Source organism: Rhodopseudomonas pseudopalustris, from assembly GCF_900110435.1.
Taxonomy (GTDB): domain Bacteria; phylum Pseudomonadota; class Alphaproteobacteria; order Rhizobiales; family Xanthobacteraceae; genus Rhodopseudomonas; species Rhodopseudomonas pseudopalustris.
Genome location: NZ_FODT01000007.1, coordinates 230687 through 288357, shown reverse-complemented (window position 1 = coordinate 288357; position 57671 = coordinate 230687). Strand labels below are relative to the sequence as shown.

The following is a 57671-nucleotide window of genomic DNA, read 5'->3' as shown; positions in this document are numbered from 1 at the left end:
GGCGCCATACTGGACAGTGATCGAATCGTCGACCCGGCCGATCGCGGTGCCGCGCGCCGGATCGCTCGGCGAGTCCGGCTCGCCATTGTACCAGAACACGGTGTCGGCTTTGGTTGCGACGACCTGCGCGGTAGCGTTGCCGAACGGCGCTGTGCCGGCGACGCGCAGAGGCGGCGTCTTGTTGAAGAAGTCGTCGCCGGCCTTGATCGCCGACGCGGCCGACAGCGCGCTGCCTGACAATTTCTTCACCGCGTCCGTCAGCGCGGATTGCATGTTCGCGGCGGTGATCGACGGCGAGGCCGGCACCGGCGGCACCGCCAACGGGTCGCCCGGATCGATCGCGAAACTATTCGCGGGCAATGGCGTCTGCGACGACGCGGTCAGCTTGAGTGTCTCCTGGGTTCCGTCCGGCATGTTGAACGTGAACGAGACGGCATCGCCATTCTTCGGAATGGTGGCGCCGAGATCGATCCCCATCGCCACCGGATTGGGCGCGGCCGGCGGCGTGGTCGGCGGCGTCTCGATCGGCTGGGTCACCGTGGCGCCGACGATCGTGGTGGCAATCGATGCGATCTTCAGTCCGAACGGCGAAGCGCCGATCGGCGTCGGCAGCGCAAAGGGATTGGCGGCGAAATCCTCGCCGATCTGTACCGAGGTCGGCGTCGCGCCGGCGGAGATGATCGTGCGTCCCATGCCGTTAGTGCCGACATCGGCATCGTGGCGCTCGCTGACGACCTGCTTCAGCCCGGCGATGCCGGCGCCGTTGCCGTTCATGATCTGGTCGGCAGCCGTCACCGGCGCGGTGTCGGTGGCGCGCCCGGAGAACAGATAGCGGTCCCCGGTCTGCGCATTCAGCATGTCCACGGAATCGAAAAAGTCGAGCCCGGCCGTCTTTTGGCCCGGCGTCTGCCCGGTGTTGTCGAGCGTCGAGCCGGCGCTCGCCGCCGCGCCCTTGACCTCGCTGCCGATGGCGTTCAGCCGCTGCAGCGACAGATTGGCGACGCCGATACGGGTGTTGATGTTGACCATCGTGTCGGAATAGCTGGAGATATTCGCCAGTTGCTCACGCATCCCGATCGCCAACGTGCGGCCGGTGCCGTCGCCGGCATAGGTCTGCGAGATCCGCCCGCTCGAAAGCTGCTGGCTCAGGTTGTCGAGTTGACTGCGGAGATTGAGAATTCCGGAGCCGATGTAGGAAGTACGCCCACTTACGCCATCGATTGCCATAGCCGCCTCACATCACCTGCATCAGGGCCTGATACATCTGGTTCACCGTCGACATCACCCGTGCATTCGCCGAATACGCGTTTTGAAGCGACAGCAGATGCGCCATCTCTTCGTCCATGTTGACGCCGGAGCTGGTCGAATACTTTTGCTGCAGCGTATTCAGCACGACGCTCTGCCCCTCGGCGAGTTGCGATGCCGCCAATGCGTCGGAGCCTTGCTGACCGACGAACTGCTGCAGGTAGCTCGACAGCGTGCCGTTATACGGCGCACTGGTCGAACCGATCCCGGTCGCCGCCGAGTACAGATACTTGCTGGTGGTGAGCTGTTTGGTGAGGAAGTCCGGCCGCGTGGTGTCGCCGGCCGCGGTGGGCGGCGTGGTCGAATACACCACCAGCCGCGACGGATCGATGATCAGTCCGGAATTGACCGCTATGCGCTGCGCGAAGCCGGTCATCTGCGCTCCGGTGCCGCTGAGCACGCCGGTGTAGGCCGACGAGCCGTCGGTGAACAACGGCACCTCGGCGCTGCCGCCGGTCAGCGAGGTTTCGGTCGTGGTCACCGAGGCCGCAGTCACCGTCGAGAAGCCTGGATTGTTGAGCACGGTGATGTTCGGCGACGTGCCGGTGAACTCCAGGTTCTTGGCGTTCAGCGCGGCGTTGAGCTGTGCGGTGATCGATCCCGACGCGCCCGAGAAGTCGATGCCGACCGCATAGTCGTTGGGATCGAGCGTCGCGGTCTGCGGCAGCGGCAGCACCGAGGGATCGTCGACCCGCATCACCGACACCGTGCGCTGCGCGCCTGTCGTCGTGTCGGTGTAGCTGATGTTGAAGGTGTTGCCGGGCTTCATGTTGGTCAGATCGAGCGCGAAGCCGGCCTGCGCGCCCGACGTCGCCGGGGTTCCGGCGGTGGTCTTGTCGGACAAAGCGCTCGCCATCGACGCCGCGAATTGATCGAGCTGGGTCTGGGCCTGCACCAGAGTCTTGTCGCGCAGCTCGATATAGGCCGCAATCGTGCCCGATTTCAGCGAACTGGTGAGGTCGATCGTGCCACCATCCGCATAGGTGATCTTGACCGAACCGAGCTGGCTCGTCGCCGAGTTCGAGCTCCAGGTCGTGCTCGGCGTCACGGTGCCCTGCGCATCGAAGGACAGCTTGGCCGCCTGCATACCGACGAGCTGCATTCCGGAGCCGGTGAACACCGTGGCCCGATTGGAGCCGTCGGTGACGACGCGGATGTCCATCAGTTGCGAGAGCTGGCTGATCGCCGCGTCACGCTGGTCGAGCAGCGACGCGGTCGCCGCGTCGGTCGAGGTGCCCCCCGCGGGATTGGTGCGGATGTTGTTGTTGATCGATGCAATCCGCTGCAGCAGATTGTTCGCCGTGTTGACGCTGTCGGCCAGTCCGGTCTCGGCGCCGGAGCGGAGCGACTGGATTCCGTTGGATGTCGCGTTGAGCCCGCCCGCCACCACCCGCGCGGCGTTGAGCACGCCGATTCGCGCCGAGGTGCTGTCGGGGCTGGTGCCGAGCGCCTGCACCGCGGCGGTCAAACTGTTGAACGCGTTCTCCAGGGTGCCGGTCGAATTCGGGTTGCCATACAGGCCCTGCAATTGCTTCAGAAAGTCGGAGCGCAGCAAGGCGTAGGAGGCGCCCGAGGTTTCGGTGCGAAGCTGCGACTGCAGATAGGCGTCGAGTTCGCGGTTGACGCCGATGATCGAAACACCGCTGCCAGACGGGCCGGCAGTGGTGGTGATCTGATCGACGGTCTTGCGGACGTAACCCGGCGTCTCGGCGTTGGCGACGTTGGACGACACCAGCGACATCGAGGCCTGATTGGCGCGCAGGCCGGCCATTGCGATCGAAAGTGCGTCTCCGAGACCCATGACTAACTACCGGTTTGAACGAACGAAACGATGCAACGCGCGGCTCAGCGCATCACGTTGAGCAGATCCTGCACCATGGTGTTGGCCGTGGTGATGACCTTGGTGTTGGCCGAATAGGCCTGCTGGGTGACGATCAGCTTGGTGAATTCGTCGGCGATATCGGTGTTGGACGATTCCAGCGACGAGCCCGAGATGCTGCCGCCCTTGCCGTACAGCGCCTCGCCGGATTCGTTGGTCACTTCGAACGCACCGCCGTCGATGCGCTTGAGGAAGTTGGCGCCGTTGAAGGTGGCGACGCTGACTTCGGCGAGGTCGATATTGCGACCGTTGGAATAGGCGCCGACGACGCGTCCCTCGTTGCTGACCGAGACGCTGGTCAATTGCCCGGCGGCGTAGCCGTCCTGCTGCAGCTGGTTGACCTGGACGTTGCCGTTGGTGTCGGAGAACTGGGTCAGGCCGCCGGTGCCGAACGACATCGTGACGTTACCGAGCGAGACGCCCGACACCGTGAGGTTCGAAAGCGCGAGCTGGCCGATCACCGGGTTCATCTGGCCGGTGGAGTTGAAGCTGAAATTGGTGTTGACGTTCTGCCAGGCGACCTGGCTGCCGGTGGCGCCTGGATTGACCTGGTAGAACAGGTTCCAGGTGTCGTTATGGCCGACGCCGAGCGCGGCCGAGTCGATCTTGGCCCATCGGAACTGCACGTTCACCGGCGCGCCGCTGCCGTCATAGGCGGTGGTCGCGCCGCCCGAAATCGATTCGTCGAGGAAGGTCTGGTTCTCCGCGCCGGTCACCTGGCCGGTGCCCACGCTGCCGCCGCCGAGGCGGGCGACGCTGACCGGGCTGGTCAGGCCGAGCGACGCGAAGCCGGCGGAGGTCGATGTCAGCGTCAGGTCGGCCGCGATGCCGGTGTGCAGCGTGATCGCGCCGGTGGCCACCGACGACGGGCTGCCACCGTTGCCGTTCGCGGTGTCGATCGCGCCGAGCAGATTGCCGACCGTGGCCGTTGCGAGATCGAGATAGGTGGTGTTCGGCGCCGCGCCGGCCGAGCCGCCGGCGCCGGAATCGTAGAACGCGATCGTCTTGGCGGAGCCGCCGGTGCCGACCGTGATGGTGTCGGTGATGGTGAAGTCGGCGCTGGCCGAGTTGGTCGCGGCGGCGCCCTTCAACAGCGTCGCGGCGGTGATCGCCGTGCCGGCCTTGCTGTTCTTTTGCAGGCCGACCTTGGTGTTGTCGGCGAACGGCGGCGGTGCGGTGCCGGCAACCTGCGGGTTGGACGTGAAATCCGCAGGGCGCAACAGCTCCGACCCCGGGACCGACTTGTCATTCTTGGTAGTGAGCGGATAGCTCGCCAGATTGGCGCGATAGCTGATCTTGGTCGTCGCCTGCGACGGCAGGAAGTCGTTCTGGAATTTCAGCACCGTCGGCGTGCTGCCGACCGGGTTGCCGGTGGTCGGATCGATCGCCACGCCCTGCAGATAATAGCCGGCGCCGTTGACCAGATAGCCGTTCTTGTCGAGCGAGAAGTCGCCGCGCCGGGTGTAGTTGTTGACGCCGGTGAACACCGGGCTGTTGTCGGAGAACGAGCCGGGCTTCTGCACCGCGAAGAAGCCCTCGCCGTTGATCGCCATGTAGGTCGACACCGAGGCCGATTGCACCGACCCCGACAGCGTGTTGGTGAGCCGCGATTCGGAAGTCACCGAGCCCGCGACCTGCGCGTTGGTGCCGGCCTGCGGGATCAGATCGAGGAATGCGGTGTCGACCCGTTTGAAGGCGGTGGTCTGCGAGTTCGCGATGTTTCCGGAGATGTTCTCCAGCGCGTAGGAATTTGCGCGCAGGCCCGCGACCGAGGTGGTGAGAGCGCCGAAGATACCCATTACTCACTTCTCCCAATTCGAGCCGACCCGCGGCCGCTTGTTGTCGGATGTCACGACACGATCTGGCCAAGACCCCCGCAAGCGCCGTGCCAACACACAAAATTCATTTATATCAATGTGATAGGTGAATGGCGGAGCTGCGCGCGCAGGGCCGGATTTGCCGGGAGGGCAACATTTGCCGGTCATCGGAGGCATGGCTCCCTGAACGCGGATTGCAGAGTTCCGGATGGAACTTTTGGCGGCCCGGCGCGTTCGGCCCGTTCAATGTGTCGGGGGAATAGTTGGCAGACGTCGAATGGCCGGGGTCATCGCCCGGGCGCGGAGCCGCTGGTCACGAGACCCTTTTCCTGGGACGCAGCGAGCTCACGAGCCTGTTGCGGAGATTCGATTGGGCGGCCACACCGCTTGGCCCCCCGGAGCAATGGCCGCAGGCGCTCAAGACCGCAGTTCGCATCATGCTGACCTCGCAGCAGCCGATCTGGATCGGCTGGGGCGAGCAGCTGACCTATTTCTATAACGATCCCTACAAGGCGATCATCGGCGGCAAGCATCCATGGGCGCTGGGGCGTCCCACCAGAGAGGTGTGGCACGAGATTTGGGACGACATCGGCCCCCTGCTCGCCAAGGCGATGGGCGGCGACGAAGGCACCTATGTCGAAGCCCAACTCCTGATCATGGAGCGCAACGGCTTCCCCGAGGAGACCTACTACACTTTCTCCTATAGCCCGATCCCGACCGACGACGGCTCCGCCGGCGGAATCTTCTGCGCCAACACCGACGACACTCAGCGCGTGATCAGCGAGCGGCAATTGTCGCTGCTGCGCGAACTGGCCAGCAACGCCGCGCAGTCCCGCACCGTCGCGCAGGCCTGCGAAAGCACCGCGAAAGCGCTGGCGACCGATCCCCGCGACCTGCCTTTCGCGATGATCTATCTGATGGAGCCCGGCGGCTCGAGTGTCCGGCTCGCCGCGTCGGCCGGGATCGACGCCGACCATCCCGGCGTCAAGCCGGTGCTGTCGCTGGTCGACGGCGCCGAATGCTGGCCGCTCGCCGAGGCGCTGCGGTTCAACGAACCGCGGCTGCTGCGCGATCTGTCGGCGCAATTCGGATTCGATTTCCCGGCCGGCGGCTGGCGCCAGCCGCCGAGCCAGGCGATCGTGTTGCCGATCCCGTCGAGCGGCGACACCGGCCAGCCCGGCTTCCTGATCGCCGGCCTCAACCCGTTCCGGTTGTACGACGCCGCCTATCGGGACTTCCTCACCCTGGTCGCCGCGCAGATCGCCGCCGCGGTGACCAATGGCGACGCCTACGAGGAAGAGCGCCGCCGCGCCGAGGCGCTGGCCGAGATCGACCGCGCCAAGACTGCCTTCTTCTCCAATGTCAGCCACGAATTCCGCACGCCGCTGACGCTGATGCTGAGCCCGCTCGAGGAAGTGATGACCCAGGCGGCGCTGCCGGACGAGCAGCAGGCGCTGCTCGGGATCGCGCATCGCAACGGCTTGCGGTTGCTGAAGCTGGTCAACACCCTGCTCGACTTCGCACGGATCGAGGCCGGCCGCGTCACCGCGCAATTCACCCCGGTCGATCTGCCGTCCTTCACCGCCGAACTCGCCTCCAACTTCCGCTCGGCCATCGACAAGGCCGGGCTACGGCTCATCATCGATGCGCCACCGCTGCCGCAGGCGGTCTATGTCGACCGCGAGATGTGGGAGAAGATCGTCCTCAATCTGCTGTCCAACGCCTTCAAGTTCACCTTCGCGGGCGAGATCGCCGTGACGGTCCGCGCCGGCCCGGACGGCCGCTCCGCCGAAATCGTCGTCAGCGACACCGGCACCGGCATTCCGCCGACCGAAATCCCGCATCTGTTCGAACGCTTCCGCCGGGTCGAAGGCGCGCGCGGCCGCTCGATCGAGGGCAGCGGCATCGGGCTCGCGCTGGTGCAGGAACTGGTCAAGCTGCACAGCGGCAGCCTCAGCGTCGAGAGCGAACTCGGCCGCGGCAGCGCGTTCCGCGTCACATTGCCGTTCGGCGCCGCGCATCTGCCAGCCGAACGCCCGCAGCATTCCGCTTTGCAGATCTCCACCAATGTCCGCGCCCAGGCCTATCTCGACGAAGCGATGGGCTGGCTGCAGGGTGAAGGTGACGCCGAAATCGACGCCGGTCGACCGCACGCCTCCACGGCGGAGGATCTCGGATTCGGCGCAAGCCGCGGCGGCGTGGCGCGCCCCCGCGTCCTGCTCGCCGACGACAACCCAGACATGCGCGACTACGTCGCCCGCCTGCTCGGCGAGAGCTACGAGGTCGACGCGGTCGGCGACGGCGTCGCGGCGCTGGAGGCGGCGTGGAAGCAGCGCCCAGATCTGGTGATCTCCGACATCATGATGCCGCGGCTCGACGGACTGAGCCTGCTGAAGGCACTGCGCAACGATTCCACGCTCGCCGATGTGCCGGTTATCTTCCTCTCCGCCCGCGCCGGCGAGGAAGCGAGGGTCGAGGGACTCGAGGCCGGCGCCGACGACTATCTCAGCAAGCCGTTCAGCGCCCGCGAATTGCTGGCGCGGGTGCGCTCCAACCTCGACATCGCCGAGGTGCGGCGCGAGGCGCTGCGCACCGAGCACGCGTTGCGGCAGGAGGCGCAGGCGGCGCGCGAACGCGCCGAAGGCATCCTCGCCAGCATCAGCGACGGCTTCATCGCGCTCGACGGCGATTTCCGCTTCACCTACGTCAACGCCGCCGCCGAGCGGCTGATGCGGCGCCCTGCCGCCGAGCTGCTCGGCAAGAACTACTGGGAGGTCTATCCGGCGATGGCCGGCACGATGATCGAGCGCAGCTATCGCAGCGCCATGACCGACCGGATCGGCGCCGAATTCGAAAGCTACCATCCGCCGAGCAAGCGCTGGTTTCACCTGCGCGTGTCGCCGACCAACGGTCAGAGCATCTCGGTCTATTTCCGCGACATCACCGACCGCAAGCGGGCTGTCGCGGCGCTACGCGAACTCAACGACCAGCTCGAGGAACAGGTCGCCGAGCGCACCGCCGAATTGCGGCAGAAGGAAGCGCGGCTGCGCACCATCTTCGCCGCAAGCTACACCTATCAGGCGCTGCTGGCGCTCGACGGCACGCTGATCGACGCCAACCTCACCTCGCTGTCCGGGATCGACGCGAAGCTCGAGGACATCGTCGGCAAGCCGCTGTGGGAAACGCCGTGGATCGTCGGTACGCCGGGCATGTCGGAGATGATCCGCGATGCGGTGGCGGCGGTCGCCGCCGGAGAGACGGTGCGGCGCGAGCTGCACATCAATCTGCCGGTCGGCGGCTGGCGCTGGTTCGACTTCCAGATGCGTCCGGTCCACGACGCGCAGGGCCAAGTCATCGCGATCGTGCCGGAGGCGGTCGAGATCACCGAGCGGCGCAAGGCCGAAGAGGCGTTCCGTCAGGCGCAGAAGATGGAGGCGATCGGCCAGCTCACCGGCGGCGTCGCGCACGACTTCAACAATCTGCTGACCGTGATCCGCTCCTCCGCCGACCTGTTGCGCCGGCGCGAATTGCCGCCGGATCGGATGCGCCGCTATGTCGATGCGATCTCCGACACCGCTGACCGCGCCGCCAAGCTGACCGGCCAGCTTCTCACCTTCGCGCGCCGTCACGCCCAGAACCGCCAGGTGTTCGACGCGGCCCACCAGATCGAGCAGATCGCCGAGATGCTGAAGACTGCGCTCGGCTCGCGCGCGAGCTTCGCGCTGACGGTCGCCGAGCGGCCCCTCGCGGTCGAGGCCGACGCCAACCAGTTCGACGCGGCGCTGGTCAATCTGGTCGCCAACGCCCGCGATGCGATGGACGGCCAGGGCGCGCTGGAAATCCGCGTCGCACGGGCCAGCCCGACCGCGCAGGAAACCGCCGCGGGTATCGAGGGGGTCGTCGCGGTGTCGATCGCCGACACCGGCTCCGGCATCCCGCCGGACAAGATCGACCGCATCTTCGAGCCGTTCTTCACCACCAAGGAGATCGGCCGCGGCACCGGCCTCGGCCTGTCGCAGGTCTATGGTTTCGCCAAGCAATCCGGCGGCAACGTCACCGTCGACAGCGAAGTCGGCGCAGGCACCACCATCACGCTGCGGCTGCCGCTCAGCGCCAAGCCGATCGAATCGCGCGAGCGTACGCCGAGCGGCGAGACCGGCAAGTCGCAGGAGCGCAGCTGCGTGCTCGTGGTGGAAGATAATTCCGAGGTGGGAGAATTCTCGACGCAATTGCTGCACGACCTCGGCTACGAGACGGTGCTGGCGTCGAGCGCCGAGCAGGCGCTGAAACTGCTCGATCAGGACGCCGCCCGGTTCAACATCGTGCTCAGCGACGTGGTGATGCCCGGCATGGACGGCGTCGCGCTCGGCCGTGAAATCAGAAAGCGCCTGCCGAACCTCCCGGTCGTCCTCAATTCCGGCTACGCCCACGTGCTGGCCGACGACGGGCATCACGGCTTCGAACTGCTACACAAGCCGTATTCGGTCGAGGACCTGTCGAAGGTGCTGCGCCGGGCGATGACGGAGAACCGCCGGGCGCTGACCTGACCGGCACTGGCCGAGAGCATGATCCCGAATTTGGACTTCGGTTCTCGGAACCGATCATGCTCGGATCACAGGCTGGGGCTCGATGACGATCGAGGACAAGTCATCCCGCTGCAGCGCCGGTTCCGCCTTGCGCCAGATCAGGACATCCGGCCGCCCGGCATGGTATCAAACGACCGGATCAGAATTCCCGGAGCAGAAACAGCAATGAGCGAAGGCGAGATGGCGCAGCACGTGCTGCAGAGTTTGCAGCAGACCGAGCTGGCCGATTCGAAGGCGGCGTTGGGAATCCTCAACGGGCTGGTCGGAATGGTGACCGGCGACGGCACGCCGCATTCGTTCGAGGTCGACGAGGCACGCGCCTCGACTTTCATGGCCGTGTGCGAATACGCCAAGGCCCTGCACCGCGGCCTGCCCGCCGATACGCTGCGCCCCGCAGCGATCGAAGCCGCCCGGAAATGGCACGCGCTGTTGGGGTGAGCGACCGCCCCGGCGCTCAGCCCCCGCACGCCTTCGGCGCGACCAGGCGGTAGAAGTATTCCTTGGTCTTGCCGCTATGGGTCCGCAGCACCGACACGCTGATGCGCTTTTCATCCGACATTTTCAGATCGGGGAACGCCGCCGCGAAATCGGCGGGCGCCTGCGGCAGCGTATAGACCAGCACGGCGCCGTTGGATTCGAGCTTCGTGGCATCGAACCAGCGCGCCTTCGGGATGAAATTGATCGTCATCGAGTCGCCATCGGGGCCGGCCGCGATGCCGATGCCGTAGACCGTCTGGCGATCGCCCAGGAAATAGCCCGGGCCGCAGGTGTACTTGCTGTTCCAGTCCGCGAGCATGATGCGGGCGGCCTGTGCGGTCGGCTCCTGCAGCCCGCTGTGCGAGGCGAAGAACAGATAGATGGCCGACACGCCGACCGCGAGCACGGCGTAGAGCGCGCCGAGCGATTGCACCGTCTGGCGCACCGCGAGGTCGCGCCGGGCCTCGTTCCAGGTGAACAGCGGCGCCAGCGCCAGCACCGCGAGTTCGGCGAAGGGTGCGCCGTAGCGGGCGATATATTCCAGCCCGAACACGGCGATCAGCACGAGCAGCACGACGAACATCGTGACGTTGACGATCACGACGAATCTCAGATCGTCGCTGATCTGCGCAAGGCGCGGCACGCGCCACACCACCATCCGCCGCGCCACCGCGATCGCCAGGACGATGGCGCCGGGCAGCAGCAGCGGCAGATAGCCGGCGACGAGCAGGCCGAGCCGCCGCGCGGTATCTTCGATCGATCCGAAGCCGGTGAAGTGCCGTTCGCCATACGCGATGGTAGTGCCATAGCGCAGCGCCGCAATGACGTGCGGCAGGAACAGCAGCGCGCCGACCAGCGCCGCGACATAGAGGCCCGGCCGACGCAGACAGGCGCGGAACGCCGGCAAGACGAGCACGCCGGCCGCCATCCCGATGAACAGCACGGCGGCATTGTACTTGGTCAGCGCCGCGATCGCCGTCCACACCCCGAGCAGGATCCAGTGCAGCCAGCGATCCGTGCTGCGCCCGCGCAGGAAGTGATACAGCACCGCGGGCCAGGAGGTGAGCTGCAGGATGTCGGCGTTGAGCGCCCAGGACAGCGGCCCGAACACGACGTAGAACGACGTCGCGGCCAGCGCCAGAATGTAGGCCGCCATCGCGCGGTCGACCAGCAGGCGCAGCGTAGCGTAGAGATAGCCGAGGCCGACCGCGAGGCAGATCTGGTTGACGAACACGATCGCGGTGCCGGACGGCCCGAACAGCCAATCCACCGCGCCGCCGACCCACACCATCACCGGCGGATGCACCGGCGTCAGCAGCGGGAAGTGCCGTCCCCATGCGACCAGTTCGCGGGTATCGTAAAGCGGTGTCGGGAACACCAACGCGGCCAGCCCGACCGGCAACACCAGCACGGCGACGACGAGCGCCATCAGACCGATGGAAAATCCCGACCGGGACAAGGTTCGATCCATCAGGTCAGCCGCCGACATTTCCAAAAGTTAATGTTGGCGGCTAGATGCGGACGTGGCGCAGTGTTGTCAATCGGAGTTCCCGATTATCTCTCGGAAAACCGACCGCTTGAGACGCGCCGACAAGAGGTTTTCTCCACTGCGGGCGCGTTCCGCGACGAAATGCCCGCCGGCGCTTGGCGTCAGGTTGCGCCCGACGTCGCCGGCTTGAAGGTCAGCGCGAAGCCGTCCATGCAGTAGCGCAGGCCGGTCGGCTTCGGGCCGTCGTCGAACACGTGGCCGAGATGGCCGCCGCAGCGGCGGCAATGCACTTCGGTGCGGACCATGCCGAGCGTGGAATCCTTGCGCTCGCCGACCGCGTTCGGAAGCGGCTGCCAGAAGCTCGGCCAGCCGGTGCCGCTGTCGTATTTCGTGTCGGACGCAAACAGCGGCAGGTCGCAGCCGGCGCAGGAGAAGGTGCCCTTGCGGTGTTCCTTCAGCAGCGGGCTCGAGAACGGCCGCTCGGTGCCCTCCTCGCGCAGGATTTTGTACTGCATCGGCGTCAGCTGCGCCCGCCATTCCTCCGGCGTCTTCTCGATCTCGAATTTCTCCGCGGCGCGGGCGGCGTCCGGCCGCAGCCAGCGGAAACCGAACAAGGCGGCCAGAGCGGCAGAAGCGAGCAGGATACGGCGGTCGATCATCATGTCTCCCAGCAATGCGGGGCGAAGCAGGCCCGAATGGCGTCAGCCCGAGATACGCAAACGAGCCGCCTGAAGTTACACCAGCGCCCTGCCCGCGCACTCACATTGTCGCGAGCGCGAATGCGTGCAGAGCAGCGAATTCAATCGATGGTGCTGGGCTCGCTGCGGCGGGCGTCCGGCACGCCGGTCTCGGCACGCTGCTCCGGCGCCGCCGCCTGTGGCTGCGGCCGGTTGATCCGCGCGCCGCGATTGGCCGCTTCCAGGCGCTCCTCGCGGATCCGGCTGCGTTCGGCGGCGCGTTCGCGGTAGCGCGCCAGGAGCCCCGCGGTGATGGCGGCGCGCCGTTCCACGATGCTGACGCCCTGGCCGACGACGCGGCCGATCTTGCCGCCGGCCCAGACCAGTTCGAACGGGTCGAACAGCCGCCAGCGCTGGTCGCCATGGACGATGCCCTGCGCGATCAGCCGGCCGGCGATCGCCGTGGTCGCCAGCCCCTGGCGGCCGAAGCCGCTGGCGACCCACAGCCCGCGCCGCAATTCGCCGATCTGCGGCATGCCGTGCACGGTCTGACCGATCGCCCCGCTCCAGCTCCGTTCGATCGGCGCTTCGCCGAGCTGCGGATACAGCGCTGCGATCCGCCGCCGGATCAGGCCTTCGAGCCGTTTCGGCGCGACCTCGAACGTCGTCTCCGGGCCGGTCCACAGCAGCCGGTCGCCGCCGACGATGCGGTAGTGATCGACGCCGTCGGTGTCGGCGATCGAGCCGGTGAAGGCGATCGCCTGCTGCAGCCGCTCGCCGAGCGGCGCGGTCAGCACTGCGGTGCGCCACATCGGCAGCAGCGTCTCGCTCAGCCGCCGCGACGGCGACCCGAGATGGACGTTGCCGGCGAGCACGATGTCGGAGGCGCGCAGCCGGGCGTGCGGGGTGACGATCCGCTTGCGGACTCCGGAGGAGTCGATCCCGAGCGCCGGGGTATCCTCGAAGATCCGGACGCCTGCGCGGCGCGCCATCGTCTCGAGGCCGCGCATATAGCGCCGGCCGTCGAGCTGGAACGCGTCCGGAAAGTGAATGGCATGGAAGTAGCGTTTGGTGCGCAGCACATCGCGAACGTGGTCGATCTGCCAGCCCTCGACTTCGGTGGCGAAATCGACCCCGAGGGTCTGCAGCCGTTCGACCAGCCGGTCGCCGAGATCGACGTTGGAGACTTCGAGCGCGCCCGCCGACAGCGCGATGCCCGGCATGGCCTCCTCGGTGGCGCGGTCGCGGACGATCGCCATGCCCTCGCGCGACAGCGTCCACAGTTCGCGGGTGTGGGCGATGCCGATCCGCGCGATCAGGTCGCCGATCGGCACGCCGTAGCCCGGGGTCACGCTGCCGAGCGTGCAGCCGGACGCGCTCCAGCCGACCCGCCGCGCTTCCAGAACCGCGACGCTGAGGCCATGCTGCGCCGCCTCCAACGCCACCGACAATCCGGCGAGGCCCGCCCCGATCACACAGAGGTCGACGTCGAGGTCGAATGTCAGCCGCGCATGCGGATCCGCGGCCATATCGGGCGCGAACCGGTCCGGTCCATTGGTCGCACTTGTCGCCGGCGGGGTCATGACGTTTCCTTACGGGCAGCTTGGGCGCTTGTCACCTTGTCCTGTCCGGGCTTCTCTATTAATCCGCAAGCTCGCGCCCGCCGGAAGGAATACATGCGCCGACTGATTTTGCTGCGTCACGCCAAGACCGAAACGGATGCACCCAGCGGCAAGGACCATGACCGCCGGCTCGACGATCGCGGCCGGACCGATGCCGCGGCGATCGCCGAATGGCTGGCCGAGCACCGGCTGGTGCCGGACCAGGTGCTGGTCTCGACCGCGACCCGGACCCGCCAGACCTGGGACATTCTCGCCGATCTGTTCCCGACCGGCGCCGAGCCACAGGTCGAGCATCTGCCGGAATTGTACAGCGCCAGCGCGGCGCAACTGCTGCATGCGATCCACGAGGTCTCCGCCGGTAACAATCAGCTGATGCTGGTCGGGCACAATCCGGGCCTTCAGGAACTCGCGCTCGGCCTGACCTGCCGCTGCAATGACAGCGACCGCAAGCTGTTGTCCGGCAGCATGCCGACCAGCGCGGTCGCGGTGATCGACTTCCCGATCGCCGACTGGGCCGACGCCTGCTTCGGCACCGGCAAGCTGCAGCACTTCGTCAGCCCGAAGATCCTGCGCGAGGCGAGTTAGCAGCGTTTTCGAGCGAGGTGGCTACCAGTTCGCGTGAAGAAAACGCGTCAGAACGAGAAGTGAGAGCTCCGGTTCTGACTTGATCAGAACCGGAAGTCTCGCAGCGCCCGGCGCCGCACGGGCCGCCTCTTCGCGATTGGAACGCTGCCGCCTTTGCGCCATACTGACGCCTGTCGCCGTCCGGTCGCGGGAGGCCGCCGATGTTCAGATCCATTCTGGTGCCGATCGATCTCGCCGACACCGCGCTGGCGCGACCGGCGATCGAGACCGCGGCGACGCTGGCGCGGACTTACGACGGCACGGTGCGGCTGCTGCACGTGATTTCGATCACCCCGGTGGTGCTTGCCGAATACGTGCCCGCGGATTTCGACGCGCAGCAGCGCCGCGACGCCGAAGCCGCGCTCGCCGAGGTGGCGCAGAACTCCGGCATCGAGCCGTCGCGGCGATCGACCAAGGTGCGCCAGGGCGGCATCTATCACGAGATCATCGAGGAGGTCGCGACGATCAAGGCCGACCTGATCGTGATGAGTTCGCATCGCCCGGCGATGCGCAGCTACTTCCTCGGTTCCAACGCCGGCCACGTCGTCCGCTACGCGCCGTGCTCGGTGCTGGTGGTGCGGGACAACAAGTAGCGGGCATCATACACATCACGAGTCATTCCGGGGCGCGCGCAGCGCGAACCCGGAATCCAGAGGTTGTTGCGAAAGACGATGGACATCCCGGGATTCCGGGTTCGCGCCTGACGGCGCGCCCCGGAATGACATTGATCGCGCCCCTCGCTACGGCAGCAGATCCTTCGGCACGTCGTCGAAGCTGTAGAGCCGCGGGCGGTTGCGGCGGATGAAGCCGCCGATCTGCCAGCCGAACAGCCCGGCGAAGCCCAGGATGAACAGCGCCCCTGCCCAGCTCCCGGTCGCCACCGCGCGCGCGAGCAGGCCGGTCATCGCCGCCGCGACCAGCGCGATCAGCACCAGCGCGCCGGTGTGGATGCCCGGCCGCAGCCCTCCGATCAGTTCGGCGTGGCTGCCGGCGTCGCGCATCCGCCGGTGCAGCTCGAGGATGAACCCGCGATAGGCGTCGTTCTGCGGCGCCATCAGCGCCACGGTCTGCCAGGTGGTGGACAGGATGCGCAGCCGCGCGCCGCTGACGTCTTCGAGGTCGGCGCGATAGCGCTGCGACTGCATCGACACCGGCCGGTAGCTGAGCCGCACCTTCGCGATCGTCGCATAGGGCCACAGCCCGGATTTCGGGCCGATCCGCCAGACGAGGCCGTCATCGGTCAGCTCGAATTGCTGCGCGGCGCCGATCAGCGACGCCTTGAAGGCATAGGCCCCCGCCTCCGCGCCCGCATTCCGATCCGCTCGTGCCACTCTCGCTGCCCCCTGCTCCCGCGTCATTGCCGCAGCTGAGGCCGGGATGCAATGCGGCGTCGCAGCCCGTCGATGGCGCGGTCCACTTGCGGCCTGCGCCAGGCGGGCCCGACGCCCGCTTGCCGCCGTCGCCGCGGTTTCCTAGGATTAACCTGCCGATCCACACCGAGTCCCGATGCCGAAATCCGAAACCACCGATTTTCCCCGCCATTTGATCTTTGCCGGCGCGCTGGTGAGCGGCGTGCTGCTGGCGTTGGCTCTGCATATGCTCGGGATGCGGTTCGGGCTCGATCTCGGCGGGCTGTGGCGCAGCGACCTCGCCGAGTTCATGCCGGCGCGCGCGGCGCTGGCGTGGTGGCTGGTGGCGACCGCCGGGTTCGCCGGCGGTTACTTCACCGCGACCCTGATGGATCACGCCGTCGCCGGCCAGATCCCGCCGCGCATGCGCCAGTTCCTGATCGCGATCGGCGTGCTGGTGCTCGCCGCCGCCGGACAGGCGGCGTCGGCGCCCTCCACCGGCCCGACCACCGCGGGCGTCGTCTCGGGACTGGCGACGCTGCTGCTCGGCGCGGCGATGGCATTTTGCGGCGCATACTTCGCGCTGCGCCGGGCCTGAGACAGCAGCAGGCGGCCGCGCCCGGGCCATCGCGCAGGATCGGCACCGCGTAGCAGTCATCTGTCATCAAGTTGTCGCAATAGTAACTCCGGACTACAACCTACGCGAAGTGTTCCGCTGGCGCGTCCGGCTCCGGGCAAACAAAAAAAAGCCGCGCGATTTCTCGCGCGACTTTTAGCCTCATCTTGATACCAAAGAAGACCGATCAGCCCGCGGCGCGGATGTTGATCGAGGTTTCGGCCAGCGTAGTCAGCTTCTTGTCGGTGGCCTTTTCCTCATCGAGCGTCTTCTGCAAAACGGCTGCGCAATCGTTGCGGCCGAGCCGCTTCGCCCATGCCACGAGGCTGCCGTAACGCACGATCTCGTAGTGCTCGGCGGCCTGCGCGGCGTTGATCAGCGCGGCGTCCAGCACCGTCTTGTCCGCGACCTCGCCGGCGGTCTCCTCGGCTTCCTCGATGATGCCGTCGATCGCCGGACAATCCACCGCCTTCACCTGCGCGCCATGCATCTCGAACACCTGTTCCAGACGCTTCACATGGCCTTTGGTCTCTTCGAGATGGGTCATGAAACCCTGCTTCAGAACAGGGTCGGTGGCCTTGTCGGCCATCTTCGGCAGCGCCTTCACGAGTTGTTTCTCGGCGTAATAAATGTCCTGCAGCTGGTGCACGAACAGATCGTCCATCGTCTTGATGTCTTTGGTAAAAAGACCCATTGCGGTTCCTCTCGGGTTGGGTGCGGACGGTCTCGCAACCGTGCTTCCGCCTCGTCCTGACTGGGTGTTAACCAGCCGACCGAGCAGGCGTTCCTTTCCCTGCGCGGGAAGCTGCCGCCCGATGGCGCAAGGCCGCGCGCGGCCTATATGGAGGGTGCCGCAGACGAGCGCTGTCCGTTGCTGAGGCCGCCAGACCGCGGTTGACGGCTGGTTTGCGCTACGTCAAGGGCTAACCACGTCGACCGTCCCAAGGATGCGTTGTTCTGTCGGATAGCCGGATTGCGCCGCGGGGCGATTATGCCCTAAGGAATTGCGCGGATGAGTTTGTCGGGTGCCGAGTGCCAGGCCGTTTTGCATGCGGCTCCCGTCGCGTTGCCGCCCCGCCGGGAGGACGAATGCATCGATTGCTGAGCGCGCTGGGGCGTGGCTTCAAGACCTATGTCGGCTGGAAACGGCTCGGCATCGTCGCGAGCGTCCTGATCATCGGCTTTGCGATCACGTCGCTGTTCCGCACTCTCAAGGGAGTCGATAGCGCCGTCATCCTCACCGCGCTGACCGAGAAGAGCCCGGGTCAGATCGGGATGGCCGCGCTGTGCGTGGTCGGGGCGTTCTGCACGCTGACCTTCTACGATTTCTTCGCGCTGCGTACGATCGGCAAGCTGCACGTGCCGTACCGGATCGCGGCGCTGTCGAGCTTCACCTCCTATGTCATCGGCCACAATCTCGGCGCCACGGTGTTCACGGGCGGCGCGATCCGGTTTCGGATCTATTCCGACTACGGCCTCTCCGCCATCGACGTCGCCAAGATCTGCTTCATCTCCGGCCTGACCTTCTGGCTCGGCAATCTGTTCGTGCTCGGCATCGGCATGATCTGGCATCCGGCCGCGGCGAGCGCGATGGATTTGCTGCCCGACAGCATCAACCAGCTGATCGGCGTCGCCTGCCTGACCGGCATCGCGGCCTATTTCCTGTGGCTGGCGACCGGCAAGAAGCGCCGCGAGCTCGGTCAGAACGGCTGGAAGGTGGTGCTGCCGTCGGCGCGGCTGACGCTGCTGCAGGTGCTGATCGGCGTGGTCGATCTCGGCTTCTGCGCGCTGGCGATGTACATGCTGATGCCGGCCGAGCCCTATATCGATTTCGTGTCGCTGGCGGTGGTGTTCATCCTCGCCACCCTGCTCGGCTTCGCCAGCCATGCACCCGGCAGCCTCGGTGTGTTCGATGCGGCGATGCTGGTGGCGCTGCCGATGTTCCCCCGCGAGGACATCATCGCGACGCTGCTGATCTACCGTGTGCTGTATTTCCTGCTGCCGTTCGGGATCGCGATCTCGATCCTGGGGGTACGCGAGCTGTGGCTGAGCGTGGTCAAGCCGTGGCACGAGAAGCGCGCCGGCAACGGCCACCCGGTAACGGCCGCCACTCCGGTCCGGCAGATCGGGCGGACGTCCTCGAAACTTTGAGCCACGCCGCTTTTCGGCCCGAAGCCTGCCCCATAAGGGGCGCTCGACCCAAAGTGTCAAAGGCTCGATCTTGATCATGTTCTCGTTCCCGTTCCGTTTTACGGCGTCGCTCATCATGTTGACCGCCGCGCTCGGCGCGCTGGCGCCCGGCGCCGCGCACGCCCAGGCGCCGCTTCCGCCTACCGCTGCGCAGCCCGGCGCCGCCGTCCCGGTCAGCGACGGCGCGATCCAGATCGTCTGGGAGGTCCGCAACCGATTCCGGCTGTTTCGCGAGGAGCGGGATTTCCGCGAGCAGGCCGACGCGCTGCGCGGGATCACAGTGCTCGCCGCCGAGCAGGCGCTCGGGCAGCAGAGCGAGGGCCGCGGCTGGGCCCGCAACGTCGTCAACCGGCTGTGCATCGACCTCACCGGCCGGGTCAGCGAGCCCTGCACCCGCGACGGCGTCAAGGAAAGCTACCTGACCCCGACCGAGCACCCGGTCACGGTGCGGCTGGCCGGCGCGGTCCCGGTCGGCGCGATCTGCGCCTGGACCTTCGACGACGGCGACGACCCGCGCAACGCGACGCAGGACTGCGCCGAGCCGATCGACTTCCGCGCCCGCTACGGCAAGCCGACGGTCGCGAGCGTCGACGTCACCAGCGGCGCCGAGGCGCCACAGCGCGCCTCGACCGAGATCATGGTGCGCGACGTCTTCATCGCCGGCATGGGCGACTCGATCGCGTCCGGCGAAGGCAATCCCGACCGGCCGATCGCGCTGTCCGACGACGGCTTCTGCTATCGCTCCTATCTCGGCCTCGGCATCGGCGCCGGCCCCGGCCAGTTCTACCGGCCGAGCCGCGCCGGCTTCAAAGGCGGCCGCGCCTGCGAGGCGCCGGACACGCTGCAGAACTGGCAGCGCTATTCGGCGACCTGGCTCAACGCCGCCTGCCACCGCTCGCTGTACAGCTACCAGACCCGCACCGCGCTGGCGCTGGCGGCGCGTCATCCGCATATCGCGGTGACCTATCTGCCGCTGGCTTGCACCGGCGCCACCATCCCGGACGGCCTGTTCGGCTCACAGCGTCCGCGCGAATGCTTCCGCACCAAGTCCGGCGCCAACTGCCCGGGCAGCGTCAATGGCCAGATCGCCGAACTGCGCGAGGCCGTCGCCGCCGCGCGCAAGCGCCAGCCGCAGCGTGGGCTCGATCTGGTGCTGCTGACGGTCGGCGCCAACGACATCAACTTCTCCGGCCTCGTCGCCGACGTCATCGTCGACAGCCCGACCGAGCGCGGCATCTTCCGCCGCTCCGGCGTGATCGGCGCGGTCGATGAATCCCGCACGGCGCTGGCGCGGCAATTGCCGCAGAACTTCGCGCGGATGCGCGAGGCGCTGAAGGGGCTGGTCGAGGATATGTCGCGCGTCGTCTACGTCACCTACGCCAATCCGGCGCTGGCGAGCCGCGGCGTGCCCTGCCCCGGCGGCCGCGGCGGCTTCGACATCCACCCCTCGTTCAACGCCGACCCGAACCGGCTGGCGACGGTCGCCTCCTTCGTCGACAACGAATTCCTGCCGCGCCTGAAAGACCTCGCGCAATGCAGCGGCGGCGTGCTGTGCCGCGATCCGTCCGCCGACGCCATGACCTTCGTCGACGCGCATCAGCGCAGCTTCGCCAATCACGGCTTCTGCGCCCGCGCCGAGACCGATCCGGAGTTCGACCGCGCCTGCTTCTCGCCGAGCGGCGACAGCTTCAATGCCGACATCGTCACCGCGGGCAGCTCGCCGATGACCTGTGGCGCCGGCGCCAGCAACTTCCGCGCCTACCTGCCGCGCGCCCGCTGGATCCGCGACGCCAACGACAGTTACTTCGCGGCGATGACCTTTCCGCAAGGCCTGCCTGCCGCGATCCAGCCCGCCGACATCCACGACGCCACCTGGGGCGTGGTGTCCGCCGTGTATGGCGGCGCGATCCATCCCTCCGCCGAAGGCCACGCCGCGATGGCCGACGCCGCCGTCCCCGCGGCCGAGGCGGTGCTGTCGCTGCAGTCCGGCCCCGACGTCACCAGCCAGCCATTGCCGCCGCCCGGCGGTGCGGTGCGCTGAGGCGCCCCTCGCCGCGTCGGATGACGCTCACCAGTCGACGACGCTTATCGTGAACGCGGATCGCTCATTGCGCTTACCAAACCGGGCGCTGTGAGCGCGCGCGCACCATCGCGATGGACAGCCCTCGCAATGGTGCTATGCTTTGTGCGCTTCACGGTTCGCGCCGTTGCTCGATTGTGCGCAGCAGCACGCGAATTGACCATGTAGTTGACTAGGAGTGAAGCCGCGTTTGCGGCGGTCCGCGAGTGCAGGCGAATTGCGGTCTGCCGCAGACACGCCTGAAGCCGATGATGCAGGCCATCTGAAGACGCCGACAGATTGTTGACAAGCATATTAACGACGAGCCGATCACCAACAGGATTGAACGAAACGTAATTGCCGTTTCCCCGCGGTGCGCACGACGCACCGACAATGGAGGAAGCCATCATGAGCATTCGGAAGACGCTGTCCGTTACGTTCCTGATCATCGTCGCATCCGCGACCACTGTCTTGGCCAATTGCAACCAGATCGACGGCGCGGCTTCGCTGGCCGATGGGAGCTGGCTGTTTCGCAAGAACGGCGGCTGGCGGCCGGTCTCCGAGCTGACGCCGGAGGTGGCGGACGGCCGCGCCCGGCGGGTGACCTTCGCCTATGTGGCGAACGAACCCGGCCTGAAAAGCGCTCGCCGCGGCATCCTGCTCATTAAGACCGGCATCGAAGGCCCGCAGGCCACCAACACCGGGCGCGTTGCGCTCGTGCGGGACAACTATGAGCGTCTCCGCGACGCGGAGCGATGTGAGTCCTACCCGGCCTTTCCCTCCGGTAAGACCGTGCGAATAAGGTCCTATGATTACTACCACGACTACAGCGAGGTCGCCGACGAGACGGACGGCGACACGCTGAAGACCTTCCACGTGAGCTATCTGGCGCGGAACGGCGGCTGCAAACCCTCGGACGACGCCACGCCGGATTCCTACTTCGCGTCGCGGCGGCGGAGCAATCGTTCGGACTTTTCATTCAACCCGGACGTCGTCAGGACGGGCCAGAGCAGCCGTTTCTGGGCGCAGTTCGGCTTCGGCGCGGCCTATGCCGAACCCCTGGCGGAGCGACAGGTCACGATCAAGCGCTACGTCGCGGACGCTGCCGGTCTCGCCTGCGTGGTGTTCGATTCGGTGCTGAAGCCGGGCGGCTTCATCCGCATCAATGACCTCGAACGCCGGTTCGGCCTGTTCCGCACCGAGGAGCAATCATGGGCGTGGCCGCGCTGACGCAGTGGAGGACCTGCGATGGCGGGCGGGGCGGAAGCGACGGCGCGCAACGAGCGCATCCCTGGCGAAACGGCGCAGAAGACTGCTGCCGCGGTGGCCGGCGGATCAGCCACGACACTGTTACTAAACGAACATGACATGCTGGCCGAGGAAGAGACCTTCCTCTGGCCGAAGCAAAGGCCGACCTATCGTGCCGGGCTGGCGCTGTCCGGCGGCGGCGTCCGCGCCGCGACGGTGGCGCTCGGGGTGCTCGAAGGGCTGGCCTCGCGTAGCCTCCTGCAACGTATGCACTACATGTCGACCGTCTCCGGCGGCGGCTATATCGGCTCGGCATTATCCTGGTTCTGGTGCCAACGCCGGGTGGAGGCCGAAACCGCGCTGGCCAAAGATCCGAAGCCGGACATTCCCCGCTTCGGCGCCGACTCCGCCAGCTTTCCGTTTCAAAGCGCGATGGAGAATCCGCCGCCGCTGCAGGAGGCTGCGGCACGCAATCTCACTTTCCTGCGGCAGCACGGCTCGTACCTCACCTCGGGCGACGGCATCGGATTCGCAGGCCTGATCATGGCGGTGCTGCGCACGGTGCTGCTCAGCCTTGCGGTCTGGATGCCGCTGCTGGTCGCACTCTTCCTGGGAGTCGAAGCCCTCGATCATTGGTGGTCGGGCGCTCAGATCAACGGCGAACTCGCAAAGACCTGCCAGGAAGCAACGGGAGTGGCGGCGCTCGGCTGCCGGCCGTCGTTCAAGGTGCTGCTCACGGTCGCCGCCGTCATTGGAATCGCTTTCTTCGCCGGAACCGTGCTGTTCGCGTTTCTCAGCCGGATGATCCCGCCTGCAACCGGTGCGCCCGCCGGACGGCGTAGCTATAGCCTGATCGCCATCACGACTTTGGGGGGCCTCGCGCTGCTCGTCCATGCTGCAACGCTGTTCGGCCGGCTCTACCCGCCGCAGCCCGGGATCGGCGCGCAGATCGCGCTGGAGTTTCTCGGCGTCGGCGGCGCGTGGATGTTCGCTTGGGCCGAATTCTTCAGCCCGTCCAATCGCGGCTATTTCCTGCGACGGACCTTCGAAAGGCTCTCGAACTACCTCGTTCCCAACGCCGTCGCCCTCACCTTCATCGGCGCATTGCCGATCATCGTCGGCAGCCTGAAACCGGACCCGAGCGGGCCAGCCCTGCTGTTTGCCCTCGGTCCGATCGGCAGCGTGATCGCCCTGTTGAGCGGCGTCGCGACCGCGCTGTATGGATACTACGTCAAAGCCAAGGGCATCATTCCGGGCATCCCCGGCCAACTGCTTGCCGTGGCCGGCTCGCTGCTGTTCATGTCCGGTTTGCTGCTGTTCTCGTTCGTGATCGCTCGGATCCTGTTCCAGGGCGAGATCAGCCAGTGGGTGCTGATCGCCTGCCTGGTGCTGTTCCTGCTTGCGATCCTCGTCGGCATGTTCGGCAGCATCAACGCCACCGGCCTGCACCGCTTCTATCGCGACCGGCTGATGGAAACCTTCATGCCGATGACCGATGCGGTCGACAAGGGCGCCGCGCGCGAGAGCGATATCGCAGACACGCTCACCGTCGCCAACGTCCTCCGCGGCGCGGAGGAGCGCGGCGACCGGCCCTATCACCTCGTCAACGCACACGCGATCATGGTCAACGAAGACGACAATCCCAAGATCGCGCTGCGCGGCGGCGACAACTTCCTGATCTCGCCGGCGATCATTGGATCGGCCGCGACCGGATGGATGCGGACCTCCGATTATCTGCGGCTGCAGGGCCCGCTCACGCTGGCCTCCGCGATGGCGGCGTCCGGCGCGGCCGCCAACGCCAATGCCGGCTACATCGGCACCGGTGTGACGCGCGACCGCTTTCTGTCCGCGGTGATGTCGATCCTCAACATCCGGCTGGGATTGTGGGTGACCAATCCGTGGAAGCTGGCGCAGACGACGTCATCATCAAGGTCACGACGGGCCAGGGTGCCGACCTATTTCAGGCCCGGTCTGACCTCGGGCATTCTCGGTTTCGGTCATCACCGCAAGGCCAGGTTTCTCGAACTCTCCGACGGCGGCCATTTCGAGAATCTGGGTCTTTACGAGCTCGTGCGACGCAGGCTCGATCTGATCATCGTGGTCGACGCCGAACAGGACAAACAGATCAACCTGTCCGCGCTGGTCTCATCCAGCAATCGCATCAAGGAGGACTTCAAGACCGTCATCCGCTTCCTGCCCGGCAAAGGTCCCGAGGTCTTTCTCGGTGAGGAGACCAAGGACAAATACCCGCACGGCCTGGCGTTGGCGAAATCGCCCTTCCTGGTGGCGGAAATCGACTATCCGGCCAAGGATGGCGCCGGTCCAGCCAAGGACGGCGCCAGTCCGGCCAAGACCGGCCTCCTGATCTACATGAAATCGACCATCGTCCAGGGGCTGGATTTCGCCACACTCGGTTATCGCGCGATCAATGCCGACTTTCCGCATCAGACCACGGTGGATCAGTTCTTCGATCCCGACCAGTTCCAGGCCTATCGCGATCTCGGCCGGAACAGCTGTTCGATCATGGCGACGACGCTCGACCTCGCGACCAATTTCGACAATCCGGCCGAATTGCTGAAGCGATACCAAGATTGGAAACCGGGCACGTAATCACGCCGCTTCAATTCACACGACGCGGCTGCTGATCCGGCTTCCCGACCGACAGCTTTTTCATGCACGAAGCGGCCTGCGCCGACAGTCCATGCGGCCGGCTTCAGACGCTCGATTACTTCGCGGGCGCGGGCGCCATCATGCCGCCCTTCTGCATCGGGGCAGTCGCCGGGGTCGGGGTAGCAGCCTTCGGCTTGCCGGCGGTGGCGCCCGGCTTGGCGGCGAGCGCCGCGGCCTGTTCCGGCATGAACTTGGCGACGATCACTGGATCGATCTGGGCGATCGCCGTATCGGGCAGCCGCTGCCAGGTCTCGTCCTGGCCGAGCGCCGGCGTCAGCAAATAGCCGCGCAGCGTCAGATCCTGGCCGTCGGGGCTGACCGTCAGCATCGCCTTCCAGACGTCGCCATTGCGCGGATCGAGGATGTTGCCGCCCTCATAGACCCGGCCCTTCCGCTTCATGTCGCGGATCAGAGAAATGCCGAGGATCGGCTGACCTTTGCGGTCGTCCTCGCACTCCTCGCACACCGTCAGGTTGGGCTGGCCGGGCTGCGCAAACGACTTGGCGACGACGCCTTCGTACATGTTGTTGCCGCGGTCGAGCATCAGCACCCAGACCACCGGCTTGCCAGTGGGCTTGCCGTTGTCGGTGCGTTGCCAGAGCCCGACGGCGGTCGGTTCTGCCGCGGCGACCGGGGCCGGCGCAGACATCAGGAATGAAACGACGGCGGCGGCCGCCATTGCAAACAAGCGGATCGATCGATGTGTATTCATGGCAACACCTGAAACATCGCGATGGGACGATATTATGGCGGAACGGTATGGCAATCCAGCGGCGATGCTAATCACCAACCGGAGGGGAACTTCGTAGCGGCACGATCCCGGCCCCCCGCAGGGCGGACGCGCAGCCTCGATCGCGCAGCAATCAGTCGCTGATCAGCTCCCGTCTTTGTCGTGCGCGCGACCATGGTACTCCTAACTCTTCGACGCGGCCGGCGCGGCCGACAGGCTGCGCAACACCTCCGCCAGCCGATGCGCCGATTGCGCCCAGGTCACCGGGCGATAGTTCTGCCGGATCGCCGCCTCGTGCTGCGCAAGTTGATCAGGTGCGCGGATCAGGTCAAGCACCGCTTCGCGCCAGGCGGCGAAATCCAGCGGATCGAGGTGGCCGGCCAGCCCCGCTCCGGCCTCCGGCAGCGATGACGTGTTCGATGCAAGACAATATTTTCCGAACGCCAGACTCTCCGATACCGGCAGTCCCCAGCCTTCGTAAAACGAGGGATACAGCGTGAACGCGCAGTGCCGGTAAAGCCACGCCAGCTCCTCGTCGCCGGCGCGCGGCAAATGCACGATCGAGGACGCGGTGACCGGATCATGCGCGATCTGCCACAACAGGTCCGAACTGCCGAAGCCGGGTTGGCCGACCAGCACCAGCGTCGGCAGGTCCGGGGTGCCCTGCTCGGTCAGGCGTCGCCAGAGGTGATACAGCAGGTCGAAATTCTTGCGCGACTGAATGCTCGAGACGCTGATCACGAAGCGCTTGGCCTGCGCGTCGCTGAGCGCCTGCGGCCGCCGCCCGGCTTCAGGCGCGGCCAGATCAGCCCCCAGATGCACCAGCTCGATTGCGCCGCGCAGGCCGCCATGGCGCTGCGCATAGGCCATCACATCGGCGCTGGTCGATTGCGAGATCGAGATGATCAGGTCGCATTCGCGGATCAGGAATTGCGCATAGGCGTCGAACATCGTGACGAAATCGCCGTCGGCGAAGAATTGCGGCGCCATCACCGGGATGAAATCCTGGCACACCGCGGCGACCTTGGTGCCGCGTTCGCGGCGCATCCGCGCCACCGCGGCGTAGTCCACCCGCGACCAGTTTTCGCCGGCGAGCAGCAGAACCTCCCTGCTGTCGGCGCCGCCGATCAGCGGCAGTCCATTGCTGCCTGATATCTTCTGCAACAACGGCGCCGCGGCGCTACGTACTGACGTTCGGATCGCACGTTCGATTTTCTTGCCGAGCGGCTTGATCGACGACAGCGGCGTCGTGCGCTTCTGCTTCGGTGCGGCGGCGACCGGCTTGCCGCCGAGATCCGGCGCATTGGCGAGCGGCACGTAGTCCCGCCGCAGCGGATCGTAGCGGCAGAACCGGAGCTGCGGCGCCATCAGTTCGGACAGCGCCGTCGCCATGCTCTGCTCGACCCGCAGCGTGCCGTTCATCTGGCCGGAGCGCGAGCGAAAGCTGGTCGACACGTCCATCCACAGCCAGGGTTGAGACCGAGAGGCTTGTGTGTCGGGGGGCTGCGCCAAGGGGGTGTCCGTCACTTTGGTCATCGCGCCTCGCGGCCGGGCTGAAAACAAGCGTGCGGAACGGTGTGATCCTGCAAATCAGCGGTTGAGGCTGCGAAGGGGTCTAGCGGGTCCGGCTTCGCAGCGTCAATGGCAACTGCTGGTTGACGGCCGCAATTTCGCCGCGGAGGCCGGGCGGTCCAGCCCCGCCGCGGCCGGCTTGCAAAGCGGCGGCGGGCGCGGTCTATGCTCGGATGCACGCGATGCTCCGGGTGCACGATTTGAGCGAGGACGACGTGCCGCCCGACAGGCCGCCACAAGTATCTGTGATCCTGCCGGTTCGCGACGGCCAGCGCTGGCTGCGCGAAGCGATCGACAGCGTACTGACGCAGACATTGTCCGATCTCGAACTCGTGGTGATCGACGACGGCTCGACCGACGCGACGCCGGCGCTCCTTGATGAAGTCCGCGCCCGCGACCCGCGTGTGATCGCGCTGCGGCAGGAGCGGGAGGGCCTGGTCGCCGCGCTCAATCGCGGGCTTGCGCAAGCGCGCGCGCCGCTGATCGCCCGGCTGGATGCCGACGACATCGCGCTGCCCGATCGGCTGGCGCGGCAATGCGATTATCTGCACGCCCACCCGGACGTCGTGCTACTCGGCGGCTGGGCCGAGATCATCGATGAAAACGGCGCATCGCGCGGCAAGCAAATGCGGCCGAACCCGAGCGGCTTGCGCGAGACGCTGGCGAGGAAAAGCCCCTTCATCCACCCGACGGTGATGGTTCGCGCCGACGCCGCGCGGCGCGTCGGCGGCTATCGCTCCGCCTTCGAGGCCGGCGAGGACTATGACTTCTGGCTGCGCCTCGCCGATGCAGGCGAGATCGCAATTCTGCCCGACGTGCTGATCCGCTATCGCGAGCACGGCGGCAGTGTCACGCGCACGCGCGAGCTGCGTCAGATCTATTCCGCCCGCCTCGCCAAACTCGCCAGCGCCGCCCGCCGTGGCGGCCGTCCCGATCCTTCCGCCGCACTCGCTGCGCCGCCGGACTGGCACGACCCGGCCCCCGGCCCGTTCGAACGCGACAGCTCGCGGCTGTTCCGGATGCTCGAACTCGCCGATCCCGAGCTGGCGCGGGCGGCGCCGGCGTCGGCGATCGACCTCGCGGCAATCACCTCGCAGCTCGCGACGCTGACCGCCGGCGAACGGAAGTTCGCACAAGCCGCCGTCCTGAACTTGCTGAACGGCGATCGCAAGCTGCCCGGCGTCTCGCGCGCCTCGCTGCTGGCGCTGCTGCTGCGGCTCGGACCGGCCAAGGCGATCAAGCTGATGCTGAAGGGTTAAGCTCATCGCGACGGCGCGATGCGCGATGCAGGTGGTGCCGACCGCCGATAGCGTTTTCGAGCGAAGTGGATACCGGTTTGCGTCAAGAAAACGCCTCAGAACATCAAGTGAGAGCTTCGGTTCTGATTCAATCAGAACCGAAAAAGCTCTAAGCGGGTATAGTCGCCTCACCACGTCAATGGGATGAAATCGAACGGACCATGAGCAAGATTGCGTTCATCACGGGAATCACCGGCCAGGACGGCGCCTACCTTGCCAGCCTGCTGCTCGAACAAGGCTACGCCGTGCACGGCCTGCTTCGCCGCAGCGCCTCTGCGGACGGCATGGTGAGCCGGCTGAAATGGCTCGGCGTCGCCGACCGCGTGACGCTGCACGACGGCAATCTGACCGACCTTTCCAGCCTGATCCGTGTGCTCGGCGATGTTCGCCCGCACGAGGTCTACAATCTCGCGGCGCAGTCCTTCGTCAAATCGTCCTGGCAACAGCCGCTGCTGACCGGCACCGTCACCGGCCTCGGCGCCGTCAATGCGCTCGAGGCGGTTCGGACGGCCTGTCCGGAGGCGCGGTTCTATCAGGCGTCGTCATCGGAAATGTTCGGCATGATCCAGGAGCCGGTGCAGTCGGAGACCACGCCGTTCTATCCGCGCTCGCCTTACGCCGCGGCGAAGCTCTACGCGCATTGGATGACGATCAACTACCGCGAGAGTTTCGGGATGCACGCCTCATGCGGCATCCTGTTCAACCACGAGTCGCCGCTCCGCGGCATCGAGTTTGTGACCCGCAAGATCACCGACGGCGTCGCGCGGATCAAGCTCGGCCTCCAGCAGCAGCTCGTGCTCGGCAATCTCGACGCCAAGCGCGACTGGGGCCATGCCCGCGATTACACCCGGGCGATGTGGCTGATGCTGCAGCAGGACAAGCCTGACGACTACGTGATCGCGACCGGCCGCGCCGCGTCGGTCCGCGAATTCTGTGAGATGGCGTTCGCCTGCGTCGGCCTCGACATGAACGATCATGTCGTCACCGACCCGCGTTTCTTGCGGCCGGCCGAGGTCGACGTCCTGAAGGGCGACGCCTCGAAGGCGAAGCAGAAGCTCGGATGGCAGTTCGAAACGCCGCTCGAGAGACTGATCGAGGAAATGGTCGAGGCCGACCTCGCCCGGCTGACGGCCGGCGGGCGCGCCTGATGGCGAGCGCCTCGGCGCCGCTGCGGATCCTGATCACCGGCGCCACCGGCTTCGTCGGGCCGCATCTGGCGGCGGCGATCCGGCAACGCTTCGGCGATCGCGCCGAACTCACCGCGACTGCGCTGGATGCCGGCGACGACGCCGTCCTCGGCGCGATCAAGGCTCTCGACGTCACCGATCGCGCCGCGGTCGAGGCGACGATCGGCGACCTGCAGCCCACCCACCTCGTCAATCTGGCGGCGCTCGCCGCCCCCGCGGCCGCCAATGCCGATCCGGCGCTGGGTTGGCGCGTGCATCTCGACGGCCCGCGCAATCTCGGCCACGCCATCCTGGCCGCCGCCCCGGCCTGCGTTCTGGTGCATATCGGATCGGGCCTCGCTTATGGCCGAACCGCGTCGGACCGGCCCGCGACCGAGCAGACCGTGCTGGCGCCGCGCGACGACTACGGCGCATCGAAAGCCGCGGCCGATCTCGCGCTCGGCGCGCTGGTCGCGAAGGGGCTGCGCTGCGTCCGGTTCCGGCCGTTCAACCACACCGGCCCCGGGCAGACCGACGCGTTCGTCGTGCCGGCTTTCGCCCGGCAGATCGCCCAGATCGAGGCCGGTGTCGCGCCGCCGCTGCTGCGGGTCGGCAATCTCGACGGCCAGCGCGACTTTCTCGACGTCCGCGACGTCGCCGCCGCCTATGTCGAGGCGATCGCCCGCAGCGAGCTGCTGGAGCCCGGCCTGATCCTCAACGTCGCCTCCGGCCTCCCGCGCCGGATCGGCGACATCCTGCAGCAATTGCTGGCGCTGACGCCGGAGCCGATCGACGTGCAGCGCGATCCGGCGCGCGACCGCGCCGACCCCGCCGACATCATCGTCGGCGATGCGACCCGCGCCCGCACGCTGCTCGACTGGAAACCGACCATCGACTTCGCCACCACCATCGCCGACGTCCTGAACGATCAGCGCGCGCGGATCGGACGGCGGGCGGAGTAACACCGCCAGGTCACAAAAAAGGGCGCGCCGGTCGGCGCGCCCTGAATTTGCAAACTCAAACTGCATTCGCCGGCGGGATCATTGTCCCTCCAGCGAACGCGGCGCTATCGCGTTTTCGAGCGAAGTGGGTACCGGTTCGCGTGAAGAAAACGCGTCAGAACGAAAAGCTAGAGCTCCGGTTCTGATTCTATCAGAACCGGAAAAGCTCTAGTTGACGCCGAGCTTCTTCTGCAGATTGGTCGATGACGTGGTGTACTGGAACACGACGCGCTTGTCCGGATAGACGTATTTGACGGCCTTCTGCGCCATCAGCGCGCCCTCGTGGAAGCCCGACAGGATCAGCTTCAGCTTGCCCGGATAGGTGTTGATGTCGCCGATCGCGAAGATGCCGGGGACGTTGGTCTCGAACGTGCCGGTGTCGACCGGGATCAGATTGTTCTCGAGCTGCAGGCCCCAATTCGCCACCGGGCCGAGCTTCATCGTCAGCCCGAAGAACGGCAGCATCGCATCGCACTTGATCTGCGCCACGCTGTTGTCGTTGAGCTTGATCGTCGCGCCGGACAGCTGACCGTTGTCGCCCTGCAGCTCGGTGATCTGGCCGATCTTGAGATCGAGCTTGCCGGACGCCACCAGCTGGCGCATCTGCTCGACGCTGTGCGGCGCGCCGCGGAAATCGTCGCGGCGATGCACCAGCGTCATGCTCTTGCAGATCGGGTTGAGGTTCAGCGTCCAGTCCAGCGCGCTGTCGCCGCCGCCGACGATGACGATGTCCTTGCCGCGGAATTCTTCCATCTTGCGGACCGCGTAGTGCACCGACTTGCCTTCATAGGCCTCGACGCCCGGCACCGGCGGCCGCTTCGGCTGGAACGAACCGCCGCCCGCGGCGACGACCAGCACCTTGCATTCGAACACCGTGCCGGCGTTGGTGATGACGCGGAATTCGGGGTCGCCGATCTTCTCGACGCTCTCGATCATCTCGTTGAGATGGATGGTCGGGTTGAACGGCTTGATCTGCTCCATCAGGCTTTCGGTCAGACCGTGGCCGGTGATCATCGGAATGCCGGGAATGTCGTAGATCGGCTTTTCCGGATACAGCTCGGCGCATTGGCCGCCGACCTTGTCGAGAATATCGACGAGATGAACCTTGATATCGAGAAGGCCCAGCTCGAACACGGCGAACAGTCCGCACGGACCCGCGCCAACAATCAGCACATCGGTTTTGATCGCTTCGGTCATCGTTGATTCTTTTCGGGTTGAAGATTTTCGGACGCGGGCGGTCCGGCCGCGGATTGTGTAGCCAAGCCCGGCGGGGGAGAAAAGCCATAAAAAGGCGGTGGCACCTTGTTCTAGCTCAAGAATTGCGCTCAATGGATCATAAAAGCCCGGAGAATGGCCCTTGACCGCACGATCCCGCGACCATGCTTTGCCTCGGCTCGAGGACTTCCCCTATCGACTTTCGGATAACGTCCGGTTCGCCGACCTCGACCCGAACAACCACGTCAACAATGCGGTCTACGCCAGCTATTTCGAGACCGCCCGGGTCACGCTGATGAAGGACCCTGCCTCGGGCCTGATCCCGCCGGGACTGTCCTGGGTGCTGGTCCGTCTCGACATCCATTTCCGCAGCGAATTGCATTGGCCGGGCACCATCGAACTCGGCATCGGCCTGGTGAAGCTCGGCCGCACCTCGACGCATTTCGATCAGGTGGTGTTTTCCGAAGGCGTCTGCGTCGCCTCGGCGCGCGCGGTCACCGTGCTGGTGGATGCGCAGAGCCGCAAGCCGACGCCGCTGACCGACGATCTGATCGCCAGCCTGGCACCATGGTGGCGGCGCGGCGTGGAGCCGACATGAGGCGGTCGATCGCAGCATTTTGCATGGCGCTACTCGTCGCCACGCAGGCATGTGCCGAGTCGCTGCATCGCGAGGAACTGCGGCTGCCGATGGCGGTGGCCGGACTGCGCGGACTGGAGGCGATGCTGCTGCGGCCGGCCGGCCCCGGCCGCTATCCGCTGGCGGTGCTGACCCATGGCGCGCCGCGCAAACCGGCCGACCGCGCGGCGATGTCGCCGTACCGGGCCTATCCGCATGCCGCCGAATTCGCCCGCCGCGGCTTTGCGGCGCTGGTGGTGATGCGGCGCGGCTACGGCGCTTCCGACGGCACTTTCGCCGAGGGCGCCGGCCCGTGCGGCCGCCGCAATTATTGGGCCGGCGGCAACGCTTCCGCGCTCGATCTGCGCGCGGCGATCGCGGCGATGGTCGGCCGCCCCGATGTCAGTACGGAGGGCATGATCGTGGTCGGGGTTTCGGCAGGCGGCTTCGCCGGCCTGGCGCTGGCGGCTACGCCGCCACCCGGCCTCGCTGCGGTGATCTCGTTCGCCGGCGGCCGCGGCTCGCGCGCGGACAATGACGTCTGCGACGAGGAGGCGCTGATCGACGCGTTCGCAACTTATGGCAAGACCGCGCGGGTCCCGACGCTGTGGGTCTATGCCGCCAACGACAAGTATTTTGGACCGGAACTGGCGCGGCGGATGCACGCGGCGTTCACCGCCAGCGGCGGCCGCGCCGAGCTGATCGAAGCGCCGGCGTTCGGCAGCGACGGCCATAAGCTGTACTCGGCGGCGGGAATTCCAATCTGGACGCCGATGGTCGACAAGTTCCTACGGGCGCATCATCTCGTCAGCCGCGAGCCGATCGCGCTACCAGTGGCCGATCTGCCGCTTCCGCCGCAGCTCAGCGCCGCCGGCCGTGCCGGCTTTACCGCCTATCTCGCCGGCAGCCCGCACAAGGCGTTCGCGATGTCGCCGACGGGCGCGTTCGCTTTCCGCTCCGCCCAGCGCTCCACCGCCACGGCCGAAGCCGAGGCGCTGAAAGCCTGTGGACAACATGCGCCGGACTGCGCGCTCTATGCGGTCGATGACGGCTTGGCCAACCGTTAGGCTTGGCGATCCGGGGTCGAGATCACGAGGCCGTCGAGTTCGTCCGAGACCTTGATCTGGCACGACAGCCGCGACGACGGACGCACGTCGTAGCCGAAGTCGAGCATGTCCTCTTCCATCGGCGACGGGCCGCCGACTTTCTCGCGCCAGGCCTCGTCGACATAGACGTGGCAGGTCGCGCAGGCGCAGGCGCCGCCGCATTCGGCCTCGATGCCGGGAATGGCGTTGCGAATGGCCGCTTCCATCACCGTTGCGCCGTTCTCGACGTCGACGATGCGGGTCTCTCCGGAGTGATCAACAAAGTGAATCTTGGCCATGATTGCTCGTCGGACGCTCTGCTCGTTCTGACAGGGAAAGGATGACGGGCTGTCCTATAGCGGGTCGATCGGCTTTCCGCCAGCGCCGCGGCGGGCAAAATCCGGAACCGCCGGATCGTCCATTCGCCGCACCCATCCGGCTCAGCGCTCCAGCCGGTCGTCGATCGTGATCCGGGCGTGATCGACCGCGGTGCCCAGCGCCGCCAGAAGCTCGGGACCGGCGTTGCCGCGTCGCAGCGCGTCCTCGAGTTCGGCCGCCGCGTCCGCCACCGCGAAAGCCCCGATCGCCCGGGCGGATCCTTTCAGCGTATGCGCCAGCGCCGCCGCATCCGCCGGCCAATTCGCCAATATCCCCAGCAGCCGCTCCGTCTGCGCCGAGAACAGCGTCAGGACCTCGCGCTCCAGCGACTTGTCACCGAGCGTCATCCGCTCCAGATGCACCTCATCAATTGCCCCGGACTCCGGGACCAACGGCGGCGACGGCATCCACGCGACCCATTCAAGCTGCAGCGACAAGGTCCACTCCCCGGAGAATGACCGCTTTCCTGATACCGGAAACGGATCGGACCGATCGAAGCACGCGATTGGTTAACGGATCATTTCGGGACAACGCCGCAAGTTTGAGGCCATTTTGTCCTCAATTTCGCAGCGTTTCCTGCTTCCCACAGGATTTTTACGTAGGCGGAAGGGCTTAGCGGCAACTCCCGTTAACGATGATTAAGATTGTCTTAACGTCGACCATTTCATTCGATCCACCGAGCCAATAGGATGTTTCCGGAAGTGGTGGACAAAAGCCCGGCGTCGAGGGGGTTCGACCGCGCCGGATTTGAGCACCAGACCGGCGGCGAGCTGCGATCAATCATGCAGCGTCCCCCGGATGCGTAGAACGAGGGCGTAGGTCACATGGCGAATAATCCGAAGAAGATCAAAGATCCGACCGAAGTGGCGCTGTCCGCGATTCAGGAAGCCCTGAACATCAGCGACGCGCCGACGACAGGCGACGATCAGATCTCGGTGCGGAGCGATGGCTCGCCGGCGATCACCACGCCAGCCGCTTACAACGACGGCGCGCCGGAGCCGCGGATCGCACCCGACCGTCCCACTTTCGAACAGGCCGACGAGCGCGCTTTCGCCCAGCGCCCGGCCAATGACGATCGTGAGACCATCGGCCAGCTCCTCCAGGCGCTGCAGAAGGGCCGTCCGTCCCGCAACGTCTATACACTCGCATCGATCTTCGCCGGCGTCTGGGTGTTCGGCGGCATTGTGCTGACCGTCAGCTTCCTGCCGTCGCTGCAGGCGATGGTCGGTCAGGGCAGCGGCGGCACGATTGCGCTGGTCGGCTTGGTCGCGCTGTTCCTTGCGCCGGTGATGCTGTTCTACTTCCTCGCGAGTCTGACCTGGCGCGGTCAGGAATTGCGGATGATCGCGCAATCGATGGCGCAGGTCGCGATGCGATTCTCCGAGCCCGAAATTGCGGCGAGCGATTCCGTCGTGACCGTCGGTCAGGCGATCCGCCGCGAAGTCGCCGCGATGGGCGACGGCGTCGAGCGCGCCATCGCGCGCGCCGGCGAACTCGAAACCCTGGTCGCCAATGAAGTCTCGGCGCTGGAACGCGCCTACTCCGACAACGAAGTCCGGATCCGCGCGCTGTTGCAGGACATCGCGCATCAGCGCGACAATCTGGTCGGCCAGGCCGAGCAGGTGCGCAGCGCCATCTCCGGCGTGCAGATCGATTTGCGTCACGACATCGCGCTGATTTCCGACGCGATCGCCTCGCGGGTCGACGAAGTGGCCAAGAGCATCACCAGCGCGCTCGAAGAGCGCGGCGCGCACATCACCAGCGCCCTCGGCAATGCCGGCGACAACATGATCCTCGCGCTCGGCGAGCGCGGCGGCGACCTGCTCGACCGCCTCGAGGAAGCCAGCGCCGAGACCACCCGCGCGGTGCTCGACGCCAGCGAACGGCTGACCGCCAGCCTGAATTTCAAGACCGGTCACGTCCACGACGAGTTCGTCGAACTCGCCGACCGTGTCCACGACATGCTCAACGAGCGCCTCGACCGCATCACCGGCGACTTCGAGCAGCGTTCCGCCAGCATCGTCGACGGCATCTCCGAGCGCACCGAGCAGGTCCACGATTCGCTGAAGAACTCCAGCGACTCACTGCTGCTCGAACTCGAGCTGCGCAGCGGCGACCTCGTCAGCAAGATCGACGACGCCGGCAATCGCCTCGCCGACCAGATCCTCACCAGCGGCGACAAGGCCAGCGAAGCGCTCGACGTCACCGTCAACACGCTGGTGGCCAAGGTGGTCAGCCAGACCGAGAACGCCCACGACGCTCTCAGCCTGCAGATGAGCTCGTTCGACGATCTGGTGAAGCAGCAGGGCTCCGAACTCGCCGAGAAGTTCGCGCGCGACAGCGGCACGCTCGGCGCGCTGATCACCCGCCACATTTCCGAATTCGACCGTACCGTGAAGACCTATGGCGGCGAGATCGTCGACCGCATGGGCCAGCGCACCCAGGATATTTCCAGCACCCTGAAGACCTATGTCGACAATTTCGATCAGCGCGTCACTGCGCGCGGCGACGAGATCAGCGCCACGCTGGATCAGCGCCTGTCGCATTTCGAGACCGTGTTCGACGCCCGCGTCACCAGCCTCGACGGCTCGCTCGACAGCAAAGTCAAGTCGCTCGACGACACCGTCGGCGGCCATCTGAAGTCGCTCGACGACAGCTTCACGTCGCGTACCAAGTCGGTGACCGAGAGCCTCGACACCCGCATCGCGCAGCTCTCCGACACGCTGACGATCGGCTCGATCGAGGCGGTCGATGCCATCGACAACCGGATTGCGCAGCTGTCGACGACGCTGACGAGCGGCTCGACGCAGGCGATCGGCCTGATCGACGACCGGATCGCGCAGCTGTCGACCACGATGTCGAGCGGCTCGACGCAGGCGATCGGTCTGATCGACGACCGGATCGCGCAGCTGTCGACCACGATGTCGACCGGCGCCACTCAGGCGATCGATCTGATCGACACCCGCATCGACCGGCTCGCCGATACGCTGACCACCGGCGCGGTCCAGGCGATCGAGTCGATCGACGCCCGCCTGTCGCATCTGACCACGTCGCTGACCGACGGCACCGCCCAGGCGATCGGCGCGATCGACCAGCGCATCACCAACGTCACCGACACCATCGACAGCCGCAGCACCGGCCTCGCCGCGACCGTCAGCGCGCGCTTCCAGGAAATCCATGAGGGGCTCGAGAACCGCGTCGGTACGGTGCTCACCGATATCGATCTGCGCGTGTCGCAGTTCGAAGACCTGCTCGGCTCGCGCGTCGACGCGGTGGCCGGCCGGTTCGAGAACACCGGCCGCGAGGCGAGCAACCTGTTGATGGCGCGCGCCGAAGAGCTATCGCTCGGCATCAAGTCGCACGTGTCGGACGCCGAACGTTCGCTCACCAACCTCGCCATCAGCACCAGCGACACCATCCAGTCCGGCACCCGCTCGGCGAAGGACGCCATGCTGTCGGTGTCGACCGAGGTCGGCGCCCAGCTGCAGCTCACCTCGGCCGAGATCGAACGCGCCCTCACCGCGGTCGGCACCAACGCCGCGAATTCGGTGGTGGTCAGCGCGACCGAAGCGCAGGCCAAACTCTCCGCGGTGTCGAGCGACACCGTGGCCCAGCTCAAGTCGCTGTCCGCCGACGTCGAGCGCACCCTCGCGGTCGCAGGCACGTCGACCGCGGCTTCGGTCCTCGCCGGCGCGCGCGAAGCCCAGAGCACGCTGGTCGCGACCTCGAGCGACATCACCGCCGAGATCCGGACGCTGTCGGCTGAAATCCAGCGCTCGCTGACCGATGTCGGCGGCGCCACCTCGGCCTCGGTGCTCAACAGCGCCCGCGAGGCCCAGGCCACCCTGGTGTCGTCGTCCTCCGACATCGCCAATCAGATCCGATCGCTGTCCGCCGATATCGAGCGCACCCTCACCAGCGCCGGTGACGTCACCTCGGCGTCGGTGCTGGCGGGCGCCCGCGAGGCGCAGGCCACCCTGGTGTCGTCGTCCTCCGACGTCGCCAACCAGATCCGATCGCTGTCCGCCGATATCGAGCGCACCCTCACCGGTGCCGGCGACGCCACCTCGGCGTCGGTGCTGGCGGGCGCCCGCGAAGCCCACAGCACGCTGCTGTCGGCCTCGACCGAGGTCACCGGGCAGATCCGCTCGCTGTCCGCCGATATCGAGCGCACCATCACCGGCGCCGGCGACTCCACGTCGGCATCGGTGTTGGCGGGGGCCCGCGAGGTGCACAGCACGCTGCTCTCGGCCTCGACCGAAGTCACCGGTCAGATCCGCTCGCTGTCGTCGGATATCGAACGCACGCTGTACGCCGCCGGCAATGCGACGGCGGAATCGGTCCTCGGCGGCGCCCGCGCCGCCCAGACCACGCTGATGGCGGCGTCAGAGGAAGCCGCAGAACGCGTCAAATCGCTCAGCGCGGAGGTTCAGCGCACGCTGTCCGAAGCTGGATCGTCGACCGCAAGCAGCATCGTCGCCGGCGCGCGCGAGGCGCAGAACACGCTGGTCGCCGCCTCCTCCGAGGCGTCGAGCCAGGTGATCTCGCTGGCCAGCGACGTCGAACGCAAACTGACGGCGGCCGGCGCAGCCACCGTCGAGACCATCCTGTCGGGAGCTCGCGACGCCCAGCACACTCTGGTTGCGACCTCCACCGAGGCGTCGAACCAGGTCATGGCGCTGACTGGCGACGTCGAGCGCACGCTGACCGCTGCAGGCAGCGCCACCGCCGGCGCCATCCTCGCCAGCGCGCGGGACGTCCAGAGCACGCTCGCCAACGCGTCGACCTCGGCCTCCGATCAGGTCCGGTCGCTTGCTGCCGAGCTCGAGCGCACCCTGATCACCGCCGGCATGACGTCCGCGGAATCGATGGTCACCGGCGCGCGTGAAGCGCAGTCGACGCTGGTCAACGCCTCCGAGGAAGCGGCCAACCACGTCAAGTCGCTGGCGATCGATGTCGAGCGCTCGCTGAGCTCGGCCGGCGTCACGGCGGCGACCACCATCCTGGGCAGCGCCCGCGAGGTGCAGGCGACGCTCACCAACAGCACCGCGGAAGCGGCCACGCAGATCAAGACGATCTCCGCCGATATCGAGCGCACGCTCGCGGCGGTCACCATCAACACCACCGACAACATCCAGGCCAGTGCGGCCGCCGCCCAGACCACGCTGGTCTCGGTCTCGAACGAGGTCAGCTCGAAGATCAAATCGACTTCGGCAGACATCGAACGGTCGGTGTTCGCCGCCAGCGGCAGCTTCGGCTCGACGATCTCCGCCAAGACCGACGAGATCGTCAGCTACGTGCAGCAACAGGCCGACCGGCTGTCGCATATCATCGACAGCAAGCGCGGCGTGCTGGTCGAGGCCCTGTCGGGCAAGACCAACCAGCTCACCGTCGACATCGATCGCGTCACCACCGATGCGCTGAACGCGATCGAGACTCGCGGCAAGGCGTTCTCGAACTCGATCACCACCAACGGCAACGACGTCGCGCGCTCGATCACCGGCGCCGGCGATCTGGCGACCGGCGCGATCAACAAGTCGCTCAAGGACCTCGAACTGGCCTCGCGATCGGCGATCGATCAGTCGCGCCAGGTGTCGGTCGCGGCCGTCACCGAGATGCAGGAGACCAGCAAGATCCTGCGCTCCGATACGGTGGCGCTGTTCGAGCGGCTGCGCGAGGGCAACATCCTGCTGCAGGAAGTGCTCACCGGCGCTCACGACAACCTCAACTCGCTGGAGCGCGCGCTGGTCACCCGCGTGGCGGACTTCGTCGCCACGATGAACGACGTCAACGCCCGCAGCGGCGCCGCCACGCAGGGCCTGGAAGATCAGCTCACCGGCTTCCACACCAAGACCAGCAAGGCACTGTCCGACCTCAACGCGCTGTCCGTGCAGTTCGAGGCCCACGGCCAGGCGCTGGCCGAAGCCGCCGATCTGGTGCAGCAGAGCAACCGCTCGGCCTCGACCTCGGTCACCGAGCGCAAGGAGTCGCTGGAATCGCTGGTCACCACCATCGACCTGCGCACCGCCGATCTCGACCAGCGGCTGAGCCGCTTCACCGGCCTGCTCGATGAATCGCTCGCTGCCGCCGAGGAACGGGCGCGCGACATCGCGCGGATCGTGGCCGAGACCGCCGGCGCCGGCTCCGCCAGCATCACCCAGCAGTTCGAAGCGGTGCGCAGCGCCGCCGAAAAGGAGCGCCGCCTCACCGCCGAGACGATGCACCAGGTCTATCAGCAGGGCACCCAGGAAGCCGACGCCCTGTTCAAGCAATCGGCCGACCGCTTCTCGGCGATCGTCCAGGGCATCAAGCAGATGGCGTCGGAGATGCACACCGAACTCGAAGCCACCCGCGAAGAACTGCGTCGCGGCGTGCTCGAGATCCCGCAGGAGGCCGCCGAGAGCACCGCGCAGATGCGCAAGGTGATCGTCGACCAGATCGAGGCGCTGGCCGAGCTCAACCGCATCGTCGCCCGCCACGGCCGCGGCTTGGACGTGGTCGGCACGACCCGCGCCAGCGCAGCCCGCGAGGAAGAGCCGATGCTGGCGACCGCCGGCGGCGGCCGCAGCGAAGCGATCTCGCGGCCGGCCGAGCCGGTGTCGCGGGAGCCCGTGTCGCGGCAATCGAGCCGACGTGACGCCAGCGCATCGACCCTGCCGCCTCCGGACCTCGGAATCGCCGGTCCTGCGCCGCGCCGCACCGAAGCTCCGCCGGTCGCTCCGACCGCCGCCGATCAGGGCCGTGACGGCTGGCTGTCGGACCTGTTGAACCGCGCCGACACCGGCGCGGAGCGCGAGCCCCCGCGCGGCCGGACGCCCCAGCAGGCGATGAGCGGCAATCCGCTGGAATCGCTGTCGCTCGACATCGGCCGGCTGATGGACCGCAACCTTGTGCTGGAGATGTGGGACCGCTACCAGCGCGGCGAAGCCAAGGCGTTCAGCAAGCGGCTGTACACCCCCGCCGGCCAGAAGGCGTTCGACGAGGTCGCCCGCAAATATCGCAGCGACCGCGCCTTCAAGCAGACGGTGGACCGCTACATCACCGAGTTCGAGCGCCTGCTCGACGAGGTGGCGCGCGACGAACGCGGCCCGCAAGCGCTGCGCACCCATCTCAGCTCGGAGACCGGACTGGTCTACACCCTGCTGGCCCACGCCGCGGGACGGCTGGGGTGAACGAGCGCCCTGCCCGATCCGGCGACGGGACTTAACTAACAACGACAAAGCGGAGGCCTCTGGCCTCCGCTTTTCTTTTTTTGCCGAGCACGACCAACCGCCATTGGAGTTGCTCGGATCACCGCTTGGGTGAACGAAGCGATGCTCCCACTACTTTCCCATCGCGAGCAAAAGCGCACGAAACCGTAGCCCGGACGAGTGCAGCAACACCCGGGCTACCGACGACGAACAGTCGACGAAGCCTCTCCTTCGTCATTCCAGAACTGCTGCTCAATCCGACAGTCCCTTCTTCAACAGCGCCGCCTTGCGAGCCTGAACGGCGTCCTCGCTTTCGGTCTTCTTCATCTCTTTCTGCTCGATCGTCACTGACGAGATCTTTCCGGTGAATTTGAACGGCGACTTGTAGTCTTCGGTCACGGGCGTTCCTTCGTCGGCGCCGACATCGGCGCCTTCGTCGGCCGAATAGAAGCAGCATTGGGTCTGATCGATGCGACCTGAAGCAGCGGGTTTTCCGTTGACCAGAAGGGTGCCAAGGCCGCCCTTTCCGAGCCCCCCGCCGTCGTAGACGAACTCGAAACGGATCGTTGCTTTGCCGGCCGGTATCGGCTGTTTGCCGGCGATACTGAACCGTTTCAGGCCGAGCCAGTTGTAGGTGTAAACCGGTTTGCCGTTCTTCACATACAGGCTCCAGCCGCCAAATCGCCCGGCCTGGGCCATCAGGACGCCGTTGGCGTTGGCCTTCGGAACATCCACCACGGCGGTGACCGTGTGAGACCGGTTCTTGAGATTGATGAAGACGTTTTCAGACATCCCGATCATTCCCTCGTAAACCGTCAGCGTGGTTCGACCGGCCATCAGATCCGGGCGTCCGACCAGAGCTGCGTTGGTGCGCTCCAGGGTTCGATCGTCGAGCGGCAGGACGGAGTTCTTCTCCGCCTCCTTCATGAACAGATCCTGCAACTCCTTCAGCTTGTCGGGATTCGTCGCCGCCAGATCGTTGACGAGGCTGAAATCCGACCGCGTATCGTAGAGTTCCCAGACATCCTGTTCGAGCGCCCTGCGGGGCTTGGTTTCCCATGCCGCTCGGTGAACCGTTCCGGCCAGCCATCCATCGCTGTAGATCGCGCGATTGCCGAAGATCTCAAAGTACTGGGTCTTGTGCGTGCTCGCCGCTTTCGGGTCGGCGAACGTATACACCATGCTGTTGCCGACGATCGGCAGTTGAAGCGTGCCGTTGACGGCGCTCGGCTCCGGCAAACTCGCCGCTTCGAGAATTGTGGGCACGACATCGATGACGTGATGCCATTGCGAGCGCACCTCACCCTTTGCGGCGATGCCCTTGGGCCAGTGGATCACCATGCCGTTACGGGTACCGCCATAGCTGGAGGCCACCTGCTTGGTCCAGGTGAACGGCGTATCGCCTGCAATCGCCCAACCGGCTGCATAGTGGCCATAGGTGTTAGGGCCGCCCAGCTCGTCGTAGTGCTTCAGAACATCCTGAACGGTTTCCTGAGCGCCATTGAAATAGGTCATCTCGTTGAACAGGCCGTTCATGCCGCCTTCAGCGCTCGCGCCGTTGTCGCCGACGATGTAGAAGATCAGCGTATTGTCGAGCTGACCCGTTTGCCTGATGGCCTCGATCAGACGGCCGATTTCGGTGTCGGCGTATTCGCCGAAACCGGCGAAGACTTCCATCTGGCGCGCGAACAGCTTCTTCTCGTCTGCGTTCAGCGTGGCCCAATCCTTGATCGGCTCGGGCTTCGGGGCGAGCTTGGTGCCGGCCGGCACCACGCCGAGCCTGATCTGCCGCGCCAGGGTCTCTTCGCGAAGCTGGTCCCAGCCCTGATCGAATTTGCCTTTGTATTTAGCGATCCATTCCTTCGGCACCTGATGCGGCGCGTGTGTGGCGCCGGGCGCGAAGTAGATGAAGAACGGCTTGTCCGGCGTCAGCGCCTTCTGCGACTTCATCCAGTCGACCGCATGATTCGTCATGTCGGTCATAAAATGATAGTTCGGGTCTTTTGGTAGTTCGACCTGGGCCGTACCGTCATACAGAAGGGGCGCCCATTGGTTGGTCTCGCCCCCCATGAATCCGTAGAACTTGTCGAACCCTTGACGCGTCGGCCAGCGGTCGGTCGGACCGGACGGACTGACCTCCCACGCCGCGGTTTCGTGGTTCTTGCCGAAGTGGGCGGTGCTGTAGCCGTTCAGCCGCAGAATCTCTGCGACCGATGCCACGCTGTTCGGGCGCTGCCCGGTTTGCCCGGGAAACGAAGTCGCCGTTTCCGTAATCGAGCCCATGTTGTTGATGTGGTGATTGCGTCCGCTGAGCAGCGCGGCGCGTGTCGGCGAGCAAAGCGCCGTGGTGTGAAACTCATTGTAGCGGAGTCCCTGATTGGCGAGGCCCTCGACTGTCGGCATCCTGACGGGTCCGCCGAATGCGCTGGATTGGCCAAACCCCATATCGTCGATCAGAGCGATGACCACGTTCGGCGCGCCCGCCGGAGCCTTGACTTCGAACCGCGGCGGTGGCGTTGCGTTGCGGACGTCGAATACCGTGCTGTGCGGGTATTGCGGTTCAGGAATCGGCAATACCGAGCGATCGGTGGGCATCGATGGGTTGATCGGAGCCGGGTCGATCGGAGCCGCCTGCTGGGCGCTTGCGTAGCCGATCCATGACGCCAGCAACAACGATGCCAGCAACGACAGTGGCGCAACAACCGAAACCAATCGCTTCAAAGCCAATCGCTTCATGGTGTCCTCCAACGAAGACTGCTACGCCACAACAAACAGGGTTGTCTCGAGCCACCGGCATCCAGAATCGAGTCAGCGTCTGCCGACCCGATTGACCGGGCCGCCACGGTTCATCGGCGTTCCGACCACGCCGACGCCCGGCCTCACCACGGCTCGCGCGACCGGCCGGGGCCGCAACACCACGCCCGGCCTCACGATACAGCCGGCGGGATAGCTCACCTATTGGCAATACACGACCGCTGCATGGCCATGCTGAGTAGTTACGGCAACGGACACCGCCGCCAGAAGCGCCGATGCTATTCGCTCAACACTCTCATGGTCGACTCCTCCGCTCTTCCGACGTTTTGATTTTGCGCAGGTTCAGCTTCAATCCGGTCGCCGTATTTGATCCAGATCAAGCTTCGGAGCTAGACTGTTCGCCCCTTCGTCCTCGTTAGTGCGTTTTCGAGCGAAGTGGAAACCGGTTCGCGTGAAGAAAACGCGTCAGAACAAAAAGTGAGAGCTCCGGTTCTGATTTGATCAGAACCGGAAAAGCTCTAGTGCATGATCCCGAAACCTCGACGCCGGTTTTGGGAAGAGTCATGCGGTGACAGCAAGCCGGAGCCGGATAGAGCAGACTGGAACTGATGACAGCTCGAAGACAACTCATCCTGCCCCAGGAGCCGCGATGAGCAGTGTCCGACTGTGACCGCCAAGGCTGTTCGGCCGGACGCTTCCGCCCAACTTGACGGCGGGCTCAAGCATAAGGCCTGATCATGCGAGTGAACCGTTTGATCATCGTTTCGACGACCGCAACGCTGAAGAGCCTCACAGTTGGTACGCAGACGACGGAGAACCCGGAGCAAAGGTGGATCCCGCAAGGACACGGCGCAGGTGATTGTGCCGGCGGCGCGGCGGGAGACGGTTCCTCGCGGACTGAAGGCCCTGCTCCCCACGACACGCCGCATCTTGGTCGCGACGGCAGTCATGATCGGGTTCGCAGCACTCGCGGTCGGATTCCAGTTTTCAAAGCGTGGCGAGTTCACTCCCACCCGTCAAACCGAAGCCGCTGCAACCTTCGTCGGCAGCGAAACATGCGCTGGCTGTCACCAAACCGAAGCAAATTCGTGGAGTACATCGCAGCACAAGGCCGCTATGCAGCACGCCACCGACCGGACCGTGCTCGGCAATTTCAACGATGCAAGCGTCGACTACTACGGCTCGCGCTCCCGCTTCTTCCGCAAGGACGGCAAGTTTTGGGTCGAGACCGATGGTGCCGGCGGCAAGCTGGCGGTGTTCGAGGTGAAGTATACATTCGGTATCGATCCCTTGCAGCAATACCTGGTCGAATTCTCCGACGGACGCCTGCAGGCATTGCCGCTCGCCTGGGACGCGAGACCGCAGGACAAGGGCGGCCAGCACTGGTTTCACCTCTCACCCCATGAGGAAATCCGGCACGACGATATCCTCCACTGGACCAAGCTGAACCAGAACTGGAATTTCATGTGCGCGGAGTGTCACTCGACCGGACTGCGCAAGAATTACGACGCCAGAACGGATCGTTTCGCGACGACCTGGGCGGAGATCAGCGTCGGCTGCGAAGCCTGTCATGGGCAGGGCTCGCGTCACGCCGCCTGGGCGCGCGATCAGCACAGTTGGTGGCCGTTCGGCCGGCGGCGAGACACCAGTAAGGGATTGCTGGTTCGTTTCGACGAACGCCAAGGCATCATTTGGCCGATGGACCCACGAAGCGGGAACACGCAACGCTCGGCAGCCCCGGCAACGCTACGCAAGGAGGTCGAAACCTGCGGTCTCTGTCACGCCCGCCGGGCCGGCTTCGACGAGAACTGGATACCGGGGCGATCCTTGTCGCAAACCCATGCCGTCGAAGCGCTTGCGCGCAACACCTACCATGCCGACGGCCAGATCCGGGACAACGAGGAGGCGTATAACTACACCCCTTTCAGGCAAAGCAGGATGTTTGCCGCCGGCGTGACTTGTAGCGACTGCCACGAGCCGCACAGCGGCAAGCTGCGCCTCGCCGGCGAAGGCGTCTGCCTGCAATGTCACGCGTCCGACAAATATGCCGGCGTGGACCATCGCCGCCACGCCGCGATCGACCGGGCGCCGACCTGCATCTCGTGCCACATGCCGACCCGGACCTATATGGTGATCGATGTCAGGCACGATCACGCGTTCAGAATTCCGCGCCCTGATCTTTCCGTCACGCTCGGGACCCCGAATGCCTGCAACGACTGTCATCAGGACAAGTCGCCACAGTGGTCGGCGGCAGCCGTCGAACGATGGTACGGCCCGGTCCGCAAGGACTTGCGGTCTTACGCAGCGGCATTTCATGCCGCCCGCACCGACCAGGTCAATGCTGCCGCGCTGCTATCTGTGCTCGCGGCGGATCGCCAGGCGCCCGCCGTGGTTCGCGCCAGCGCGCTTGGCGAACTGGGCTCGCGCGTCTCGGCCGCGCATGTCACGATGACCCGAGCCGCTCTCGCCGATCCTGATCCGATCGTGCGGATCGGTGCGCTCGACATGTTGGACAACGTTCCCGTCGGTCAGCTCTGGCCCTTCGCGTCCCCGTTGTTGTCCGATCCTGTCCGCGGGGTCCGGATCAGGGCGGCAGCGCTGCTGGCGGCGGTGCCGACCGCAAGCCAGCCAGAACGGGACCGAGTGGCATTCGATCGTGCGGCCTCTGAATTTGTCGATGCGCAACGCGCCAATGCCGAGCGTCCGGAAGCCCGGACCATGCTTGGAAATTTTCTGACGCAGCGCGGCCTGATGTCCGAGGCTGAGGCCGAATACAGGGCGGCGCTCAGTCTGAGCCCACAATACGCCACGGCCGCGATCAACCTCGGTGACCTCTATCGGCAGCGCGGCCGGGACAGCGAGGGCGAAATTGTCCTTCGCGCCGCATTGGCGGTTTCTCCGCGGGATGCGGCGCTGCATCACGCGCTGGGCCTCAATCTGACGCGCCTGAAGCGGCCCGACGACGCGCTCGGCGAATTGCAGCGCGCGACGGATCTCGAGCCGGAGCAGCCGCGTTACCCTTATGTCTACGCTGTTGCGCTGCATTCCAGCGGCCGCCGCGCAGAAGCCATGACCGTCCTCAAGGGCGCCCTCCGCACCCATCCTAACAATCCCGAGATTCTTCGGGCCCTCGTATCGTTCACCCAGATGGCCGGCGATGCTCCGGCGGCGCTCGGTTATGCCGAGCAGCTCGCCATCGTCACGCCGGATGACAAAGAGCTTGCGGAGGTGATCCTCAAGCTTCGCAGCGCCGCCACGCCGCGACAATGACGGCTGCGGGTTTGGATCGGCCGAACTCCCAACAGTCCGCGTCCGCCTCTCTGCGACGCCGAATTCAAACGCCAATCGCCAAGCTTCCAATCTAGGATTACTGCCACAGCACTCCGCCTCACCGAGAGGGGCGGCTCGCGACCGTCACGGACGCGGCGGGAGCGGTGGACGCTGCTTGGCGTCGGCCGGGGGGGCGCTGTCGCGCGCAATTTTCAGATGGCTCCCGCGCGCAACTTCAAATGTCACCTCCACACCGTTTCTTTCGCATATCTGATTTTCGTACTTTCCGGTTGCGCTTATATTGCGCACGAAATACCTAATCCGGAACCGTGAGGCCATCACATTAACTCATAATCGCAGATTGGATCTCTGAAGTGTTTAAGACGATGGTGGCGTCTCTGATCGTTTTCTTCGTGGCAACATCCACCTGCTCTGCCGAACGAATTGATCTCAGTTCCTCTGCATCCATTCTGCATTTCAACTCACCGCCGGCAGTCGAGGCCGATCGAGCTATCTTTGCCGGCTATGCGACAGGCAGCGGCGGCATCGAGGTCGTCCGAATAGACGACAAGAAGGTCTCTCGACGAGCGACCATTCATCGCTATGACACCCCAGACGACCACTCTGCTCCCGCATTATCGGAGAGGGACGGATCGTTGCTGGTCGCCACTTCCCACCATAGCAGCGACCTTTTCGTTTACCGGGTCGATTTGAAAACTCTCGATTCATCGCTGATCTGTCACCTCACGGGCCGTTTCACCTATCCACGCTTCATCCGGGCTGGTCCTACGTCGAAGCTAATCGTCCGCACGGAGGCGAACCAGGGCGGCGGGCTCGGCGTGATCGATATCAGCGGTCACGCCTGCTCATCGCCGGTTGAAGTCATTCCGGCCGATCCGAGGAAATTCATCTACGCAACTCCGCCAGCCCATATTGATAATGATATCTGGATCGCGTGGAGCGTCTACGATCTCGACCGAAATCGACACGAAGGCGTCTTTGCTGGAACGATTACCGGCACCAGGCGGATCACGATCAAAGAGCCGGCAAGTGAAGGGCCGGAGGTCATTGCGTGGTCGATCGACAGCGGCGGCGTCGACCATGTTGTTTTCAGCGGAAACATGGAGTGTTGCGACAAGGGGGCGCAGCGACTGGTGCGGACGTCGCTGGATGGGCGTCATCTCTCCGAGACTGAAAACGGCAGGATGATTTATTACCCATCAGCGAAACCAACTCATTGCGGGAGTAGTAAGTCGCTCCCCTTTATGTCGCAGCGAGTTTCACACAAGGTCGAAATCGCAAGCGAAATTCATAGTTTCGACCATAAATCGAAGGACTTCAGGTCTTCGGTGTTCATCTGCATTCGTTGAAGGGCTGACAAAACCCGCCGTACAAGCCACCGGTCCCTTGACAAAATTCCTATAGGATCATATACCTCGCTCATCCCGCCTCACCGAGAGGGGCGGCTCGCGATCGTCACGGACGCGGGGCGGGATGCGGTGGCGACGCCGCGGTGTTCGATGCAGGGGAGTGCGGTCGAGTAATCGGGCGCGCGAAGCAGGCTGACGACCACACCGCGGCGATGGCGGCCCAAACCGCGAGGTCCCGGCGCGATCGCCTTCGCGCCACGAGGCAGAGCCACATCTGCGCCCTTGTCGGGGCGCAGCTCTGGGGTTCGTCAGTCCTCACAACGGTGGTCCTACGCACGGACCGGCCGCCGGGGGCCCCGTCGCGGAGCAAGCCGACAAAACCCAACGCGCGCGGAACGCCGGATGTTTCCGGCGCAACCGTGGTTTCTAACTCGTGTGCTTTTTCACTTTGCACACGAGGCCGCGGGTGCATCGGGCACCCGGCGTTCCGCGCGCCCTCTTTCCAAAGAGGGCGAAGCGACCGCAGCAAACCCCGGGCGCTTAGCGCCGCGGGATCGCGAAATTGTGGCTGTTTGGGACGTGGCTGTTTGACAGTTGAATCAGATCGACGTTGAGATGGGGGCAGACCTCGCCACCCACTCTGCCCCGTCATCTCCCGGCTCGACCGGGCGACCCAGTATCCCAGAGCGTTCGCGCTGCGAAACGGCGAAGTGAACTGCACCTGCCGCGTGTCACCATCAGCGCTCTGCGATACTGGATCCCCCGATCCGCGGGGGATGACGACAGGGGCTGGTGCGGCGGCTGCACCTCCCGAACTACACCCGGCAGTGACGTCAGTCATCGCCCGGCCCGCTGATTGGCGCAGCGCCTACTGCGCCACCCGCCGGCGCGGCGGGCGGGGTTGTTCGGCGCGCGCGGCCGTGGGCGGGGCGACCTGTAGGCGCGGCGGCGCCGCCTGCTCCTGCGCAGCGTTGTTGCTCGGCCCGAACAACAGACGCGTCGGGTTCCGGTCGAGATTGTTCACCGCCCGGCTGATATCGACCAGCGTGCGGCGGCCGTCGATGATCAGCGCGTTGGAGCGCTTGTCGAGGTTGTCGGCGAGTTCCCGGAACGACTTGACCGCCTGGAACAGCTCGCCGCCGTCCTTGCCGCCGGCCAAGGCGTCGATCCCCTGCATCACGCTGTCGGTCTTGCCGATCACACCGTCGACCTTGACCATGATGCTGTCGATCTTGTCCGAGCTGCGCGCCAGACTGGCGGTGAAGGTCTGCAGGTTCGACAGCGACTCCTTCACTGTTTCGGCATTTTCGGCGACGACCTTGTTGAGGTTGCGCAGCGTCGCCTTCACCGATTCCGAGATATCCATCAGCAGCTCGGGGTCGGCGGTCAGCACCGGCACGCCGTCCTCGTCGAGCGGTACCGGCGGGGCGGAATCCAGTCCGCCCTTCAGCGAAATCGCCGCGACCCCGGTCAGGCCCTGGAACTCGAGCCCGACCAGCGTGTCCTTGCGGATCGGCGCGGTGTTCTCGACCATCGCCAGCGCCACCACGCGCTTCGGATTGTCGAGCTTGACCGAAATCACCTCGCCGACCCGAACGCCGTTGAAATTGACGCTGCCGCCGTTGCGCAGGCCCGAGGCCGCGCCTTCGAACACCACCCGCAGGGGGCTGCGCGCCTTGGTGGAATGAAGACTTTGGAACCACAGCACGAAGCCGAACGCCGCGGCGATCACCGCCAGGGTGAAAGTGCCGATCAGGAAGTAATTCGCCCGCGTTTCCATCAATCTACTCCAACGACGCCCGGCGCCGCACGACGGACGCATGGCCCCCCTTGCGCGCCAATTGCGGACTCAAAGCGGCGCCCGCCTCTGAAAACAACATCTCGCCCGGCAAGACCGACCATGCCTAGCCGACCACCGCGCGCGCGCGCTTGCCATGAAAGTACGACCGCAGCCACGGATGCTGCGACGCCTGCATATCCGCCATCGATCCGGCCGCAATCACCTTGCCGTCTCCGAGAACGGCAATCCGGTCGCACGCGGTATGAAGGCTGTCGAGGTCATGAGTTACCATGAAAACGGTGAGACCCAAAGTGCGCTGCAGCGTGCGCACCAGTTCGTCGAAGTCGCCGGCCCCGATCGGATCGAGGCCCGAGGTCGGCTCGTCGAGAAACACCAGCTCCGGATCCAGCGCCAGCGCCCGCGCCAGCGCGACGCGCTTGATCATGCCGCCCGACAACTCCGACGGGTAGCGGTCGATGACTTCCGGCTTGAGGCCGACCATCACCAGCTTGGCGATGGTGATCTCGTCGAGCAGCCGCTGCGACAGCTTGAGATATTCGCGCACCGGAAACTGGATGTTCTGGCGCACCGTCAGCGACGAGAACAGCGCGCCCTGCTGGAACAGCACGCCCCAGCGCCGCTCGATGCCGCGGCGCTCGACCTTGCCGGCGGCGTCGAGGTCGACGCCGAACACCTCGATCTGGCCGCTGAGCTTCGGCACCAGCCCGATGATGGTGCGGGTCAGCACCGATTTGCCGGCCCCCGACGGGCCGACGAAGCCGAGGATCTCGCCGCGACGGACGTCGAGATCGAGATTGTTCAGCACCTTGGTGGCGCCGAACTGCACGGAGACGTCGCGGACCCGGATGATCGGGTCGTTTGCTTCGGGCGCCATCGTCAAATCCCGATCGAGGCGAAGAAGATCGCGAACACGCCGTCCATCACGATCACGAAGAAGATCCCCTTCACCACCGAGGCGGTTGTGTGACTGCCGAGCGACTCGGCGCTGCCCTTCACCGCCAGCCCTTCGACGCAGGCGACGATGCCGATCACCAGCGCCATCACCGGCGCCTTGATCATACCGACGGTGAAGTGATTGATCGAGATCGCGTCGCGCAGCCGCAGCAAGAACGCCTCCGGATCGACCCCGCCATACAGCCACGCCACCAGCCCGCCGCCATACAGCGCCGACATCGCGCCGAGAAACGTCAGGATCGGCATTGCCAGCAGCAGCGCAATCAGCCGCGGCACGATCAGCACGTCGATCGGGTCGAACCCCATGGTGCGCAGCGCGTCGATCTCCTCGCGCATCTTCATCGAGCCGAGTTCGGCGGTGTAGGCGCTGCCCGAGCGGCCGGCGACCATGATCGCCACCAGCAGCACGCCGATTTCGCGCAGCACCAGCACGCCGAGCATGTCGACCACGAACACGTCGGCGCCGAACCGGCGGAAATGGAAGATGCCCTGTTGCGCGATGATGCAGCCGATCAGGAAAGTGATCAGCACGACGATCGGCACCGCGCGCCAGCACACCTGCTCCAGATGATGCACCGTCGAGGTCAGACGGAACGTCGTCGGATGCAGGATTGCCCGCATCACGCCGGCCAGCACCGCGCCCAACATGCTGATCAACGCGACGATGTCGTCCGCGAAGACATACATGGTCCGACCGAGCTTCTCGATCGGCGCCCGCAATGCCCCGCCCGATGCGACCGCCGGGACGTCCGGTTGGACCTGGCGGACCTCGTCGACCAGGCTCGCATAATTCGCCGACAGTCCCGCGATCCGGGCCTCGACGCCATCCTGGGTGAGATTTCGGCGCAGCCGCTCGATCAGCCAGGCGCCGAAGGTGTCGAGCCGTGCGACTTCAGACACATCGATGAAGATGTTCGGCCGCGTCCCGGTCAATTTCTCGGCGTCGGCGACGATCCGCTCGAGCGACGGCGCGAACCGCGCGGTCCAGGAACCTGCGGCGCACAGGGCCAGCCCCTCGCCTCGCGCGATATGTTCGAGCGTCGGACCGCCGTCCAATGCCAGCTGCTGTGCCATTTTGAGCCAATCCGGAGTTCAATCAGCGACTTGTGAGGAAGGGTCAGTACCAGCCATACTTAGTTGCGCCGGGCAACCCTCCGGTTTCAATGTGCCGGAAATCCGGATGACTTCCACTCAACTGCCCGAATTGACCGCCCGTATCGAGCGCTGGCCGATCGCGGGCGCCTTCACGATCAGCCGCGGCGCCAAGACCGAAGCGGTCGTGGTGATTGCCGAGATCAGCCGCAATGGACAAGCCGGCCGGGGTGAATGCGTTCCCTATGCCCGCTATGGCGAGACGCCTGATGCGACCCTGGTCGCGATCGAGGCGATGCGCGAGCCATTGCGTCGCGGGCTCGACCGCGCCGGCCTGCACTCCGCGATACCGCCGGGCGCCGCGCGCAACGCGCTCGATTGCGCGCTGCTCGACCTCGAGGCCAAGGCCAGCGGCCGGCGCGCCTGGGACGTGCTCGGCAGCGCCGCGCCGCGCGCCGCGATTACAGCCTTCACCATCTCGCTCGGCACGCCGGACGCGATGGCCGAAGCGACCGAGAGGGCCGCCGCCCGCCCGCTCCTGAAGATCAAGCTCGGCGGCGACGGCGACGACGCCCGAATCGCCGCGGTCCGCCGCGCGGCGCCGCAGGCCGAACTGATCGTCGACGCCAACGAGGCGTGGACGCCCGACAACCTCGCTCGCAACCTGGCGGCCTGCGCGGATGCCGGCGTCACGCTGGTGGAGCAGCCGCTGCCGGCCGGGCGCGATGAGGCGCTGGCGCAGATCAGGCGGCCGATCGCGGTCTGCGCCGACGAAAGTCTCCACGCCCGCGGTTCGCTCGAAGGCCTGCGCGGGCGCTATGACGCGATCAACATCAAGCTCGACAAGACCGGAGGCCTGACCGAGGCGATCGCGATGGCGAAAGCGGCGCGGGCGCTCGGCCTCGACATCATGGTCGGCTGCATGGTCGCAACCTCGCTGTCGATGGCGCCGGCGATGCTGCTGACGCCTTATGCCCGTTTCGTCGATCTCGACGGCCCCTTGCTGCTCGCCAGAGACCGCGACAACGGCCTGCGCTACGACGGCAGCACCGTCTATCCGCCTGAGCCCGGACTGTGGGGCTGATCGCTCGCCGGCGGCGCCTCCAGCCGGCGACGCGACAAGACCACAACGACCGCCGCGGTGAATGCCATCACCGCCATCAGATCATAGACGGCCAAGCCGTAGCGCTCGAACAGCGCGCCCGACAGCATCGCCGCGCTGCTCATCGCGAGCCCCGAGCAGGCGGTGTAATAGCCCTGCGCACGCGCAATGACGTGCCCGGGCGCGTGGCGGATCAGCAGCCCCATGGTGCCGAGTTGCGTCAGGCCGAATGTCAGGCCGTGGAGCAGCTGCACGGCGACGAGGACGGCGAGCGGCGGATCCTGAGCGGTGATCAGCCAGCGCACGACCGCGCTGAGCGCGCCGCCGAGCATCATCAACGCCGGCGACAGCGTGAAACGCGGCGACAATGCGAACACGACGATCTCGGCGAGGACGCCGAGCACCCAGAGGCTTGCGATCGTCATGCCGCTGTAGCCTGCGCCCTGCCAGACGATCGACCCGAACGTGTAGTACGCGGCATGGCTGCCCTGGATCATCCCGGCCGGGATGATGATCGCAAGAAAGGCCGGATTGCGCAGTAGCGCGACGCGACGCGCAGGCCCCTGTCGCGCGCCCGGGGCATCGAGCGGCTGCAAGCCAAGGGCAGCGATGACGCCGAGGCCCGCTGAGGCCGCGATCAACCAGATCAGGTGTTCTGGCGAGATGATATCGGCCAGCGCCCCGCTCACCAGCGCGCTGACGACGAAGGCCGCAGACCCCCAAAGCCGTAGCGGTCCGTAGTTCAGGCCGAACCGCGCCACCGCCTTGAGGGCATAGCCGTCGGTCAGCGGCACCATCGGCGTCCAGGCGCAAGCGGTCACCATGAACACCGCGAGGATCGCCAGCGGGCCTCGTAGCACTCCGAGGCATATGAAGCCGATCGTCGTGACGATCGCCGTGATAACAAGCGCCGCGCGTAGCGCCTGGCGCCGTTCCGCCTCGGCGGTGATGAACGGCAGCACCGTGAAACGCGTGATCGCCGGCGTCGCAACGATGATGCCGATCCACCACGCCTCGATGCCAATCGCTTTCAGCCACACCGTAAAGAACGGCAGATAGGCGCCGGTGACGCCGAACACCGTCGCGTAGAACACCGCGAGCCCTGCAGCGAATCGCTTTGGAGCCTTGGCTCTGATGGGGATTCCTGATTCGGTAGACATCAATTCAATTGCGATTCGACGCGGATCGTGGTGATCGTTATCCTGACGCACAGTGATTTGTGCAATGAGTCCCTGATGGCCGACGAAGCTTTCGCACTCTCGCCGATCTCCGCTCGCCCGGCCATGCCGAGCGACGCTGACTACGATGCGATCCGCGAAGCCTTCATGGAAACCTCGCGCGGACGCTGGTTTCTCAGCGAATACGCCAAGCGCAACCGCAACGCCGACACCCACATGGTGCTCGATGCGGTGGCGCGAATCGAGAAGAACCTCGCCGCGCAGAAGCAGCCGATCGGCCCGTCCTTGAGCGAATCACTGATCGCGATCCGGGCCGTCGTCGGCGAAGCGCGCGCCGGAGTCGCGAAGGCGATTGCAGGGCTCGAGAACGACGCCGTGCTGGTGGCAGCGCATGACGGGGTCCGGATCATCCGCGAGGTGTCCTGGACGCTGCGCGAATGCGGCGCCGATATTCGGATCTGCAACCTGCTCGATACCCAGCTGTCGGCGATCGATGCCGGCCATCGGCTGATCGCGGACGTCGACAGCGAGGCTGCGCTGGCCACCTTCGACAGGCTGCTCGACCGCATCCACGAACTCGCCGGCGAAGCTCGCATGAGCCCCGGCGAATCGCCCATTGCAAACCAGGACGAACCGGCATTCCCGACCGCCGATGGCGAACTGCCCGAAGCTGCGGCCGCGATTGAGCCGGCCGCAGAGTCCGTCACTGAAGCGCCCGAGCCGACCGCAGTCGCAGAGCTGGTGGCAATGGCAGCGCCGGACGCAGCGGCTGCGCCAGAAACAATGGCAACGCCGGAGGCAACAGCAGCGCCGGACGCAACGGCAACGCCCGAAGCAATGGCAAGGCCGGAAGCGACACCCGAGTCCGAGCTGGTGATCGTGACCGCGGCCGAGACCGACGGGATCGAGTTCGTCGAGCCGATGGCAACGCCGGCCGACGTCGGGCCGACGACTTTGCACCATCAGTCGGCCGCTGTTGCAGAGACCTCCGAAGCACAAACCGCAAGCGAGGACGAGGCTGCAGACGTCGACGCGATGCTCGATCTGATCGCGACCGAGATGTCGGCCCCGCAGCCTCCCGAACCCGGCGAACTCGAAGCGGCAATCGCTGCCGCACAGGCCGATGCCGAACAGACGACCGAAGCCGGGATCGCCGCCGTCGAGCGCTCGGAGATCGAACAGCTCGCTGTAGAAGTCGCAATCCAGCAGCAACATGCGGAGGCCGCAGGGCTCGCCGAAGCCGCGGCGCCGTCGATCGATGTCTCGACGTTCGAGATTGGCGAGCGTGGCGAGCCGTTGCACGGAACGCAGCACGCAGCGCAGCCGATCATGGCCGCGGCCGCCACGATGTCAGCGCAGACGCCCGCCCCGGGGGCAACGGCGTCGCTTGGCGCGGCGCTGATCGCGAGCGGTGTCGTCGCGCAACCCTCACAGCCGCGTAGCGACCCGCTGGCGCCGTTGCGACGGATGAGCCAGGCCGAGAAGGTCGCGTTCTTCTCCTGAGCCTTACCTTGTCGCGTTTTCAACGAAGTGGATATCGGCTCGCGTCAAGAGAACGCGTCAATGCCGGAGCTCCAGGAACCTTGCCTTCAGGGCCTCGCCGCTAAGCAATCAGCCTCGCGAACAAGTCTGCATCGACATTGCCGCCTGACAACACGATCGCGATGGTCTTACCGCGCGCATCGATATGCCCCGCAAGCAATGCCGCCAGCGCCACCGCGCCGCCGGGCTCGACCACCAGCTTCAACTCACGGAATGCGAAGGCCACTGCGGTCGCGACCTCTGCGTCGGATGCCGTGACGCCGCGCGCCAGAAGCTGCTGATTGATCGCGAAGGTGAGTTCGCCGGGGATCGAAGCCATCAGCGCGTCGCAGATGGTGCGGCCCTGAGCGCGATGCGGCTCGCGGCGACCGGCGGCGATCGAGCGGGCGTGATCGTCGAACGCTTCCGGCTCCGCCGACATCACCGCGGCCTCGGGAAAGCGCGTCGTTACCGCGACCGCAGTGCCGGCAACGAGCCCGCCACCGGAGGCCGGAGCGACCACGATATCGGGCGTGACGCCGAGCGCGGCGAGGTCTGCCGCGATCTCGCGGCCGACCGTTCCCTGCCCAGCGATCACCTTGGGATCATCATAAGGCGGCACCAGCGTCGCGCCGCGGCTGTCGGCGATGTCCCGCGCGATCGCTTCACGATCCTCGCGTTCGCGATCGTACAGCACCACCTCGGCGCCGTAGCCCTTGGTGCGCTCGCGCTTCGACGCCGGCGCGTCGGCCGGCATCACGATGGTGGCGCGCATCCCGAGAATCTGCGCCGCCGCGGCGACGCCCTGGGCATGGTTGCCCGAGGAAAACGCCACGACGCCGCCGCCCCGCGCCTGCTGCGGGATCGACGACAGCTTGTTGAAGGCGCCGCGAAACTTGAACGAGCCGGTCCGCTGCAACATCTCCGGCTTCAGATACACGCGTGCGCCGGTGGCGGCGTCCAGCGCCGGCGACGTCAACAACGGCGTGCGCACCGCATAGGGCGCGAGCACCTCGGCCGCCGCGTCGATATCCGCAGCGGTGATCGGGAACGAGAGCTGATCCATCATGGGCGGATCGTAACGCGGCGAGGCTCGGCGCGGCAACGCACGTTGGCTTGAGGTCAGGCGACCAGACGCCGCGGTTTTGCGGAATCCGCGGCGAGAACTTGACCGGGGTCCATCATCCAGACCCGGGTGACATTGTCGATGAAAGCGCGCGCCGACGCGGTCCAGGTGTGGTCCGCGGCAAAGCCGAGGCAGGCGTCGCGCGAGATCCCAAGCGCCCCGAGGCAGGCCTGTCGCAGGTCGTCGCTGAGCACGCCGACCGGCGCATCGCCGATCACATCGCGCGGGCCGGTCACCGGGAACGCGGCGACCGGGACGCCGCTCGCCAGCGCTTCGAGCAGCACCAGCCCGTAAGTGTCGGTCAGGCTCGGAAACACGAACACATCCGCTGCAGCATAGACCTGCGCCAGCGCCTCGCCCTGCTTGGCGCCGAGGAACACCGCCTGCGGGAAGTCGCGCTGCAGCGCCGCCCGCGCCGGCCCGTCCCCGACCACGACCTTGGTGCCGGGCAGATCGAGCCCGACGAACGCTTCGAGGTTCTTCTCGACCGCGACGCGTCCGACCGACAGGAACACCGGCCGCGGCAGGCCGAGATCGGCGCCCGCGCGGGGATGAAACAGCTCGCCGTCGACCCCGCGCGGCCACAGCACCACATTGCGGAAGCCCCGTCCGCGCAGCTCATCGGCCAGCGCCGGCGTCGCCGC

General features: G+C 66.1%; 39 protein-coding genes and 1 pseudogene (2 of these 40 running past the window's edge). 19 read left to right on the top strand and 21 right to left on the bottom strand.

Features of this window, described 5'->3' with window-relative positions; genetic code table 11:
- The 3 genes in view from BMY71_RS15670 to BMY71_RS15660 are tightly spaced (at most 44 nt apart) and all read right to left on the bottom strand, a layout consistent with a single transcriptional unit that may run on beyond the window.
- Nucleotides 1–1227, bottom strand: partial view of a flagellin gene (locus BMY71_RS15670; RefSeq protein ID WP_092684939.1) — the 5' portion only. 381 nt of this gene lie to the left of the window's left edge; the window shows 1227 of its 1608 coding nt (coding positions 1–1227); the start codon lies at nt 1225–1227; its stop codon lies off the left edge, out of view.
- A 7-nt stretch (nt 1228–1234) separates the two neighbouring features.
- On the bottom strand, nt 1235–3106 hold the full coding sequence (gene flgK, locus BMY71_RS15665) for a flagellar hook-associated protein FlgK (RefSeq protein ID WP_092684937.1): 1872 nt from the start codon (nt 3104–3106) through the stop codon (nt 1235–1237).
- Nucleotides 3107–3150: 44 nt separating this feature from the next.
- Nucleotides 3151–4983: a flagellar hook-basal body complex protein gene (locus tag BMY71_RS15660; RefSeq protein ID WP_092684935.1), complete on the bottom strand. Its 1833-nt coding sequence runs from the start codon at nt 4981–4983 to the stop codon at nt 3151–3153.
- A 281-nt stretch (nt 4984–5264) separates the two neighbouring features.
- On the opposite strand from BMY71_RS15660, the gene BMY71_RS15655 reads away from it, so the two are divergent.
- The gene (locus BMY71_RS15655) at nt 5265–9548 is read left to right on the top strand and encodes an ATP-binding protein (RefSeq protein WP_092684933.1); all 4284 of its coding nucleotides are present in this window, start codon (nt 5265–5267) and stop codon (nt 9546–9548) included.
- A 204-nt stretch (nt 9549–9752) separates the two neighbouring features.
- Entirely contained in the window at nt 9753–10025 is a 273-nt protein-coding gene (locus BMY71_RS15650; protein ID WP_011502086.1) for a hypothetical protein, read from the top strand.
- 16 nt (nt 10026–10041) lie between these two features.
- Here the strand turns inward: BMY71_RS15650 and BMY71_RS15645 are convergent, their stop codons facing one another.
- The 3 genes from BMY71_RS15645 to BMY71_RS15635 all read right to left on the bottom strand — a co-directional run bounded on the left by BMY71_RS15645 (nt 10042) and on the right by BMY71_RS15635 (nt 13813).
- A complete protein-coding gene (locus BMY71_RS15645; protein ID WP_244526073.1) occupies nt 10042–11523 on the bottom strand; it encodes a glycosyltransferase family 39 protein in 1482 nt (493 codons plus the stop codon).
- Between the two features lie 191 nt (nt 11524–11714).
- Nucleotides 11715–12212 carry a peptide-methionine (R)-S-oxide reductase MsrB gene (gene msrB / locus BMY71_RS15640; protein WP_011502084.1) on the bottom strand — a complete coding sequence of 166 codons (498 nt, stop codon included), beginning with the start codon at nt 12210–12212 and terminating at the stop codon, nt 11715–11717.
- 140 nt (nt 12213–12352) lie between these two features.
- Nucleotides 12353–13813, bottom strand: coding sequence for an NAD(P)/FAD-dependent oxidoreductase (locus BMY71_RS15635; protein ID WP_092684931.1), 1461 nt, complete (start codon nt 13811–13813; stop codon nt 12353–12355).
- A gap of 93 nt (nt 13814–13906) precedes the next feature.
- On the opposite strand from BMY71_RS15635, the gene BMY71_RS15630 reads away from it, so the two are divergent.
- Together BMY71_RS15630 and BMY71_RS15625 are read left to right on the top strand one after the other, a co-directional pair.
- A complete protein-coding gene (locus BMY71_RS15630; RefSeq protein ID WP_011502082.1) occupies nt 13907–14437 on the top strand; it encodes a SixA phosphatase family protein in 531 nt (176 codons plus the stop codon).
- 200 nt (nt 14438–14637) lie between these two features.
- Complete coding sequence (locus tag BMY71_RS15625) at nt 14638–15069, top strand: universal stress protein (RefSeq protein ID WP_092684929.1); 432 nt, start codon at nt 14638–14640, stop codon at nt 15067–15069.
- 147 nt (nt 15070–15216) lie between these two features.
- Here the strand turns inward: BMY71_RS15625 and BMY71_RS15620 are convergent, their stop codons facing one another.
- Nucleotides 15217–15834, bottom strand: coding sequence for a hypothetical protein (locus tag BMY71_RS15620; RefSeq protein WP_092684927.1), 618 nt, complete (start codon nt 15832–15834; stop codon nt 15217–15219).
- A gap of 148 nt (nt 15835–15982) precedes the next feature.
- Here BMY71_RS15620 and BMY71_RS15615 point away from each other — a divergent pair, with 148 nt between their 5' ends.
- A complete protein-coding gene (locus BMY71_RS15615) occupies nt 15983–16423 on the top strand; it encodes a hypothetical protein (protein WP_011502079.1) in 441 nt (146 codons plus the stop codon).
- Between the two features lie 205 nt (nt 16424–16628).
- Here the strand turns inward: BMY71_RS15615 and BMY71_RS15610 are convergent, their stop codons facing one another.
- On the bottom strand, nt 16629–17135 hold the full coding sequence (locus BMY71_RS15610) for a YciE/YciF ferroxidase family protein (RefSeq protein WP_092684925.1): 507 nt from the start codon (nt 17133–17135) through the stop codon (nt 16629–16631).
- 395 nt (nt 17136–17530) lie between these two features.
- Here BMY71_RS15610 and BMY71_RS15605 point away from each other — a divergent pair, with 395 nt between their 5' ends.
- The 4 genes from BMY71_RS15605 to BMY71_RS15590 all read left to right on the top strand — a co-directional run bounded on the left by BMY71_RS15605 (nt 17531) and on the right by BMY71_RS15590 (nt 24548).
- A complete protein-coding gene (locus BMY71_RS15605) occupies nt 17531–18592 on the top strand; it encodes a putative bifunctional lysylphosphatidylglycerol flippase/synthetase (RefSeq protein ID WP_011502077.1) in 1062 nt (353 codons plus the stop codon).
- A gap of 76 nt (nt 18593–18668) precedes the next feature.
- Nucleotides 18669–20672 carry an SGNH/GDSL hydrolase family protein gene (locus BMY71_RS15600; RefSeq protein ID WP_092684923.1) on the top strand — a complete coding sequence of 668 codons (2004 nt, stop codon included), beginning with the start codon at nt 18669–18671 and terminating at the stop codon, nt 20670–20672.
- 426 nt (nt 20673–21098) lie between these two features.
- Nucleotides 21099–21920: a hypothetical protein gene (locus BMY71_RS15595; protein WP_011502074.1), complete on the top strand. Its 822-nt coding sequence runs from the start codon at nt 21099–21101 to the stop codon at nt 21918–21920.
- An 18-nt stretch (nt 21921–21938) separates the two neighbouring features.
- Nucleotides 21939–24548, top strand: a complete 2610-nt coding sequence (locus BMY71_RS15590; protein WP_092684921.1) for a patatin-like phospholipase family protein — start codon at nt 21939–21941, stop codon at nt 24546–24548.
- A 115-nt stretch (nt 24549–24663) separates the two neighbouring features.
- Here the strand turns inward: BMY71_RS15590 and BMY71_RS15585 are convergent, their stop codons facing one another.
- Nucleotides 24664–25320, bottom strand: coding sequence for a DUF2147 domain-containing protein (locus BMY71_RS15585; protein ID WP_092684919.1), 657 nt, complete (start codon nt 25318–25320; stop codon nt 24664–24666).
- A 201-nt stretch (nt 25321–25521) separates the two neighbouring features.
- A complete protein-coding gene (locus tag BMY71_RS15580) occupies nt 25522–26874 on the bottom strand; it encodes a glycosyltransferase family 4 protein (RefSeq protein WP_092684917.1) in 1353 nt (450 codons plus the stop codon).
- A gap of 218 nt (nt 26875–27092) precedes the next feature.
- Here BMY71_RS15580 and BMY71_RS15575 point away from each other — a divergent pair, with 218 nt between their 5' ends.
- From BMY71_RS15575 to BMY71_RS15565, 3 genes are all read left to right on the top strand, one after another.
- Nucleotides 27093–28169 (top strand): glycosyltransferase, encoded by a 1077-nt coding sequence (locus BMY71_RS15575; RefSeq protein WP_244526072.1) that lies wholly within the window; start codon nt 27093–27095, stop codon nt 28167–28169.
- Between the two features lie 200 nt (nt 28170–28369).
- Nucleotides 28370–29356, top strand: a complete 987-nt coding sequence (gene gmd, locus BMY71_RS15570) for a GDP-mannose 4,6-dehydratase (RefSeq protein ID WP_092684913.1) — start codon at nt 28370–28372, stop codon at nt 29354–29356.
- Complete coding sequence (locus BMY71_RS15565) at nt 29356–30336, top strand: NAD-dependent epimerase/dehydratase family protein (RefSeq protein WP_092684911.1); 981 nt, start codon at nt 29356–29358, stop codon at nt 30334–30336. The genes gmd and BMY71_RS15565 overlap by 1 nt, the downstream gene beginning before the upstream one ends.
- Nucleotides 30337–30543: 207 nt before the next feature.
- On the opposite strand, the gene BMY71_RS15560 is transcribed toward BMY71_RS15565, so the two are convergent.
- Entirely contained in the window at nt 30544–31572 is a 1029-nt protein-coding gene (locus tag BMY71_RS15560) for an NAD(P)/FAD-dependent oxidoreductase (RefSeq protein ID WP_011502066.1), read from the bottom strand.
- A 160-nt stretch (nt 31573–31732) separates the two neighbouring features.
- On the opposite strand from BMY71_RS15560, the gene BMY71_RS15555 reads away from it, so the two are divergent.
- The gene (locus BMY71_RS15555; RefSeq protein WP_092684909.1) at nt 31733–32188 is read left to right on the top strand and encodes an acyl-CoA thioesterase; all 456 of its coding nucleotides are present in this window, start codon (nt 31733–31735) and stop codon (nt 32186–32188) included.
- Nucleotides 32185–33273, top strand: a complete 1089-nt coding sequence (locus BMY71_RS15550; protein ID WP_175557687.1) for an alpha/beta hydrolase family protein — start codon at nt 32185–32187, stop codon at nt 33271–33273. Before BMY71_RS15555 ends, BMY71_RS15550 begins: the two co-directional genes overlap by 4 nt.
- Here BMY71_RS15550 and BMY71_RS15545 read toward each other — a convergent pair.
- Together BMY71_RS15545 and BMY71_RS15540 are read right to left on the bottom strand one after the other, a co-directional pair.
- On the bottom strand, nt 33270–33590 hold the full coding sequence (locus BMY71_RS15545) for a 2Fe-2S iron-sulfur cluster-binding protein (RefSeq protein WP_011502064.1): 321 nt from the start codon (nt 33588–33590) through the stop codon (nt 33270–33272). The genes BMY71_RS15550 and BMY71_RS15545 overlap by 4 nt on opposite strands.
- A gap of 141 nt (nt 33591–33731) precedes the next feature.
- Nucleotides 33732–34076: an Hpt domain-containing protein gene (locus tag BMY71_RS15540; RefSeq protein WP_011502063.1), complete on the bottom strand. Its 345-nt coding sequence runs from the start codon at nt 34074–34076 to the stop codon at nt 33732–33734.
- Between the two features lie 417 nt (nt 34077–34493).
- Here BMY71_RS15540 and BMY71_RS15535 point away from each other — a divergent pair, with 417 nt between their 5' ends.
- Nucleotides 34494–40841 (top strand): apolipoprotein A-IV repeat region-like domain-containing protein, encoded by a 6348-nt coding sequence (locus tag BMY71_RS15535; protein ID WP_092684905.1) that lies wholly within the window; start codon nt 34494–34496, stop codon nt 40839–40841.
- 270 nt (nt 40842–41111) lie between these two features.
- Here BMY71_RS15535 and BMY71_RS15530 read toward each other — a convergent pair whose 3' ends face one another.
- A complete protein-coding gene (locus BMY71_RS15530; protein ID WP_092684903.1) occupies nt 41112–43595 on the bottom strand; it encodes an arylsulfatase in 2484 nt (827 codons plus the stop codon).
- A 72-nt stretch (nt 43596–43667) separates the two neighbouring features.
- A pseudogene (locus tag BMY71_RS25290) lies at nt 43668–43895 on the bottom strand (hypothetical protein).
- A gap of 666 nt (nt 43896–44561) precedes the next feature.
- On the opposite strand from BMY71_RS25290, the gene BMY71_RS15520 reads away from it, so the two are divergent.
- Together BMY71_RS15520 and BMY71_RS15515 are read left to right on the top strand one after the other, a co-directional pair.
- The gene (locus BMY71_RS15520; protein ID WP_092684901.1) at nt 44562–46883 is read left to right on the top strand and encodes a tetratricopeptide repeat protein; all 2322 of its coding nucleotides are present in this window, start codon (nt 44562–44564) and stop codon (nt 46881–46883) included.
- A 374-nt stretch (nt 46884–47257) separates the two neighbouring features.
- On the top strand, nt 47258–48253 hold the full coding sequence (locus BMY71_RS15515) for a hypothetical protein (protein ID WP_139202652.1): 996 nt from the start codon (nt 47258–47260) through the stop codon (nt 48251–48253).
- 868 nt (nt 48254–49121) lie between these two features.
- Here BMY71_RS15515 and BMY71_RS15510 read toward each other — a convergent pair.
- From BMY71_RS15510 to BMY71_RS15500, 3 genes are all read right to left on the bottom strand, one after another.
- Entirely contained in the window at nt 49122–50033 is a 912-nt protein-coding gene (locus BMY71_RS15510) for an MlaD family protein (RefSeq protein WP_041805213.1), read from the bottom strand.
- A gap of 124 nt (nt 50034–50157) precedes the next feature.
- Nucleotides 50158–50928: an ABC transporter ATP-binding protein gene (locus tag BMY71_RS15505; protein WP_011502058.1), complete on the bottom strand. Its 771-nt coding sequence runs from the start codon at nt 50926–50928 to the stop codon at nt 50158–50160.
- A 2-nt stretch (nt 50929–50930) separates the two neighbouring features.
- The gene (locus BMY71_RS15500) at nt 50931–52082 is read right to left on the bottom strand and encodes an ABC transporter permease (RefSeq protein ID WP_011502057.1); all 1152 of its coding nucleotides are present in this window, start codon (nt 52080–52082) and stop codon (nt 50931–50933) included.
- A gap of 106 nt (nt 52083–52188) precedes the next feature.
- On the opposite strand from BMY71_RS15500, the gene dgcA reads away from it, so the two are divergent.
- A complete protein-coding gene (gene dgcA / locus BMY71_RS15495) occupies nt 52189–53184 on the top strand; it encodes an N-acetyl-D-Glu racemase DgcA (protein WP_092684897.1) in 996 nt (331 codons plus the stop codon).
- On the opposite strand, the gene BMY71_RS15490 is transcribed toward dgcA, so the two are convergent.
- A complete protein-coding gene (locus BMY71_RS15490; RefSeq protein ID WP_092684895.1) occupies nt 53154–54362 on the bottom strand; it encodes an MFS transporter in 1209 nt (402 codons plus the stop codon). The genes dgcA and BMY71_RS15490 overlap by 31 nt on opposite strands.
- A gap of 75 nt (nt 54363–54437) precedes the next feature.
- Here BMY71_RS15490 and BMY71_RS15485 point away from each other — a divergent pair, with 75 nt between their 5' ends.
- Nucleotides 54438–55883 (top strand): hypothetical protein, encoded by a 1446-nt coding sequence (locus tag BMY71_RS15485; protein WP_092684893.1) that lies wholly within the window; start codon nt 54438–54440, stop codon nt 55881–55883.
- 100 nt (nt 55884–55983) lie between these two features.
- Here BMY71_RS15485 and BMY71_RS15480 read toward each other — a convergent pair whose 3' ends face one another.
- Both BMY71_RS15480 and BMY71_RS15475 read right to left on the bottom strand, forming a co-directional pair.
- A complete protein-coding gene (locus BMY71_RS15480) occupies nt 55984–56970 on the bottom strand; it encodes a threonine/serine dehydratase family protein (RefSeq protein ID WP_092684891.1) in 987 nt (328 codons plus the stop codon).
- A gap of 53 nt (nt 56971–57023) precedes the next feature.
- Nucleotides 57024–57671 carry the 3' portion of a glycosyltransferase family 4 protein gene (locus BMY71_RS15475; protein ID WP_092684889.1) on the bottom strand. 411 nt of this gene lie beyond the right edge of the window, so 648 of the gene's 1059 nt are visible here — the last part of the coding sequence; its start codon lies off the right edge, out of view; the stop codon is at nt 57024–57026.

Coding starts and splice junctions, on each gene's coding strand:
- flgK (WP_092684937.1), bottom strand. CDS start 3,106: ATGGGTCTCGGAGACGCACTTTCGATCGCAATGGCCGGCCTGCGCGCC.
- BMY71_RS15660 (WP_092684935.1), bottom strand. CDS start 4,983: ATGGGTATCTTCGGCGCTCTCACCACCTCGGTCGCGGGCCTGCGCGCA.
- BMY71_RS15650 (WP_011502086.1), top strand. CDS start 9,753: ATGAGCGAAGGCGAGATGGCGCAGCACGTGCTGCAGAGTTTGCAGCAG.
- msrB (WP_011502084.1), bottom strand. CDS start 12,212: ATGATCGACCGCCGTATCCTGCTCGCTTCTGCCGCTCTGGCCGCCTTG.
- BMY71_RS15635 (WP_092684931.1), bottom strand. CDS start 13,813: ATGACCCCGCCGGCGACAAGTGCGACCAATGGACCGGACCGGTTCGCG.
- BMY71_RS15630 (WP_011502082.1), top strand. CDS start 13,907: ATGCGCCGACTGATTTTGCTGCGTCACGCCAAGACCGAAACGGATGCA.
- BMY71_RS15625 (WP_092684929.1), top strand. CDS start 14,638: ATGTTCAGATCCATTCTGGTGCCGATCGATCTCGCCGACACCGCGCTG.
- BMY71_RS15620 (WP_092684927.1), bottom strand. CDS start 15,834: ATGACGCGGGAGCAGGGGGCAGCGAGAGTGGCACGAGCGGATCGGAAT.
- BMY71_RS15615 (WP_011502079.1), top strand. CDS start 15,983: ATGCCGAAATCCGAAACCACCGATTTTCCCCGCCATTTGATCTTTGCC.
- BMY71_RS15610 (WP_092684925.1), bottom strand. CDS start 17,135: ATGGGTCTTTTTACCAAAGACATCAAGACGATGGACGATCTGTTCGTG.
- BMY71_RS15605 (WP_011502077.1), top strand. CDS start 17,531: ATGCATCGATTGCTGAGCGCGCTGGGGCGTGGCTTCAAGACCTATGTC.
- BMY71_RS15600 (WP_092684923.1), top strand. CDS start 18,669: ATGTTCTCGTTCCCGTTCCGTTTTACGGCGTCGCTCATCATGTTGACC.
- BMY71_RS15595 (WP_011502074.1), top strand. CDS start 21,099: ATGAGCATTCGGAAGACGCTGTCCGTTACGTTCCTGATCATCGTCGCA.
- BMY71_RS15590 (WP_092684921.1), top strand. CDS start 21,939: ATGGCGGGCGGGGCGGAAGCGACGGCGCGCAACGAGCGCATCCCTGGC.
- BMY71_RS15585 (WP_092684919.1), bottom strand. CDS start 25,320: ATGAATACACATCGATCGATCCGCTTGTTTGCAATGGCGGCCGCCGCC.
- BMY71_RS15580 (WP_092684917.1), bottom strand. CDS start 26,874: ATGACCAAAGTGACGGACACCCCCTTGGCGCAGCCCCCCGACACACAA.
- BMY71_RS15575 (WP_244526072.1), top strand. CDS start 27,093: ATGCTCCGGGTGCACGATTTGAGCGAGGACGACGTGCCGCCCGACAGG.
- gmd (WP_092684913.1), top strand. CDS start 28,370: ATGAGCAAGATTGCGTTCATCACGGGAATCACCGGCCAGGACGGCGCC.
- BMY71_RS15565 (WP_092684911.1), top strand. CDS start 29,356: ATGGCGAGCGCCTCGGCGCCGCTGCGGATCCTGATCACCGGCGCCACC.
- BMY71_RS15560 (WP_011502066.1), bottom strand. CDS start 31,572: ATGACCGAAGCGATCAAAACCGATGTGCTGATTGTTGGCGCGGGTCCG.
- BMY71_RS15550 (WP_175557687.1), top strand. CDS start 32,185: ATGAGGCGGTCGATCGCAGCATTTTGCATGGCGCTACTCGTCGCCACG.
- BMY71_RS15545 (WP_011502064.1), bottom strand. CDS start 33,590: ATGGCCAAGATTCACTTTGTTGATCACTCCGGAGAGACCCGCATCGTC.
- BMY71_RS15540 (WP_011502063.1), bottom strand. CDS start 34,076: ATGCCGTCGCCGCCGTTGGTCCCGGAGTCCGGGGCAATTGATGAGGTG.
- BMY71_RS15535 (WP_092684905.1), top strand. CDS start 34,494: ATGGCGAATAATCCGAAGAAGATCAAAGATCCGACCGAAGTGGCGCTG.
- BMY71_RS15530 (WP_092684903.1), bottom strand. CDS start 43,595: ATGAAGCGATTGGCTTTGAAGCGATTGGTTTCGGTTGTTGCGCCACTG.
- BMY71_RS15520 (WP_092684901.1), top strand. CDS start 44,562: ATGATCGGGTTCGCAGCACTCGCGGTCGGATTCCAGTTTTCAAAGCGT.
- BMY71_RS15510 (WP_041805213.1), bottom strand. CDS start 50,033: ATGGAAACGCGGGCGAATTACTTCCTGATCGGCACTTTCACCCTGGCG.
- BMY71_RS15505 (WP_011502058.1), bottom strand. CDS start 50,928: ATGGCGCCCGAAGCAAACGACCCGATCATCCGGGTCCGCGACGTCTCC.
- BMY71_RS15500 (WP_011502057.1), bottom strand. CDS start 52,082: ATGGCACAGCAGCTGGCATTGGACGGCGGTCCGACGCTCGAACATATC.
- dgcA (WP_092684897.1), top strand. CDS start 52,189: ATGACTTCCACTCAACTGCCCGAATTGACCGCCCGTATCGAGCGCTGG.
- BMY71_RS15490 (WP_092684895.1), bottom strand. CDS start 54,362: ATGTCTACCGAATCAGGAATCCCCATCAGAGCCAAGGCTCCAAAGCGA.
- BMY71_RS15485 (WP_092684893.1), top strand. CDS start 54,438: ATGGCCGACGAAGCTTTCGCACTCTCGCCGATCTCCGCTCGCCCGGCC.
- BMY71_RS15480 (WP_092684891.1), bottom strand. CDS start 56,970: ATGATGGATCAGCTCTCGTTCCCGATCACCGCTGCGGATATCGACGCG.